The 57,671-nt window shown below is 66.7% G+C and carries 44 protein-coding genes and 3 tRNA genes (1 of these 47 running past the window's edge); 17 read left to right on the top strand and 30 right to left on the bottom strand.

Going from position 1 to position 57,671, the window contains the following annotated elements; genetic code table 11:
- Positions 1 to 442 precede the first annotated feature (442 nt).
- The 3 genes from AC1DBN_RS17570 to AC1DBN_RS17580 are packed head-to-tail and all read right to left on the bottom strand — an operon-like array spanning position 443 to position 7,999.
- Positions 443 to 4,162, bottom strand: a complete 3,720-nt coding sequence (locus AC1DBN_RS17570; protein WP_477723787.1) for a 1,4-alpha-glucan branching enzyme — start codon at positions 4,160 to 4,162, stop codon at positions 443 to 445.
- Position 4,163: 1 nt separating this feature from the next.
- The gene (gene treS, locus AC1DBN_RS17575; protein WP_091718340.1) at positions 4,164 to 5,960 is read right to left on the bottom strand and encodes a maltose alpha-D-glucosyltransferase; all 1,797 of its coding nucleotides are present in this window, start codon (positions 5,958 to 5,960) and stop codon (positions 4,164 to 4,166) included.
- Positions 5,957 to 7,999 carry an alpha-1,4-glucan--maltose-1-phosphate maltosyltransferase gene (locus AC1DBN_RS17580; RefSeq protein ID WP_091718338.1) on the bottom strand — a complete coding sequence of 681 codons (2,043 nt, stop codon included), beginning with the start codon at positions 7,997 to 7,999 and terminating at the stop codon, positions 5,957 to 5,959. Before AC1DBN_RS17580 ends, treS begins: the two co-directional genes overlap by 4 nt.
- Before the next feature lie 193 nt (positions 8,000 to 8,192).
- Between AC1DBN_RS17580 and glgP the strand changes: the two genes are divergently transcribed.
- The gene (glgP, locus tag AC1DBN_RS17585) at positions 8,193 to 10,811 is read left to right on the top strand and encodes an alpha-glucan family phosphorylase (RefSeq protein ID WP_197676731.1); all 2,619 of its coding nucleotides are present in this window, start codon (positions 8,193 to 8,195) and stop codon (positions 10,809 to 10,811) included.
- 73 nt (positions 10,812 to 10,884) lie between these two features.
- Here glgP and AC1DBN_RS17590 read toward each other — a convergent pair whose 3' ends face one another.
- From AC1DBN_RS17590 to AC1DBN_RS17625, 8 genes are all read right to left on the bottom strand, one after another.
- Positions 10,885 to 11,241, bottom strand: a complete 357-nt coding sequence (locus AC1DBN_RS17590; RefSeq protein WP_091718336.1) for a barstar family protein — start codon at positions 11,239 to 11,241, stop codon at positions 10,885 to 10,887.
- 7 nt (positions 11,242 to 11,248) lie between these two features.
- Positions 11,249 to 11,743, bottom strand: a complete 495-nt coding sequence (locus AC1DBN_RS17595) for a guanyl-specific ribonuclease (protein ID WP_477723788.1) — start codon at positions 11,741 to 11,743, stop codon at positions 11,249 to 11,251.
- A 16-nt stretch (positions 11,744 to 11,759) separates the two neighbouring features.
- Positions 11,760 to 13,871 (bottom strand): glycogen debranching protein GlgX, encoded by a 2,112-nt coding sequence (gene glgX / locus AC1DBN_RS17600; RefSeq protein ID WP_477723789.1) that lies wholly within the window; start codon positions 13,869 to 13,871, stop codon positions 11,760 to 11,762.
- A gap of 122 nt (positions 13,872 to 13,993) precedes the next feature.
- Positions 13,994 to 14,983: a 23S rRNA (guanosine(2251)-2'-O)-methyltransferase RlmB gene (gene rlmB / locus AC1DBN_RS17605; RefSeq protein WP_056076531.1), complete on the bottom strand. Its 990-nt coding sequence runs from the start codon at positions 14,981 to 14,983 to the stop codon at positions 13,994 to 13,996.
- A 91-nt stretch (positions 14,984 to 15,074) separates the two neighbouring features.
- Positions 15,075 to 16,541, bottom strand: a complete 1,467-nt coding sequence (gene cysS, locus AC1DBN_RS17610) for a cysteine--tRNA ligase (protein ID WP_477723790.1) — start codon at positions 16,539 to 16,541, stop codon at positions 15,075 to 15,077.
- A gap of 23 nt (positions 16,542 to 16,564) precedes the next feature.
- On the bottom strand, positions 16,565 to 17,065 hold the full coding sequence (gene ispF, locus AC1DBN_RS17615; protein ID WP_477723791.1) for a 2-C-methyl-D-erythritol 2,4-cyclodiphosphate synthase: 501 nt from the start codon (positions 17,063 to 17,065) through the stop codon (positions 16,565 to 16,567).
- Positions 17,066 to 17,076: 11 nt separating this feature from the next.
- The gene (gene ispD / locus AC1DBN_RS17620) at positions 17,077 to 17,859 is read right to left on the bottom strand and encodes a 2-C-methyl-D-erythritol 4-phosphate cytidylyltransferase (protein WP_477723792.1); all 783 of its coding nucleotides are present in this window, start codon (positions 17,857 to 17,859) and stop codon (positions 17,077 to 17,079) included.
- A 120-nt stretch (positions 17,860 to 17,979) separates the two neighbouring features.
- Positions 17,980 to 18,462 (bottom strand): CarD family transcriptional regulator, encoded by a 483-nt coding sequence (locus AC1DBN_RS17625; RefSeq protein ID WP_011690592.1) that lies wholly within the window; start codon positions 18,460 to 18,462, stop codon positions 17,980 to 17,982.
- A 272-nt stretch (positions 18,463 to 18,734) separates the two neighbouring features.
- Between AC1DBN_RS17625 and AC1DBN_RS17630 the strand changes: the two genes are divergently transcribed.
- Complete coding sequence (locus AC1DBN_RS17630) at positions 18,735 to 19,277, top strand: hypothetical protein (protein ID WP_477723810.1); 543 nt, start codon at positions 18,735 to 18,737, stop codon at positions 19,275 to 19,277.
- A 122-nt stretch (positions 19,278 to 19,399) separates the two neighbouring features.
- Here the strand turns inward: AC1DBN_RS17630 and AC1DBN_RS17635 are convergent, their stop codons facing one another.
- Together AC1DBN_RS17635 and AC1DBN_RS17640 are read right to left on the bottom strand one after the other, a co-directional pair.
- A complete protein-coding gene (locus tag AC1DBN_RS17635; protein ID WP_056076541.1) occupies positions 19,400 to 20,080 on the bottom strand; it encodes a response regulator transcription factor in 681 nt (226 codons plus the stop codon).
- A complete protein-coding gene (locus AC1DBN_RS17640) occupies positions 20,077 to 21,336 on the bottom strand; it encodes a sensor histidine kinase (protein WP_091718323.1) in 1,260 nt (419 codons plus the stop codon). The genes AC1DBN_RS17635 and AC1DBN_RS17640 overlap by 4 nt, the downstream gene beginning before the upstream one ends.
- Positions 21,337 to 21,542: 206 nt before the next feature.
- Here AC1DBN_RS17640 and phoU point away from each other — a divergent pair, with 206 nt between their 5' ends.
- The gene (phoU, locus tag AC1DBN_RS17645) at positions 21,543 to 22,205 is read left to right on the top strand and encodes a phosphate signaling complex protein PhoU (protein ID WP_091723840.1); all 663 of its coding nucleotides are present in this window, start codon (positions 21,543 to 21,545) and stop codon (positions 22,203 to 22,205) included.
- Between the two features lie 78 nt (positions 22,206 to 22,283).
- Here the strand turns inward: phoU and AC1DBN_RS17650 are convergent, their stop codons facing one another.
- Positions 22,284 to 23,030, bottom strand: a complete 747-nt coding sequence (locus tag AC1DBN_RS17650; protein ID WP_091718321.1) for a phosphoglyceromutase — start codon at positions 23,028 to 23,030, stop codon at positions 22,284 to 22,286.
- A gap of 126 nt (positions 23,031 to 23,156) precedes the next feature.
- On the opposite strand from AC1DBN_RS17650, the gene AC1DBN_RS17655 reads away from it, so the two are divergent.
- Positions 23,157 to 23,993, top strand: a complete 837-nt coding sequence (locus tag AC1DBN_RS17655) for a class I SAM-dependent methyltransferase (protein ID WP_477723793.1) — start codon at positions 23,157 to 23,159, stop codon at positions 23,991 to 23,993.
- Positions 23,994 to 24,074: 81 nt separating this feature from the next.
- Here the strand turns inward: AC1DBN_RS17655 and AC1DBN_RS17660 are convergent, their stop codons facing one another.
- A complete protein-coding gene (locus AC1DBN_RS17660; RefSeq protein ID WP_045729886.1) occupies positions 24,075 to 24,425 on the bottom strand; it encodes a DUF2516 family protein in 351 nt (116 codons plus the stop codon).
- A 9-nt stretch (positions 24,426 to 24,434) separates the two neighbouring features.
- Positions 24,435 to 25,625: a trans-sulfuration enzyme family protein gene (locus AC1DBN_RS17665; protein ID WP_091718319.1), complete on the bottom strand. Its 1,191-nt coding sequence runs from the start codon at positions 25,623 to 25,625 to the stop codon at positions 24,435 to 24,437.
- A 127-nt stretch (positions 25,626 to 25,752) separates the two neighbouring features.
- Between AC1DBN_RS17665 and tmk the strand changes: the two genes are divergently transcribed.
- The 4 genes from tmk (at position 25,753) to AC1DBN_RS17685 (ending at position 29,352) form a co-directional block, all read left to right on the top strand.
- Positions 25,753 to 26,451 carry a dTMP kinase gene (tmk, locus tag AC1DBN_RS17670; RefSeq protein WP_091718318.1) on the top strand — a complete coding sequence of 233 codons (699 nt, stop codon included), beginning with the start codon at positions 25,753 to 25,755 and terminating at the stop codon, positions 26,449 to 26,451.
- Positions 26,448 to 27,611, top strand: coding sequence for a DNA polymerase III subunit delta' (locus tag AC1DBN_RS17675; RefSeq protein WP_091718316.1), 1,164 nt, complete (start codon positions 26,448 to 26,450; stop codon positions 27,609 to 27,611). Before tmk ends, AC1DBN_RS17675 begins: the two co-directional genes overlap by 4 nt.
- On the top strand, positions 27,608 to 29,173 hold the full coding sequence (locus AC1DBN_RS17680) for an alpha/beta hydrolase (RefSeq protein WP_477723794.1): 1,566 nt from the start codon (positions 27,608 to 27,610) through the stop codon (positions 29,171 to 29,173). The genes AC1DBN_RS17675 and AC1DBN_RS17680 overlap by 4 nt, the downstream gene beginning before the upstream one ends.
- Before the next feature lie 106 nt (positions 29,174 to 29,279).
- Positions 29,280 to 29,352: transfer RNA gene (locus tag AC1DBN_RS17685), tRNA-Thr, on the top strand.
- Between the two features lie 137 nt (positions 29,353 to 29,489).
- Here AC1DBN_RS17685 and AC1DBN_RS17690 read toward each other — a convergent pair.
- Positions 29,490 to 29,996 carry a hypothetical protein gene (locus AC1DBN_RS17690; protein ID WP_314216440.1) on the bottom strand — a complete coding sequence of 169 codons (507 nt, stop codon included), beginning with the start codon at positions 29,994 to 29,996 and terminating at the stop codon, positions 29,490 to 29,492.
- Between the two features lie 577 nt (positions 29,997 to 30,573).
- Complete coding sequence (locus tag AC1DBN_RS17695; RefSeq protein ID WP_314216441.1) at positions 30,574 to 31,815, bottom strand: NAD(P)/FAD-dependent oxidoreductase; 1,242 nt, start codon at positions 31,813 to 31,815, stop codon at positions 30,574 to 30,576.
- A 124-nt stretch (positions 31,816 to 31,939) separates the two neighbouring features.
- Between AC1DBN_RS17695 and AC1DBN_RS17700 the strand changes: the two genes are divergently transcribed.
- Positions 31,940 to 32,950 carry a hypothetical protein gene (locus AC1DBN_RS17700; protein ID WP_231994452.1) on the top strand — a complete coding sequence of 337 codons (1,011 nt, stop codon included), beginning with the start codon at positions 31,940 to 31,942 and terminating at the stop codon, positions 32,948 to 32,950.
- A gap of 79 nt (positions 32,951 to 33,029) precedes the next feature.
- Here AC1DBN_RS17700 and AC1DBN_RS17705 read toward each other — a convergent pair whose 3' ends face one another.
- The gene (locus AC1DBN_RS17705; protein WP_091718246.1) at positions 33,030 to 33,395 is read right to left on the bottom strand and encodes a hypothetical protein; all 366 of its coding nucleotides are present in this window, start codon (positions 33,393 to 33,395) and stop codon (positions 33,030 to 33,032) included.
- Between the two features lie 135 nt (positions 33,396 to 33,530).
- Between AC1DBN_RS17705 and AC1DBN_RS17710 the strand changes: the two genes are divergently transcribed.
- Positions 33,531 to 33,713 (top strand): hypothetical protein, encoded by a 183-nt coding sequence (locus AC1DBN_RS17710; RefSeq protein WP_091718245.1) that lies wholly within the window; start codon positions 33,531 to 33,533, stop codon positions 33,711 to 33,713.
- 155 nt (positions 33,714 to 33,868) lie between these two features.
- Here AC1DBN_RS17710 and AC1DBN_RS17715 read toward each other — a convergent pair whose 3' ends face one another.
- The 9 genes from AC1DBN_RS17715 to AC1DBN_RS17755 all read right to left on the bottom strand — a co-directional run bounded on the left by AC1DBN_RS17715 (position 33,869) and on the right by AC1DBN_RS17755 (position 44,072).
- Complete coding sequence (locus tag AC1DBN_RS17715; RefSeq protein ID WP_091718243.1) at positions 33,869 to 34,714, bottom strand: aldo/keto reductase; 846 nt, start codon at positions 34,712 to 34,714, stop codon at positions 33,869 to 33,871.
- A gap of 105 nt (positions 34,715 to 34,819) precedes the next feature.
- Entirely contained in the window at positions 34,820 to 35,269 is a 450-nt protein-coding gene (locus tag AC1DBN_RS17720) for a hypothetical protein (RefSeq protein WP_091718242.1), read from the bottom strand.
- 7 nt (positions 35,270 to 35,276) lie between these two features.
- A complete protein-coding gene (locus AC1DBN_RS17725) occupies positions 35,277 to 35,924 on the bottom strand; it encodes a bacterial proteasome activator family protein (RefSeq protein ID WP_477723795.1) in 648 nt (215 codons plus the stop codon).
- Between the two features lie 78 nt (positions 35,925 to 36,002).
- Positions 36,003 to 36,206, bottom strand: coding sequence for a YbdD/YjiX family protein (locus tag AC1DBN_RS17730; protein ID WP_091718238.1), 204 nt, complete (start codon positions 36,204 to 36,206; stop codon positions 36,003 to 36,005).
- Positions 36,206 to 38,503, bottom strand: coding sequence for a carbon starvation CstA family protein (locus AC1DBN_RS17735; protein ID WP_477723796.1), 2,298 nt, complete (start codon positions 38,501 to 38,503; stop codon positions 36,206 to 36,208). Before AC1DBN_RS17735 ends, AC1DBN_RS17730 begins: the two co-directional genes overlap by 1 nt.
- A 244-nt stretch (positions 38,504 to 38,747) precedes the next feature.
- Positions 38,748 to 41,624 carry a hypothetical protein gene (locus tag AC1DBN_RS17740; protein ID WP_477723797.1) on the bottom strand — a complete coding sequence of 959 codons (2,877 nt, stop codon included), beginning with the start codon at positions 41,622 to 41,624 and terminating at the stop codon, positions 38,748 to 38,750.
- Positions 41,624 to 42,361, bottom strand: coding sequence for an ABC transporter ATP-binding protein (locus AC1DBN_RS17745; protein WP_091718233.1), 738 nt, complete (start codon positions 42,359 to 42,361; stop codon positions 41,624 to 41,626). Before AC1DBN_RS17745 ends, AC1DBN_RS17740 begins: the two co-directional genes overlap by 1 nt.
- Positions 42,358 to 42,966, bottom strand: coding sequence for a PadR family transcriptional regulator (locus AC1DBN_RS17750; RefSeq protein ID WP_091718231.1), 609 nt, complete (start codon positions 42,964 to 42,966; stop codon positions 42,358 to 42,360). Before AC1DBN_RS17750 ends, AC1DBN_RS17745 begins: the two co-directional genes overlap by 4 nt.
- Positions 42,967 to 43,088: 122 nt before the next feature.
- Positions 43,089 to 44,072: an NAD(P)H-quinone oxidoreductase gene (locus AC1DBN_RS17755; protein ID WP_091718229.1), complete on the bottom strand. Its 984-nt coding sequence runs from the start codon at positions 44,070 to 44,072 to the stop codon at positions 43,089 to 43,091.
- 108 nt (positions 44,073 to 44,180) lie between these two features.
- On the opposite strand from AC1DBN_RS17755, the gene AC1DBN_RS17760 reads away from it, so the two are divergent.
- The 3 genes from AC1DBN_RS17760 to AC1DBN_RS17770 all read left to right on the top strand — a co-directional run bounded on the left by AC1DBN_RS17760 (position 44,181) and on the right by AC1DBN_RS17770 (position 50,197).
- Positions 44,181 to 44,268, top strand: a tRNA-Ser gene (locus AC1DBN_RS17760).
- Between the two features lie 231 nt (positions 44,269 to 44,499).
- The gene (locus AC1DBN_RS17765; RefSeq protein WP_314216443.1) at positions 44,500 to 45,288 is read left to right on the top strand and encodes a VOC family protein; all 789 of its coding nucleotides are present in this window, start codon (positions 44,500 to 44,502) and stop codon (positions 45,286 to 45,288) included.
- 364 nt (positions 45,289 to 45,652) lie between these two features.
- On the top strand, positions 45,653 to 50,197 hold the full coding sequence (locus AC1DBN_RS17770) for an ExeM/NucH family extracellular endonuclease (RefSeq protein ID WP_477723798.1): 4,545 nt from the start codon (positions 45,653 to 45,655) through the stop codon (positions 50,195 to 50,197).
- A 240-nt stretch (positions 50,198 to 50,437) separates the two neighbouring features.
- On the opposite strand, the gene AC1DBN_RS17775 is transcribed toward AC1DBN_RS17770, so the two are convergent.
- Positions 50,438 to 52,390 carry an FAD/NAD(P)-binding protein gene (locus AC1DBN_RS17775; RefSeq protein WP_314216445.1) on the bottom strand — a complete coding sequence of 651 codons (1,953 nt, stop codon included), beginning with the start codon at positions 52,388 to 52,390 and terminating at the stop codon, positions 50,438 to 50,440.
- Between the two features lie 87 nt (positions 52,391 to 52,477).
- Between AC1DBN_RS17775 and AC1DBN_RS17780 the strand changes: the two genes are divergently transcribed.
- The 4 genes from AC1DBN_RS17780 to AC1DBN_RS17795 all read left to right on the top strand — a co-directional run bounded on the left by AC1DBN_RS17780 (position 52,478) and on the right by AC1DBN_RS17795 (position 57,417).
- Complete coding sequence (locus tag AC1DBN_RS17780) at positions 52,478 to 54,781, top strand: prolyl oligopeptidase family serine peptidase (RefSeq protein ID WP_390896718.1); 2,304 nt, start codon at positions 52,478 to 52,480, stop codon at positions 54,779 to 54,781.
- A 128-nt stretch (positions 54,782 to 54,909) separates the two neighbouring features.
- Positions 54,910 to 55,398 carry a GNAT family N-acetyltransferase gene (locus AC1DBN_RS17785; protein WP_477723799.1) on the top strand — a complete coding sequence of 163 codons (489 nt, stop codon included), beginning with the start codon at positions 54,910 to 54,912 and terminating at the stop codon, positions 55,396 to 55,398.
- Between the two features lie 99 nt (positions 55,399 to 55,497).
- A tRNA-Ser gene (locus tag AC1DBN_RS17790) sits at positions 55,498 to 55,585 on the top strand.
- Between the two features lie 350 nt (positions 55,586 to 55,935).
- On the top strand, positions 55,936 to 57,417 hold the full coding sequence (locus AC1DBN_RS17795; protein ID WP_314216773.1) for an MFS transporter: 1,482 nt from the start codon (positions 55,936 to 55,938) through the stop codon (positions 57,415 to 57,417).
- Here AC1DBN_RS17795 and AC1DBN_RS17800 read toward each other — a convergent pair.
- Positions 57,341 to 57,671: the final stretch of a RecQ family ATP-dependent DNA helicase gene (locus tag AC1DBN_RS17800; RefSeq protein WP_231994451.1), read on the bottom strand. Its footprint extends 1,907 nt past the window's final position; 331 of the gene's 2,238 nt are visible here — the last part of the coding sequence; its start codon lies off the right edge, out of view — the gene reads right to left on this strand; its stop codon occupies positions 57,341 to 57,343. The genes AC1DBN_RS17795 and AC1DBN_RS17800 overlap by 77 nt on opposite strands.

Raw genomic sequence — 57,671 nt, forward strand, 5'->3', positions numbered from 1 at the left:
GCACAAAATTTGAAACCAGCTAAAAACACCATGCACACCACGGGGTGGCGGCACAGCACAATCAACCAATTCAATAAAAAATTGGTATCAACAAACTTGGCACACTATTGAGTTCTCAAACAACAGACACACCCGGCACCACCCAAACCMTCAAGGTTCAGGATCGCTCCGGAGCAACTTTCCAAAGTTACCCGGCTGCTTCCTACTTGTCAAACCGGCGTTTCCCGACCTTCATCGCCATGAGGCTTGGTGGTCGGTTTTCCGTCTGACTCCGTGGAGCAGCGCGGAAATAAACTCTACCACCCCTTTGCCGGTAAGGCCAACCCGGCCACCGTTGGGTCTCCCTTCATGCAGCCTGCATACGACAGGAGGCCCGGAACCTCGGGGATTCTGGGCCTCCTGTCGTGCGCCTAAACAGCAGCGGGCTGTTGGGCCGAAACGCCTACGGAGCGGCTGGCGCGCCCGGAGTGAAGAAGGATGCACCGAGCGGAGGAAGAGTGACGGTCAGCGTTGCCGGCTGCCCGTCCTGTCCTTCATCCGTGGCCTTCAGCTCTCCGGTGTTCAGGACGCCGGAGCCTCCGTACGTGGTGTGGTCCGTGTTGAGCACTTCGCTCCAGGCGCCTGCTTGGGGAACACCCAGGGTGTAGCCGGCGTGCGGCGCTCCGGAGAAGTTGATGGCGCAAACCACCGGGTTGCCGTCCGCATCACGGCGGATGAAGGAGAGAACGTTCCGGTCAGCGTCGCCACCGTTGATCCACTGGAACCCGGCGGGTTCGTTGTCGCGGGCGTACAGGGATGGCGTGGACGTGTAGAGCTCGTTCAGGTCCTTGGTCAGCAACTGGATCCCCTTATGGGCGGGGATCTCAGCGAGCCACCAGTCCAGTCCGTGCTGCTCCGACCACTCCGCTTCCTGGCCAAACTCGGTGCCCATAAAGATGAGCTGCTTACCGGGGTGTGCCCACTGGTAGGCGAGGAAAGCGCGCAGGTTCGCCAGCTGCTGCCAACGGTCCCCCGGCATCTTGCGAAGCATCGAGCCCTTGCCGTGCACAACTTCATCGTGGCTGATGGGCAGCAGGAAGTTTTCCGTGAAGGCATAAACCAGCGAGAACGTCAGGCCGCCGTGGTGCCATTTGCGGTTGACCGGGTCCTCGGAGGCGTACTTGAGGGAATCGTGCATCCAGCCCATGTTCCATTTCAGGCCGAATCCCAGTCCGCCGTGGCTGGTGGGTGCGGTCACGCCGGGGAACGCCGTGGACTCCTCGGCGATCATGACAGCACCAGGGTGGGTCTTGTAGACCGTGGCATTGACTTCCTGGAGGAAGGAGATCGCTTCAAGGTTTTCCCGCCCGCCGAACCGGTTGGGCCGCCACTGCCCCTCCTCACGGGAGTAGTCCAGGTAGAGCATGGACGCCACGGCATCCACGCGCAGGCCGTCGATGTGGAACTCGTCCAGCCAGTACAGTGCGTTCGCCACCAGGAAGTTGCGCACCTCGGTCCGGCCGAAGTCGAAGATCAGCGTTCCCCAGTCGGGGTGTTCGCCCAGGGTGGGGTCGGCGTGCTCGTACAGGGGCTGGCCGTCGAACTGCGCCAGCGCCCATGCATCCTTGGGGAAGTGGGCAGGGACCCAGTCCAGCAGGACACCGATGCCGGCCTGGTGCAGGGTGTCCACCAGGTAGCGGAATTCGTCGGGGTGGCCGAACCGGGAGGTCGGGGCAAAGTAGGAGGTGACCTGGTAGCCCCAGGAACCGCCGAAGGGGTGCTCGGCAACCGGCATGAATTCCACGTGCGTGAAGCCTAGCCACTTGACGTAGTCCACGAGCTCCTTGGCCAGCTCACGGTATCCAAGCCCCAGGCGCCAGGATCCGAGGTGGACCTCGTAGACGCTCATGGCCGAGTTATGCGGGTCGCGCTCGGCCCGGGCCTGCATCCATTCGTCGTCCTTGAAGGCGTAGGACGGTTCCACCACGCGGGATGCCGTGAGCGGCGGGACCTCGGTTCCGAAAGCCATCGGGTCCGCTTTTTCAACCCAGTAGCCAGCCTTGGTGCGGATCTCGAACTTGTAGCACGCCCCTGCTACAACCCCGGGGATGAAGAGTTCCCAGACACCGGAGGAGCCCAGTGAGCGGAGCGAGTGTTCGCGTCCGTCCCAGCCATTGAAGTCGCCCTTTACGCGGACGGCCTGGGCATTGGGGGCCCACACGGCGAAGGAAACACCGTCCACATCCCCCAGCGAGGACTTGTAATGCTGGACGTGTGCGCCCAGGACCTGCCAGAGCTTTTCGTGGCGGCCTTCCCCGATGAGGTGGAGGTCCACCTCCCCCACTGTGGGCAGGTACCGGTATGGCTCGTCCACCGTGACGGGGTCGGCCCCGGGGTACGTGACGGACAGGCGGTAGTCCGGGACGTGCCCGTGCTCGCTCGGTTCAAGTACAGCCACCCAGGCCCCATGGGCCTCGTGCTGCATCGGCACTTCCCCTGCAGCGGTGATGACGCTGACGGCTTCCGCCAGGTGCTTGACCGTGCGGACGGTGACGTGACCGTAGTCATCCAGGTGCGCCCCCAGTACGGAGTGCGGCGCGTGGTGTTCACCGTTGGCAATCTTGCCCAGGGTGCCGTCGTCCACCGGGAGCGGAGCCCCCGGCCGTCCTGTTCGTGCTGTGCCTGTCATTTCGTTACCTTCCGATGCTGCGCCGGCGGTGTCGCCGGCGCCGTTACCGCCCAGGAGCCGTCTGGAGGCGCTTACTGGAATCGCCAGCCAGTCGGGCCTGTTACGCATTTCATAAACAACTTCGTACAGCGCCTTGTCCAGCCACAATGCCACAAACAGCGGTGACGTCCGGTCCACGGTGCCGGGAGTGACACTCGCGTAGCCTCCGAGGAACGCGTCGGCGCAGTCGTCAACCCAGGACGCTGGTACGTGGGCGCCTTCCTGCTCGCGCTGGGCGGCTCCGGCCGCGTAGTCGAAGGAGCGCAGCATGCCGGCGACGTCCCGCAAGGGCACGTCGGGGCCGTTCCGCTCGTCGATGGGTCGCAGTGGCTCGCCCTCGAAATCGAGGATGGCCCAGCGGGGCTCCGCTTCAGTGGCGGTGAGCGTTTCAGTTCGGCCTGCTGCGGGCACCTGCAGGATCTGGCCCAGGTGCAGGTCACCGTGGATCCGCTGCAGCGGACCTGCGCTGGTGCCGTCGAGCCCGTCAAGAAGGGCACCCAGTGCTTCGTCATAGGGGCCGACGGCGGGACCGGCCTCGGCCCAGGCCGTGCGGATACGCCGGGCTACTCCTGCCGCGATGTCCTGGCCGGACCCGGCCGCTTCTGAGCGGCCGAGCGTTTCGGCGAGCCGGCGGTGGACGGTGGCGGTGGCGGCGCCGAGGGCGCGTGCCTCGGCGGTGAAGTCCCTGCCTGCGCGTGCTGCATCCACGGCGAGCCGCCAGGCATCCAGTCCGCCGGCGAGGAATTCGTGCGCCACTGCCAGCTCGCCCTGCACCGGGCGGGTGCCCCTCGCGGTCCCGCCTGCCTTGGTGCCGTTCTCCAGCCATTCTCCCCGGACCCAGCCCAGTGTGGCGGGGACCTCCGAGGTGCCGGCGGCGGTGAGGGCAGCGCCCACTTCAACTTCGGGGTTGGTTCCGGCGGACAGTGTCCGGAAGAACTTCACGATGGCCGCGGACTCGCCGTCGTCAACAATCACCGAGGTGTTGGACTGCTCGCCGGACAGCACCTTGACCACTCCGTGGGCGGTGGGGAGCCTGTAGTTTCCGGATGCCTTGAAGCCCGTGGCCACCCCGGTGCGTGCCGCGGCTTCGTGCCGGATGAGTTCCAGCCAGCCGCCGATAAAGTCGGGGTCGTGGAGGGCGTCGTAAACCCAGGTCCTCGACGGGTCTGTTCCGGCGGCCTGTCCCACCAGCGCACGTTCCATGCCGGCCGCAGGTGCCGCCCGGAAGCTCAACGGAACCTGCACCACCAAGGTGCGGCCGCCGCCGTCGGACGGGCCGGTGGTGATCTTGAGCAGGAACACCGCGAGCCCAGCATGCCCCGAAGGGTCCTCGATGCCCAGGCTGCCTGCCTGCGACATCTCGAAGTCGGGGCTGTTGACCGGGAACCATCGCTGCTTCGGAAGCCATTCCTTGAGGAGCGTGGTCAGGGCGGGAGTAAGTATTGGCTGGTTCATATCAATTCTCTATCGACAGGATGGGCAGTGCCTGTGTATAGGGCGACGACGGACTGGACGTCGCCGACCGGAGCCGGAGCCAGAAGAAATCGTGGCTGCCGAGGGTCAGCGTCAGTGTCCCGTCGTCGTTGATCCCCGGAAAGACCTGGCCGCCGAAGACATCACGCAGTCCCCGGCCGGCGTATTCGGGCACCCGCAGCGTGGCGGCCACGGGATGCTGCGAGAGGTTGAAGGCGCAGAGGACCGTTTCGCCGTTCAATCCTGCGGAGTTACCCTCCGGCAATTCCCGGAGGTAGGCCAGGACGGCGTCGTGGTCGGCTTCGACATGTTTGAAGGCGCCGAGGCCGAAAGCCGGGTGGTTCCGGCGGACGCTGAGGATCTGGCGGGTCCAGCGAAGCAGCGATCCGGAGTGCGCGGCCTCGGCCTCCACGTTGGCCATGCTGTAGTTGTAGACCAGCGACTGGATGGGCGGCAGGTAGAGCTTTCCCGGGTCCGCGTGCGAGAAGCCCGCGTTGCGGTCGGGGTTCCACTGCATCGGTGTGCGGACGGCGTCACGGTCCTCAAGCCAGATGTTGTCGCCCATGCCGATCTCGTCCCCGTAGTACAGGAACGGGCTGCCCGGCAGAGACAGCAGCAGGGCGTTGATCAGCTCAATCTCAGCCCGCGAGTTGTCCAGCAACGGGGCCAGCCGACGGCGGATACCGATGTTGGCGCGCATGCGCGGGTCCGGCGCGTACCAGCCGAGCATCGCAGCGCGCTCGTCAGCGGTGACCATTTCGAGCGTCAGTTCATCGTGGTTGCGCAGGAAGGTGCCCCACTGGGCTCCTTCCGGGATGTCCGGAGTGTCGCGCATGGTCTCGATAATGGGCGCGGCCTTCTGGTCCCGGAGCGCATAGTAGAGCCGCGGCATGATGGGGAAGTGGAACGCCATGTGGCACTCCGGCTCCTCCTCCGTCCCGAAATACTCCACTACCTCGTTGGGCGGCTGGTTGGCCTCGGCGATGATGACGCGGCCGGGGTAGCTTTCGTCCACCATGGCGCGCAGTTTACGCAGGAAATCATGGGTAGCCGGAAGGTTCTCGCAGTTGGTCCCTTCCTCTTCGAACAGGTAAGGGATGGCGTCCGCGCGGAACCCGTCGATGCCCTGGTCCAACCAGAACCGCACTACGTCGAAGAGCGCCTCAATGACCTTGGGATTTTCGAAGTTCAGGTCAGGCTGGTGGCTGAAGAACCGGTGCCAAAAGAACTGCCGGCGGATGGGATCGAACGTCCAGTTCGATTCCTCGGTGTCGACGAAGATGATGCGGGCGTCCTGGTACTTTTCGTCGGTGTCGCTCCACACGTAGAAATCGCCGTACGGGCCGTCGGGGTCCTTGCGGGATTCCTGGAACCAGGGGTGCTGGTCCGAGGTGTGGTTCAGCGGCAGGTCGATGATCACCCGCACTCCCCTGGCATGCGCCTCGGCCACCAGCCGCTTGAAGTCGCTGATGGTCCCGAACTCGTCCAGTACGGAGTTGTAGTCCGAGATGTCGTAGCCGCCGTCCCGCAGGGGTGACTGGAAGAACGGCGGCAGCCACAGGCAATCCACGCCCAGCCATTGAAGGTAGTCGAGCCTGTCGATGAGGCCGGAGAAATCCCCGGAGCCGTCACCGTTGGCATCCGCAAAAGCCCGTACCAGCACCTCATAGAAAACGGCTTTCCGGTACCACAGCGGATCATGCTGGAGGCCCGGAGCATTCAGCTCAAACGTGCTTTTGGGCGTGAAGTGCTGGCCGGAACTTTGCGGATTGAAACTCACCGAGGCATTCTCCTGACGCTCAGGATGTGTGCCGGCTCCACGTGCGGGTCAAGGCGGACGTAGTTGAACTCGCCCCATTCCCAGCTTTCGCCGGAGATGAGGTCGTCAACGAAGAAGCCGCCGCCCGGGGTGATGTCCTGCGGGTCCAGTTCCAGGGCCGCCAGGTCCAGGGCTACGCTGCATTCCTTGGTGACATGCGGGTCCACGTTGACCACCACAATGAGGGTGTCCTTGGAACCGTCTGCCAGCGTCTTGTGCTTGGAGTAGACCACTGTGGAGTCGTCGGTGCTCTGGTGGACCGTGAGGTTCTGCAGGTCCTGGAGTGCCGGATGGTCACGGCGAAGGTGGTTCAGCCGCGTGATGAACGGTGCCAGGGTCCGGCCGGACTCGGCGGCAGCATCCCAGTCGCGGGCCTTGTATTCGAACTTCTCGTTATCGATGTACTCCTCCGCCCCGGGGCGGGCCACGTGTTCGTACAGTTCGTAGCCGGCGTACACGCCCCACAGCGGGCTGGCCGTCGACGCGAGGACAGCCTTGATCTTGAAGGCCGCCGGTCCGCCGTACTGGAGGTATTCGGTGAGGATGTCCGGGGTGTTGACGAAGAAGTTGGGCCGGAAGTACGCCGGGGACTCGTGGCTGACCTCGTGGAAGTACTCTTCGATTTCCTTCTTGGTGTTGCGCCACGTGAAGTACGTGTAGGACTGCTGGAAGCCTGCCCTGCCCAGCGCGTGCATCATCGCGGGGCGGGTGAAGGCCTCAGCCAGGAACACCACGCCGGGAACCGTTTTGTTAACTTCGGCAATGAGCCATTCCCAGAACCACACGGGTTTGGTGTGGGGGTTATCGACGCGGAAAATCTTTACTCCGTGGCTGATCCACAACAACACAATCCGCAGAATTTCGTTGGAAAGCCCCTCGGGGTCATTATCGAAATTGAGCGGGTAAATGTCCTGGTACTTCTTGGGCGGATTTTCGGCATAGGCAATGCTGCCGTCAACACGGGTGGTGAACCATTCGGGGTGCGCTGCTACCCAGGGGTGGTCCGGCGCCGCCTGCAGCGCCAGGTCCAGCGCCACTTCCAGGCCCAGCTCGTTGGCCCGGGCCACGAAGGCGTCAAAGTCCTCGAAGGAGCCGAGGTCCGGATGGATGGCGTCGTGTCCGCCCTCGGCGGCGCCAATGGCCCACGGGGAGCCGGGATCGTGCGGGCCCGCGACAAGGGTGTTGTTGGGGCCCTTCCGGTGCTGCACGCCGATCGGGTGGATGGGCGGCATGTAGATGACGTCAAAGCCCATGCCGGCGACGGCGTCGAGCCGGCGGGCTGCCGTGCGGAAGTTGCCGGATGTCCAGGCACCGGTGTTGTGGTCCTTGACGGCGCCCTCGGACCGCGGGAAGAACTCGTACCAGGAGCCGCGGCCGGCGCGGTCGCGCTCCACCAGGAGGGGGTGCTTTTCGGAAACGGTGACCAGTTCCCGGATGGGCTGGTGTGCCACAACCCCGGCAACATCGTGGCCGAACCCGGCGGCGAGGCGTTCCTCGGTACTGAGGGACTGGTCAGCCAGCTTGGCGGCGGCGTCGCGCAGGACGCCCCTGTCCCATTCGCTCCGGAAGTCCTCTGCAGACGCTTCCCGCAGCAGTGCGGCACCTTCGGCGAGCATGAGCTCGACGTCGATGCCCGCCGCAATCTTCACCTCAGCGTTGTGGTGCCAGGTGCCGTAGCGGTCATGCCACGCCTCAATGACGAATGACCAGTTGCCCGGTTCCGACGGCGTGAGGATGCCTTCCCAGCGGTCGGTTCCCATGCCCCGTTCCCCGCGTGGAGCCGCAAGCCGAACGCGCTGGCGCTCGGCACCGGACGGATCCAGCAGCACGGCGCTGACGCCAAGCTGGTCATGGCCCTCACGGAACGAGGTGGCACCCACGACGATTCCTTCGCCGGGCAGCGCCTTGGCGGGAAACTTCCCGCCTTCGACGACTGGCTGAACGGCAGTGATCGGAAAACGTCCGAACCGGAGTCCGTCGGTGATCTGTCCCTTGGGCATTTTCTTTGATGCGGCACTGGTTACTGAGTTAGTCGTCACAGGCTCGACGTTAGCGAGAAATGGCGAAGATTGCTAAGCCTGCGCACTGTATTTTGTTGTGCCGCGCTTCATTTGCTTCGCGTCCCCTGTCATTTACGCAAAAGAAACCTAAAGCTGGTTACAGCCGCGGGGGTTGTCCGTTAGTGTGACGCAGGTGAAGGCAATCCGCAGGTTTACGGTCCGTACAGTCCTCCCAGAACCCATCCGGCCCCTGGCCCGGCTGGCCAGCAATTTGCGCTGGTCCTGGCACCGCCCCACCCGCGAACTCTTCGCGGGTCTCAACCCCGCGCTGTGGCAGGAAAGCGGCCAGGACCCGGTGGGCTTCCTGGGCATGGTCAGCCGCGAGGAGTTCCAGCAACTGGCTGCCAACCAGGCAGTGGTGGAGAAGGTGCGGGCGGCCGAGGCGGACCTTAACCGCTACCTTGAGGAGCCCCGCTGGTACCAGGGACTCGGACCGGACGCTCCTGCCTCCATCGCGTATTTTTCGCCCGAGTTCGGCATCACCGAAGTCCTGCCCCAGTACTCCGGCGGCCTCGGCATCCTGGCCGGCGACCACCTGAAGGCGGCCTCGGACCTAGGCGTTCCGCTGATCGGCGTGGGCCTGCTGTACCAGGCCGGCTACTTCAAGCAGTCCCTCTCCCGGGATGCGTGGCAGCAGGAAACCTACCCCGTGCTGGATCCTGACGGCCTGCCCCTCACACTGCTCCGCGAGCCCTCCCCGGACGGCAACGGCAAGGCCGTCCAGGTCTCGTTGCCGCTCCCCAACGGCCGGCGCCTGCTGGCACACATCTGGCGCGCCGACGTCGGACGCGTCCCCCTCCTGCTCCTCGACTCCAACGTCCCGGGTAACGACGACGCCGCCCGCAGCATCACCGACCGGCTCTACGGCGGCGGCGGCGATCACCGGCTCCAGCAGGAACTGCTGCTGGGCATGGGCGGCGTGAAGGCGCTGCGGGCGTTCCAGAAGCTGACCGGCACGGCGGCTCCGGAAGTGTTCCACACCAATGAAGGCCACGCGGGCTTCCTGGGCATCGAACGTATCCAGGAACTCATGTCCGGTGAGCAGGCATTGACGTTCGATGAAGCCCTCACGGCCGGGCGTGCTTCCACCGTCTTCACCACGCACACCCCGGTCCCGGCAGGCATCGACAGGTTCGAGATTGCCCAGATCAGCCATTTCTTCCAGGCCGGGCTGGCGCCTGACGTGCCGGTGGACCGCATCCTCGAGCTGGGCCGCGAGAACTACGAGGACGGCAACCCGTCCGTCTTCAACATGGCTGTGATGGGCCTGCGCCTGGCCCAGCGCGCCAACGGTGTGGCCAAGCTCCACGGCGAAGTGTCCCGTGGAATGTTCTCGGCACTGTGGCCGGGATTCGACCACTCCGAGGTGCCCATCACCTCGGTGACCAACGGCGTACACGTGCCCACCTGGGTGGACAGCCGGATCTCCCAGCTGGCCAGGGACCAGTTCGGCAGCGAAGCGGAGGCAAACGGCCGCTGGGACCTGGCGTACAACGTCAGCGACGCGGACGTCTGGGCGCTCCGGCGTGAGCTGCGTTCGGCCCTGGTGGACGACGTCCGCCGTCGCCTGCGCGCCGCATGGAAGAAGCGTGGCGCCGCCGATGCCGAACTGGGCTGGACCGAACACGTCCTGGACCCGGACGTACTCACCATCGGCTTTGCCCGCCGCGTTCCCACGTACAAGCGCCTGACGCTGATGCTGCGCGAACCGGAGCGGCTGAAGGCGCTGCTGCTGCACAAGGACCACCCCATCCAGCTGGTCATTGCCGGCAAATCCCACCCGGCCGATGACGCCGGCAAGAAGATGATCCAGGACCTGGTCCGGTTCACGGACGATCCCGAGGTCCGCCACCGGATCGCGTTCCTGCCGAACTACGACATCGCCATGGCGCGGACCCTGTTCCCCGGTTGCGACGTCTGGCTGAACAACCCTCTCCGGCCCCTCGAGGCCTGCGGCACGTCAGGCATGAAGGCCGCACTGAACGGCTCGCTGAACCTGTCCGTCCTGGACGGCTGGTGGGACGAGATGTACGACGGCGAGAACGGCTGGGCCATTCCGACGGCCAACAACGGCGCGTCCCCCGAAGAGCGCGACGACATCGAGGCAGCAGCCTTGTACGAGCTGCTCGAAAGCCAGGTGGCGCCGAGGTTCTACGGCAGCACGGTATCGGCGGCCGCCGGGGCTGCGGGACCGTCGACGTCGGCAGCCGAGCGGGTGCCGACGCACTGGGTGTCCATGATCAAGCACACCCTGTCCCACCTGGGCCCGGCGGTTTCGGCTGAGCGCATGCTCCGCGACTACGTCAACATCCTCTACCGCCCCGCGGCTGAGGCCGGCCGCAGTGCCAGTGCCACGGGCTATGCCCAGGCCCGGTCGCTGGCATCGTGGACGGCGAAGGTGCGCTCGGCCTGGCCGCAGGTGCATGTGGAGCATGTGGACTCGGTGGGCGTCTCCGAGGATCCGCAGATCGGCGACACCCTCCAGGTCAACGCGTACGTGGCCCTCAGCGGCCTGACCCCGGAGGACGTCTGTGTGGAGGTGGCTTACGGCAGGGCCGAGGAAAGCGACACCCTGACGGACATCACCATCATGGAACTGCACGTGAAGGAGGACCTGGGCAACGGGCGCCACCTCTTCAGCAGTTCCCTGGTCATCGACAGGTCGGGGCCGTTCGGCTACACCGTCCGCGTCCTGCCCCGGCATGAGGGACTCGCCTCGAAAGCCGAACTGGGGCTGATCGTGAACGCGTAGCATTCAGGCCATCCAGGCCGGCTGAGCATCACAACTGGAGGGAAGCCCATGGGCTTCCCTCCTGTTGTGATGTTCAGAGGAGAACGGCGGTGACCGCCAGGTCCTTGCCAGCGTAACGTTCGGCGTCCTGGAGGATTTCGCAGAGGATGCCGAACGACCTGTCGGTGCGGAACGGTGCCGCCACCTGCCAGAGGACAGTGACGGGCGGGTTGCCGTTGTCCGCAATGCTGTCCGCGAAGTCATGCAGCGAATCGTTCAGCGCGTCGAGGTTGACCCCGTAGTGTTCCGGGAAACTCAGGACCTCGCCGAAGGTTTCCAGGACCGCGCGTTTGCTGTCCGCCGGGGGGATGACCAGGCTGCGGCGGCCGGCGTCCGCAACCTGCTCCTGCAGTTCCTCGAGGGTCCAGGTGTCGCCGGAGTAGATCTTCATGGTGCTGCTAGCTGCCTTCCGTAATGAACGAGAACGATTCGTAGTGGTCGCCGGTGTAGTACTTTTCGCCGTCCGCACCGGCAACGATCCGGCGGGCGCCGCGGTCCGACTCCCCCGGAGTGGGCACAGTGTATTCGCGGTAGTAACCGCGGTCCCGGCGGGGCAGGATCCCTTCAAAGTTGCCGAAGGCCTGGTCATCCTGGCTGTAGCGGTAAGGGCCGCCTGCGCGGATCAGTGCCAGGACCCGGCGCCCTTCGGCCGGCAGCTGGGATTCCCTGATGGCCGGCAGGGCGGAGGGGTTCTTTTGGGCAGGTGCCGGCGCCGCCGGTGCCGGCCGGGACTGTGCCGGGGACGCGGCCGCTGATGCCGCCGCCGCGCCGGTGGTGGGCGCCGTCGTCGTGCCCTCCGTCAACTGGCCCAGGACGCCCTGGCCGCCGAAGACAAGCACTGCCACCACCACGAGGGCAGCAAGCAGCAGGGGCAGGATCTTGCGGTTGCGCATGGTCGGTTATCCCGGGCTAGGCGTTGCGGTAAATACTGATGGAGTTAGCCTCCACCAGGTCTTTTTCACCTGAAGCCACCAGTCCGCCCTGCCGCAGTTCGTGCAGCGGGGAGGTGGTGAGCCGCAGTTCGAACATGCGGGGGCCAGTGCCTTCCGCGGCCAGCGGCGGGAGGGTGATGGTGACGTCCGAGCCGGTTCCGTTCACCACTACCAGGCCAGCCAGCTCACCGTCGTCTGAGCCTAGGAGCAGCTGCATCACCCGGTGCTGCGGATCGTTCCAGCGTTCCATGGACATCGGTTGGCCGTTGTGGTCGTACCAGTACAGGTAGGACTGCTCGTCCCGGACCGGGAAGTGGTGCGGCTGCGCAGCCAGGAACTCCTTGCGGAGCCGGATGTACCGCTTGGTGCTGCGGAGCATCTCATGCGATTCCGGGGTACGGGTCCAGTCCACCCAGGTCAGGGCGTTGTCCTGGCAGTAGGCGTTGTTGTTCCCCTGCTGGGTGCGTGCCAGTTCGTCGCCGGCGGTAATCATGGGAATGCCGAGGGAGATCATCAGCGACGCCATCATGTTCCGGCGCGACTGGGCGCGCCTGGCCAGGATCTCGCCATCCTCGGTGGGCCCTTCCACGCCGTGGTTGTAGCTTCGGTTGTCGCCGTGCCCGTCGCGGTTCTGTTCGCCGTTGGCTTCGTTGTGTTTCCTGTCGTAGGACACAAGGTCGTTCAGCGTGAAGCCGTCGTGGGCCGTCACGTAGTTCACTGACGCGAGGCGGGACCGGCCCGAGCCTTCGAACAGCGCAGCGGAACCGGACAGGGCGTCGGCCAGTTTTGCCACCGAGCCGCCCTGCCCACCGGCCTCCAGTGCTGCCCGGTCGGCGAGCCAGAAGGACCGGACGGAATCCCGGAAGTGGTCGTTCCAATCAACCCAGCCCATGGGGAAGCGGCCCGTCTGCCACCCGCCGTAGCCAACGTCCCACGGTTCGGCGATGAGCTTGGTGTCGGACAGGACAGGGTCAGCGGCGACGGCCACCAGGAAGGGGTGCCGGGGGTCGAACTCGTTGTCGCCGTTCCGGCACAGGGTCACTGCCAGGTCGAAGCGGAAACCATCAACGTGGAATTCGTCCACCCAGTACCGCAGTGAGTCGAGGACCAGCTGGATGACCCGGGGTTCGGCGAAGTTGAGGCTGTTTCCGCACCCGGTGGTGTCCAGGTACTTCCCGTGGCCGTCCGTCCGGTAGTAGCGGTTCTCCCCCAGCCCTCGGAAGCTGATGGTCTGCCCGTCCGCGCCGCCCTCCGCGGTGTGGTTGTAGACCACATCCAGGATGACTTCCAGTCCTGCCTCATGGAAGGCCTTGACCATGGCCTTGAACTCGTTCTGGACCGCCTGCGGTCCAGCATCCTGCGCCGCGCCCGTGGCATAGCCGGGATGCAGTGCGAAGAAGGCCGCCGTGTTGTAGCCCCAGTAATTCGTCAGGCCCAGGTCCTGCAGGTGCGGTTCGTCCAGGTGGAAATGGACCGGCAGCAGCTGCACTGACGTGATGCCAAGTCCTTTGAGGTGCTCAAGGACTGCCGGGTGCGCCATGCCCGCGTAGGTCCCGCGGAGTTCTTCGGGGACATCGGGGTGGAGCATGGTCTGCCCGCGGACGTGTGCTTCGTAGATGATGGTGTTCCGCCACGGCAGCCTCAGGCGGCTGTCCGTTCCCCAGTCAAAGTCGCCGGCCGTGCGGGCGCTGGTGAGGAGGCTGTCCCGCAGATCCACGGCCCGGCCATACGGATCGAGCAGCGGGCGGCTGCCGTCCTCGTCCAGCCCGTTGGCCGGTACCGCCACAGGCAGCGACTGTTCGCCGGAGGCAGGGCGGAAGCCATAGCGGGAGCCCGGAGGCAGGTCCGCGACGATGCCGTGGTGGACTCCGTGGGTAACGTTCGGCAGCGGCTGGACGCGCCATTCACCGCCCGGGGGCTGGTACACGATTTCCAGGCTGGGCACACCGGGGGCATAGCAGGCAACGTTGGCCCGGCCCCTGTCACCCTGGCCGGAGCCGTCTGAATCCGCGCGCGGGACGCTGACACCGAGGGGAACAGCCGTAGAGGCGTCCATGGTGGAGGCGGTGTCGAAGAGCGGCATGACCATTAGCTAAATAGTAGCCGCCGGCGGCTACTGGCCTGCGCCAGCGTCACACATGACGCCCGGGCCGGGGCCACGACGTCGTCCCGCCGGACGGGACGACACCGTCCGGCGAAACCCCGGACTGATTACTTGGCTGCGCGCTGGCGGGAAACCTCGTACAGCGTGATGCCCACGGCCATGGACGCGTTGAGCGATTCCATGGCGGAGTCGATGGGAATGGAGACGATCTGGTCGCAGTTTTCGCGGACCAGCCGGCTCAGGCCCTTGCCTTCGGAACCCACCACGATGCACACCGGTTCGGTGGCGAGGCTCAGGTCCGGCAGCGACACGTCGCCGTCGCCGTCCAGGCCCAGGACGAAGATGCCCATGTTCTTGAACTGCTTGAGGGCGCTGTTGAGGTTTGATGCCCGGGCCACCGGCACACGGACCGCCGCGCCGGCGCTCGTCTTCCACGCCGAGGCGGTAACGCCGACGGAGCGGCGCTCCGGAACAATCACGCCGTGGCCGCTAAACGCGGAGACGGAGCGGATAATGGCGCCGAGGTTGCGGGGATCGGTGATGCCGTCCAAAGCAACGAACAGGGGGGCGTTGCTGACGTGCCCCTTCTTCCACTTCTCCACGGTTTCTTCGGCGAGCTCATAGGCGTCGGCGTAATCGTAGGGCGGGATCTGCAGGACGAGGCCCTGGTGGACGGCGTCGTCGGTCATCCGGTCCAACTCGGGCTTGCCGGTTTCCAGCAGCGGGATGCCGCGCTCGGCCGCCAGCTTGAGGGACTCCTTGACCCGGTCATCCATTTCAATCCGGATGGCAACGTGCAGCGCCTTCGCGGGGATGCCGGCGCGGAGTGCTTCCACTACCGAGTTGCGCCCGGTAACGACCTCCTCGGTGGCGCGGCCCTTGGGGCCGGACTTGCCGGCGCCGGCGCTGCGGGCACCGGGGTTGCGCTTGGCGGCCGAGCGCTCAGCGAGCTGCTTGGACTTATGTGCCTTGTGGTAAGGACGGTCCTCCGCCTTGGGCGTGGGGCCCTTGCCTTCCAGGGCCTTGCGGCCATGGCCACCGGTCCCGATGGTTGGGCCCTTCTTCGCTTTAACCGATCGGCGACCATTGTTGGCCATGATGTTCCACCCTTGATTGTGTTGACTGAGTCCGGCTACCAGTCTACTGACCGAAGAAAAATCGGGTTCCCGGGCTTTTGGGTCCCGGCGCTCAATCCCGTTTCAAACTCCACGTGGCACCGTCCGGACCGTCCTCCACCACCACGCCGGCCTCGTTGAGCGTGTCGCGGATGGCATCGGAGGCTGCCCAGTCCTTCCCGGCGCGGGCGGTGGCACGGGCGGCAAGCTGCGCCTCCACCAGGACAGCCAGTGCCTCGGCTTCGCGGGTGCTGGCTTTTTCCGAGCCGGCGACGGCGTTGAGCCCCAGCACGTCGGTCATGATGACGACGGCGTACATCGCCTTCCGTGCGGAGTCGTCATCGCCGTCGGCAAGGGCGGTGTTTCCTGCCCGCACCGTCTCATGCAGTGCGGCCAGGGCGCGGGGGACGTTCAGGTCGTCGTCCATCGCGGCGTAAAAGGCCTCAACGCTTCCCGTTGAGGGGCCGTACTCCCCTGCCACGAAGCCGAAGTCGGTGCCGAAGCGCGCCACGGCCTTCGCCAGGAACCCATCAATGCGTTCGACGGCGGCAGCGGCCTCCTGGAGGGACGTGGGGCGGTAGTCCAGGATCGACCGGTAGTGGGCCTGGCCGAGGTAGTACCGCACCACGCGGGGCGAGGCGAGCTTCAGCATTTCGCCGGGGCTGATGGTGTTGCCGATGGACTTGGACATTTTTTCACCCTCGTAGGTGACCATGCCGTTGTGCATCCAGAAGTTGGCGAACCCGTGCCCGGCGGCCTGCGACTGCGCCATCTCGTTTTCGTGGTGCGGGAACCGCAGGTCCAGGCCGCCGCCGTGGATGTCGAATTCGGTGCCAAGGTACTTGGTCACCATCGCCGAGCATTCCAGGTGCCAGCCGGGGCGGCCCGCACCCCAGGGCGACGCCCAGCTGGCGGTGGCAGGTTCGCCCTCTTTGGAACCCTTCCACAGCGCGAAGTCGCGGGGGTCCCGCTTACCCCGGGGGTCGGCGTCGGCGGCCGCCTGCATGTCATCAATGTTCTGCCGCGTCAGGGCACCGTATTTGCTCCAGGAACGCACGTCGAAGTACACATCCCCGGAATCATCGAGCGCCGGATAGGCGTGGCCGCGGTCGATCAGTTGCTGGATCAGGGCGTGCATTTCCGGGATGTGGCCAGTGGCCCTGGGTTCGTAGGTGGGGCGGGAGACCCCCAGGGCGTCGTAGGCCTTGAGGAATTCCTGCTCGTAGCGGTAGGCCAGCGCCCACCATTCCTCGCCCGGAACCTCGCCCGCTTCGGGCTGGAAACCGGAGGCGAAGGACGCCTCTGACTTGGCGAGGATCTTGTCGTCAATGTCCGTGACGTTGCGGACCACAGTGACCCGCAGCCCGCGGTGGGTGAGCCAGCGGGTCAACTGGTCGAACGCGATGGCGGAACGGATATGGCCGACGTGGGGCATGCCCTGCACGGTCGCCCCGCAGTAGTAGAGGCTGGCCCTTCCGGCTACGAGGGGGACGAAGTTCCGGACTTCGGCGGAGGCAGTGTCATAGAAGCGCAGGGTCACCGCTCCAGATTAGCCGATGCCTATTAGCCGATGGACTCGGAAAGGCGCGGGTACACCAGGGCGGTGGCCACAGCGGAGATCCCTTCGCCGCGGCCCGTGAAACCGAGGCCGTCGCTGGTGGTGGCAGCGACGCTGACCGGGGCGCCGGCAGCGTCAGAGAGGACCTGCTGCGATTCCTCCCGGCGGGGACCGAACTTGGGACGGTTGGCCACGAACTGCACCGCGATGTTGCCGATCTCAAATCCTGCCGCCCGGACGATCCGCGCAGCCTCAGCGAGCAGGGTTACCCCCGATGCCCCGGCGAACTCCGGCCGGTCGGTGCCGAAATGGGTCCCGAGGTCACCGACGCCGGCGGCCGAGAACAGCGCGTCGGCGGCGGCATGGGCTACCGGGTCGCCGTCCGAGTGTCCGGCAAGGCCACGCTCGCCCGGCCAGAGGAGGCCGCCCACCCAGAGTTGGCGTCCGTCCCCTTCCGCAGCGAAAGCGTGGACGTCCAGCCCAATTCCCGTGCGGGGAATGATCATGCCCTCCCCGTTCATCCCTCCACCCACCGGGCTCCGAGGGGACCTTCCAGGAGCCCTTCGGCGAAGATGAGGTCCAAGGGCGTGGTGATCTTCAGTGACTGGGTGGAACCGCGCACCACGTAGACGTCGGTACCAGTCATCTCGACGAGCATCGCATCATCAGTGACCGCGGCGGCTTCCGCCGGTTCCAGCGCCTGCGCTGCTTGGTGGGCGCGCCGCAGGGTCTCCGCGCGGAAGCCCTGCGGCGTTTGTACGGCGCGAAGGTTTTCGCGGGCCGCGGTCCCGGCCACCATTTCGGGCGCGACGGCGTGGTCCCCGGCCGGCGTGGGCGTCACGGTCTTGACGGTGTCCACCACGGGGACGGCAGGGATGACAGCCTCGGCCCCGGCCGCGAGTGCGGCAACGACGCGGTGGAAGACCCCTTCCGGGGCGAGCGCCCTGGCGGCATCGTGCACCAAGACAGCGTCGATGCCGTCCATCAGGGCGCCGATGCCCTGCCGGACCGAGTCCGCGCGGGTGGGGCCGCCGTCGACGACGGTCAGGAGCGGGCCGCCGTCGGCCAGTTCTTCCCGGAAGGCGTCGCAAAGGGAGCGCAGGCCGTCGTCGCCTTCAGGCAGGACCACGCAGACCTGGGTGGACACCCCGGATGCGACGATGCCCCGAAGGGCATGCATCAGGATGGTTTCGCCGCCCAGGGGCACGGCTGCTTTGGGCATGCCGTAGCCGAGCCGCTGGCCCGAACCTGCAGCCACCAGGATCACCGCGGTGACCGGGCGGGTTGGTGTTTCGCTCATGCGGACTAGCCTACGTCCCACGTGCCTGATGCGTCCCGACGCAGTCACCGGGGGCTCGCCGGAGTGTTTTTGGGCAAAAAGAAACCCCGGCCGCACTTCCGTGCTGCCGGGGTTCAATTCTTAGGAAGCCAGGACCTCGTCGAGAACGCTTGCTGCCTTCTCCTCGTCGGTCTTTTCGGCCAGCGCCAGTTCTGAGATCAGAATCTGCCGTGCCTTGGCCAGCATTCGCTTTTCGCCTGCGGAAAGGCCCCGGTCGTGATCCCGGCGCCAAAGATCGCGGACGACCTCTGCCACCTTGATGACGTCACCGGAAGCAAGCTTCTCCAGATTTGCCTTGTACCTGCGCGACCAGTTGGTGGGCTCTTCGGTGAACTCGGCACGGAGCACATCAAACACGTGCTCCAGGCCTTCCTTGCCCACTACATCCCGGACCCCAACAAGGTCAACGTTTTCTGCTGGAACTTCAATGGTCAGATCACCCTGAGCCACCTTGAGCTTGAGATACATTTTCTCTTCGCCCTTGATGGTGCGCATCTTGATTTCTTCAATCTTCGCAGCACCGTGGTGAGGGTAAACTACTGTCTCGCCGACCTCAAATACCATGTGGACATTTCCCCTTTCCCGGAGACAAGTTTATCACGATTCAGGCATATGACCGGCCGCGGAAAGAGCCCCCAACCGCAGAAATACGCGGAAAATCGGCCCAATCGACCCCCTCCACCCCCTTGACGAACGCAGATAATAGTGCATCGCGCAGGCGCTGCCAAGGATGATGTGACGCTCTCGAATCCGCGTTTGAGCCCCTTTGCGGATAGGCTATGGGCTGAATAATGTTTCAAGACTCTCGAGGAGTACGTGACGTGCGTTTCACTGCGATGAACCGGGCCCGGCGGGGCAAGATGGCACTGACGGCCGCCGTTGTAGGCGTGGGCCTGCTGACCGCGGGCTGCGGCTACATCACGCCCCAGCAGACAAACCATCAGTACTCCGCTTCGGACGGCATCCGCGCCGACCTCGGCCCGCTGAAGCTCCGGAACATCCTCATCGTCTCCTCGGGTGAGGACCAGCCGGGCCGCGTCATCGGCGCCGTGTACAACTCCTCGTCCAAGGACGTGAAGCTAACCATGAAGGGCGCCGAGGGATCGCAGACCGAAGTTGCCGTAAAGGCGAACTCGTACACGCTGCTCAACGACACCACTGACGAGGCCATCCTCAGCACCACCGGCGGCAAGGCCGGCTCACTGGTTGATGTCCAGGTCAGCGAAGACGGCACCAACGTGAACAGCACCGTGCGCGTGCCCGTCCTGGACACCACCCTGCCCGAGTACAAGGAATACCTGCCGTCCGGCAGCACGCCGTCGCCGAGCACCTCGGCCACGCCTACTCCCTCCGCTTCGGAGAGCGCCGCAGGCCACTAGCACGCGGCTGGAGGATTCCAGCAAAACAACAAAAAAGGGAGGGACCGTCCGGTCCCTCCCTTTTTACTGCCCACCCTTGTCCCTGGCCTACCAGCGATGCGCGTCGGATGCGGCCAGGAAACTTACGGCTCGAACTTGTAGCCCAGGCCGCGAACGGTCACCAGGAACCGGGGCGCGGAGGGGTCGGGTTCGATCTTCCCGCGCAGCCGCTTGACGTGGACGTCCAGGGTCTTGGTGTCCCCCACGTAATCGGAACCCCAGACCCGGTCAATCAGCTGGCCACGGGTCAGCACCCGGCCGGAGTTGCGCAGCAGCATCTCCAGGAGCTCGAACTCCTTCAGCGGGAGCAGCACCTGCTCGCCGTCCACGCTCACCACATGGCGTTCAATGTCCATCCGGACCGGTCCGGCCTGGACGGTGGAGGAAATCAGTTCCTCGGGCTCGCCCTGGCGACGCAGCACGGCCCGGACCCGGGCCACCAGTTCGCGCGAGGAATACGGCTTGGTGACGTAGTCGTCGGCACCGAGCTCCAGGCCCACAACCTTGTCGATCTCGGAGTCCTTGGCGGTCAGCATGATCACCGGGACGGTTGACCGCTGCCGGAGCTGCCTGCAGACCTCGGTGCCGGACAGGCCGGGAAGCTGGAGGTCCAGCAGCACCAGGTCGGCGCCGTTGCGGTCAAACTCGGTGATGGCATCGAGGCCGTTGTCCACGACCTCCACCTCAAACCCTTCCTTGCCCAGCAAATAGGACAAAGGATCGCTGAACGACTCCTCGTCCTCCACAATCAGAATCCTGCTCAAGCGCTAGCTCCTCGTTCTTTAGCGCCGGCGGCGCGGGGTAGTGGGGTGACGGCGGGCTGTTCGGCCGCCTGTCCTGCCGGCCCCGTTGCCGGGACAGTTGCGGACGGAAGGTCGGTGTCGCCGTCGGGCCCTGCCTCAGGCCCTTCCATCTCGGGAAGCCGGAGCGTGAAGGTGGAACCCTGGCCCGGCTGGGACCACAGCGTCACCTCGCCGCCGTGGTTGGAGGCGACGTGCTTGACGATGCTCAGGCCGAGGCCCGTGCCGCCGGTGTGGCGGGACCGGGCGGCGTCCACGCGGTAGAACCGTTCAAAGACCCGTTCCTGGTCCTCGGCACTGAGGCCCTCGCCCTGGTCCGTCACCGAAATGGAAACCAGGCCTTCCTTGGAGCGGACGCCGATGCCCACGCGGGTGTTTGGCGGTGAGTACCGGATGGCGTTGTCGATCAGGTTGCGCAGCGCGGTGACCAGGAGGTCCTGGTCACCGAAGACCTTCTCCTCGGTGCGGCCACCCACCACGATGGTGATGTTCTTGCTTTCGGCCGGCAGCTGGGACCGGTCAACGGCCTCGGCGATCACGGCGTTGACGTCTACGGGACCGCCCTGCTGGACCACGCTGGCGCCCTGCAGGCGGGAGAGTTCGATGATGTCCTGCACCAGCGCGGCCAGGCGGCCGGACTCCTTATGCATGCGTTTGGCGAAGCGGCGGACTGCCAGTTCGTCATCGGCCGAGGATTCCAGCGCTTCGGCGAGCAGGGAGATGGCGCCTACGGGCGTCTTCAGTTCATGGGAAACGTTGGCCACGAAGTCGTTGCGGATTTCCTCGGTCCTGGTGATCTCCGTGCGGTCATCGGCCAGGAGGAGGATATATTCCTCACCCAGCATGGCTGCCCGCACCTGGACGATGATGGTTCCCTGCCCCAGCGGGCCGCGCGGCAGCTCAAGCTTCTTTTCGAGGATTACGCCGTCCCGCCGTACGCCCGCCGTCATGTCCAGCAGTTCCTTGTGGACCACCGTGTGGCCGCGGACCAGGCCGTAGGCGTAGGCGGCGGGACTTGCCCGGACCACACCGTCCACGGCGTCCACCACCACAAAAGCGCGTCCGACGACGGCCAGCACCTCGGCGGCACCGTCCGGCAGTCCCGGCTCGTCTCCGTCCATGTCCAGCAGCTGGCGCTGCTTTTCGCTGACCCGGTAGGCGAGCACACCGAACGTGCCCAGCGCCAGGCCGACGAGGCCCGCGATCAGGCCGATGAACATTGGATCCACAGGTCCACCTTATGCTCTTGCCAATGGCCTGACGGCGCGTCCGGGCCCCCTGCGCCCACGGTTCAACTAACGTTCACCTGCAAGGGATCAACCGTTCACCGGATGCTGGCAGAGTATCCAGTTGGACTGCCGAATGGCGACACGATTCCTGCTGCCCTTGTGCGGGCGTGCGGGAGTTCCAAGGAAAGGACGCCGACGTGCGTAAGGTTTTTCAGGAAGAACTCACCCAGGTCGGTGACCAGCTGGTGGAGATCTCCCGGCTGGTCAGCGAAGCGATAGACAAGGCCACCACTTCATTCGAGGTGGCGGACGTGGACCTCGCCCAGGACGTCATTGCCGCCGATGCGCGGATCGACTTCCTGCAGAACAGCCTCGACGAGCGGGCCATCGACATCCTCGCCCTCCAGGGCCCGGTGGCCAGCGACCTGCGCATGATCGTGGGATCACTGCGGATGAGCGCCTCCCTCGAGCGGATGGGTGACCTCGCCCGGCACATCGCGCAGCTGGCGCGCCTCCGTTTCCCGTCCACCGTGATTCCGGCTTCGATGACCGGAACGTTCAAGCAGATGGCGGAGCTGGACCAGGTCATCGCCGACAAGCTGGCCGTCCTCCTGGAGACCCGTGACCTGGAGGTGGCCCGGGACATCATGAAGGCCAATACCGCCATCAACGATCTGCACCTCAGCGTGTTCAAGGCCATCGCCGCACCTGAGTGGGCCGAGTCGCCCGCCACCACTGTGGACGTGGCACTAGCCAGCCGCTACTTCGAGCGTTTCGCCGACCACGGTGTCTCCGTTGCCCAGAAGGTCAGCTACCTGGTGACCGGCGCCTGGCAGCCGAACGCCACCGAACACATCTGAGCCCCGGCTCCCCCACGTACATACGACGGCGGGCTGGTCACCTAAGGTGACCAGCCCGTCGTCGTTGGTTCTGCTGCTCTATTTCTTGCCCTGGTTGGCTACGGCCAGGATGGCCTGCTCGGCGGCCTCGGGGTCGAGGTAGGTGCCGCCCGGCTTGACCGGCTGGAAGTCGTCATCCAGCTCGTAAACCAGCGGGATGCCGGTGGGGATGTTGAGGCCGGCGATGGCTTCGTCGCTGATGCCGTCAAGGTGCTTGACGAGCGCGCGCAGGGAGTTGCCGTGGGCCGTGACCAGGACGGTCTTGCCCGCCTTCAGGTCAGCCTTGATGTCGGATTCCCAGTACGGCAGAATCCGGACCAGGACGTCCTTCAGGCACTCGGTGCGCGGCAGGGCGTCGCCAAGGTCCGCGTAGCGCGGATCGTGTGCCTGGCTGAATTCGCTGTTGTCATCCAGGGGCGGCGGCGGGGTGTCGTAGGAGCGGCGCCATTCCATGAACTGCTCTTCACCGTATTCGGCCAGCGTCTGGGCCTTGTCCTTGCCCTGCAGCGCACCGTAGTGCCGTTCGTTCAGGCGCCAGTCGCGCTTGACCGGGATCCAGCCGCGGTCGGCCTTGTCCAGGGCGATGTTGGCGGTGTTGATGGCCCGCTTCAGCAGGGACGTGTACAGAACGTCGGGGAGGATGTTGTTCTCCACCAGCAGCTCGCCGCCGCGTGCTGCTTCCCCGCGGCCCTGGTCGTTCAGGTCAACGTCCACCCAGCCGGTGAACAGGTTCTTGGCGTTCCATTCGCTGTGGCCGTGGCGCAGCAGAATCAGCTTGTAAGTCATGATTTTCATCCTAGCCGAGCAGTGTTGCCGCCCGCCCAGCGTTACAGGCCAGGGACGGACAACGTCACAAGGCAGCCCGCACTCCGGCTGGCGCCCAAGCCGTGGCGGCGGCGATACAGTGGGGCGGTGGTGCAAAAGGCTGAACGGGTGAGTGGCCCCGGGATCACCGGCAGGAAGTTGACCGGCCGGCCGGTCGGGAACGTCACCCGCGGCACCACCAACCCCAACCGGATGCGGCGGGTGGACCGCTGGCTGGCCGGTCCCCAGGCCTGGCGGCTCCGCCGGGCCGCAGACCCCCTGGTTGTGGACCTGGGCTACGGTGCGACGCCGGCCACCGCCGTCGAACTTTTTGAGCGGCTCTCCGCGGTCCGTCCGGACGTCCGGGTCTGCGGGATCGAAATCGAACCGGAACGGGTGCGCGCTGCCCTCCCTCTGCAGCGGCCCGGCCTCAGCTTCCATGTGGGCGGTTTTGAGCTTCCTGTCCCCGGACGCCCCGTCCTGGTCCGGGCCTTCAATGTGCTGCGGCAGTATGAGGAGGCCGATGTTGCCGGGATCTGGCGCCTGGTTCAGGGCAGGCTGGCCCCTGGCGGGCTCTTCATTGACGGCACCTGCGACGAGATCGGACGCCGGGTGACGTGGGTGGCCCTGGACGCGGAACGCCCGCTGTCACTGAGCATGTCGGTCCGGTTCGGCAGTTTTGACCTGCCCTCGGACGTTGCCGAACGCCTCCCCAAAGCCCTGATCCACCGGAATGTTCCCGGCGAACCGATCCATGCCCTGATGCAGGCCATGGACAAGGCGTGGCTGGAGTGCGCCCCGCTGGCGTCCTTTGGAAACCGGCAGCGCTGGCAGGCTATGTGCAGGGCGTTGCGCGACGCCGGCTGGCCGGTCCAGGACGGGCCGGGCCGGTGGCGGCTGGGCGAGCTGACGGTGGACTGGGAAGCAGTGGCACCGCTGCCGTGAGCCTCATTTACGAGGCGGCGGACGGCGGGTTCCCTCGGGCCGTACCAGGGATCCCTGCCTAACAGCCCGGGTGGACCGGGGTTACCAGGGGCCGTAGGGCCCCATGTTGCGGCTGCCGCCCCGGCCTGCGTCCTTGACTGCAGGGCGGACGTCGGCCAGGTAGACCGACGCGGCAACCACGGCGGCGAGGCCGAACAGTCCGAGGGTTCCGAAGATGCCGCCGCTGGCGAAGAGGGAGATGACGCCCACCAGCGCGGCGCCGCCGGTCAGGGCGAGCCAGAAGCCCTTGGTCCGCTTGCCGGTCGCCTCAAAGGCGTTGGCCTTGTGGCGCGCGCAGTCTGCCAGGGCCCACAACTCCAGCCCCAGGGCAACGAGGGCAAGGATAAAGAACACTGCCTGTTCAACAGGCCGAATAATCAGTTCACCGTCCACAAGCCCAGCCTAGCCGCCCAGCGTGTCCAACGCCTGCTCCAGGTCGGCCCAGAGGTCTTCCACGTTCTCAATGCCGATGCTGAGGCGGACCAGGTTCTCAGGCACGCTGGCTGGCTCCGCGGTGTGCCGCCGCCTGCGTTCGATCAGCGATTCCACGCCGCCCAGCGATGTGGCCGGCAGCCACAGGTTGACTGCCTCAACGGCCTTGTCGGCCGCCGCTGCGCCGTCCAGTCCGCCGGCGGGCGCCACCTGGATGCAGATGATGGAGCCAAAGCCCTTCATCTGCGCCGTGGCCCGTTCATGACCGGGATCGTCCGGCAGGCCCGGGAAGCGGACCGATTCGACCCTGGGGTGGGCGTTCAGACGTTCCGCCAGGACCCTGGCGGACTCCTGGGACTTTTCTATGCGCAGCGCCAAGGTGCGCAGGCCGCGCAGCGCAAGCCACGCCTCGAAGGGCCCGGCGATCGCTCCGTGGATGGTCCTGTGGTGCAGGAGGGCTGAGCGGATGTCCGCGTTGGAGGTCACCAGGGCGCCCAGGACCACGTCCGAGTGGCCTGCCAGGTACTTGGTCACCGAGTGGAGTACGACGTCGGAGCCGAGGGCGAGCGGCTGCTGCACCAGCGGCGTCGAGAAAGTATTGTCCGTGACCACGATGGCGCCCAACGCGTGCGCGGCTTCTGTCAGCGCAGGAATGTCGGCGATTCCCAGCATGGGGTTGGTAGGGCTTTCCAGCCACAGCATGGCGGCGGCCTTGGCATCCGGCCCACCCGGGGCGAGGGCCGCTTCGACGGCCCCGGTATCGGCAATGTCCACGGTCCGCAGCTCGATGAACCCCTTCTGGGCCAGTTCCGCGGCCATGACAAGGGTTCCGGAGTAGCTGTGGTTAGGCATCACCAGCACTCCGCCGGAGGGGATCAGCGACAACGCGGAGCTGACGGCAGCAAGCCCGGACGCGTAGAGCAGGCCGGGCAGGTCCGCTCCCTCGAGCTGGCCGAGGGCCTCCTCGAACGGGTCCCAGGTGGGGTTGGAGTACCGGCCGTAACCACGGTCTCCGGGGCCGAGCGGGCCTGTCCCGTAGTACGTGGAGGACAGGACCAGCGGCGGGTTCACCGGCTGGTCCCGTTCCCGCGGCGGGCGGCCCGCGGCCACTACTACGGTTTCGGCGGACAGGCCTGCGGCCTGCTGTTCGGAAAGACTCATGGGGACAGCGTACTGTTCGTCCACTGACCGCCGGAAAAGCCCGCGCGAAGCGTGAGACGCCGTGAAACTGTCCACAAAGCCCATGGCCGGGACACTGATTGTCCCGGCCGATCGGTAGGCTTGAACAGTGAACAAACAGAGTGCCGGACTTTTCATCGCGTTCGAAGGCGGCGACGGCGCCGGCAAGTCCACCCAGGCGGCAAGGCTCGCCGAAGCACTCGAAAGCCGCGGCCTTACAGTCCTCCGGACCCGTGAACCCGGCGGCACTCCCATCGGCGAAAAGCTCCGGTCCCTGGTTTTGGACCACGGCCATGGCCACATCGACGCCCACACGGAAGCCCTGATCTTCGCGGCATCAAGGGCCGCCCACGCGGGCCAGGTGATCCGCCCGGCGCTGGAGCGCGGCGACATTGTGCTGACCGACCGGTATATCGACTCCTCCGTCGCGTACCAGGGAGCCGGCAGGGACCTCGGCATGGATGCAGTCCGCTCGCTGAACGAATGGGCAACTTCCGGCCTTCAGCCCCACCTCACCGTCCTGCTCGATGTGGAACCGGAAGTCGGCAGGACCCGGCGCACTGCGGGCGACGCAACGGAGGACCGCCTGGAATCCGAAGCTGACGAGTTCCATGCCCGCATCCGGGACGCCTTCCTTGACCTGGCTGCGGCCCGGCCGGCGTCCTACCTGGTGCTGCCTGCCCGGCTTCCGGTCAATGACCTTGCCGCGATGATCCTCGATCGCGTGGTCGGCCTGCTGGAAGCACACGGGAACGAACCAGCAGGTGCCGCACCCGCTGCCGGCGCGCACGGCGGCGGCACCCCGTGACCGTCTGGGATGACCTCCAGGGCCAGCCGGCCGTCGTCGACCAATTGCGCCAGGCTTCCAGCGGCGAAGGCCTGACGCACGCGTGGCTGTTCACCGGCCCGCCGGGATCGGGGCGCTCCAACGCCGCGAAAGCCTTCGCGGCCGCCCTGAACTGCGACCAGGAAGACGTGAACCTGCGCGGCTGCGGGCAGTGCCACGCCTGCCTGACCATCCTGGGCGAAACCCATTCGGACGTGACGTTCGTCCGGACGGAAAAGCTCACCATCACCATCGACGAAGCCCGCGACCTGGTGGCCACCGCCGGCAACAGGCCATCCGCCGGACGCTGGCGCATCATCGTGGTTGAGGATGCGGACCGGATGGCCGAGAGAACCACCAACGTCCTGCTCAAGGCCATCGAGGAACCGACGCCCCGGACGGTCTGGATGCTGTGCGCCCCCTCGCCGGCCGACGTCCTGGTCACCATCCGGTCGCGCTGCCGCAGCGTGGCGCTGCGATTGCCGCCCGCGGCCGACGTCGCGGAACTCCTGGTGAAGCGCGACGGCGTCGATCCCGCGGTGGCGGAGCGGGCAGCCCGGGCAGCCCAAAGCCACGTGGGGATCGCCCGCCGGTTGGCGCGGGACCCTGCTGCGCGCGAACGCCGGCTCGAAACTGTCAGGTTTCCGCTGGGCCTGCGGGGTGTTACCGCGGCGGTCATGATGGCGGACAAGCTCGTAAAGATCGCCACCGCCGAGGCAAACAGTTCCAATGAAGAACGCGACGCCGCCGAGAAAGCCGCCTTGCTCGCCACCCTCGGCGCACCTGAATCCGGCACCCTTCCGCCTGCCATGCGGGCGCAGGTCAAGCAGCTGGAGGACGACCAGAAGCGGCGGGCCAAGCGGTCCATTACCGATTCCCTGGACCGCACCCTCACTGACCTGATGTCCTTCTACAGGGACGTCCTGATCATCCAGATGGGGAATGCCGTTGAGCTGGTAAACGTTGAGCTCAGGGGTGAACTGGAGGAATTCGCCTCCCGTTCCACTCCGGAAGTCACGCTTGCCCGGATGGACGCCATCAACAAAGCCCGCGAACGCATCACCACCACGAACGTTGCCCCGCTGTTGGCCATTGAGTCCATGGCAGCCAGCCTGATCCAGCCTTCCAAGGAGACCCGATGACTGCCCGCCCCCTGCCCGTACGCCGACGACCCCTGGTGTCCGCGGCCCGTGCCGCCGGGGCCATGGCCCTTGCCCTGGTGCTGGCGTCCTGCAGCCTCATCAACGGGGGCGACCGCCAGCAGGAAACCGCCACCGCAAAGGCAGATCCCTCCATCGTGGCGTCCGCGCCCGCGGGGCTTGAGAAGTTCTACTCGCAGGAAATCGTGTGGGAGCCATGCGAAGGCCAGTTCCAGTGCGCCAAGGTCACAGTGCCCATGGACTATGCGGCTCCCGACGGCGAAACCATCCAGCTGGCCGCGCTGCGGGCTTCAAGCACTGGCAAGAAGACCGGAAGCCTGCTGGTCAACCCGGGCGGCCCCGGCGCATCCGGGTATGACTTCGTGAAGGACGCGGCAGCCACCCACTTTTCCCAGCCCGTCCGTGACGCCTACGACCTCGTCGGTTTCGACCCCCGCGGCGTTAAGCGGTCCGCCCCGGTGACCTGCATGACGGACGCGGAACGTGATGCGGCAAGGGCCAAGATCTACGACCTGGAGACCGACGCCGGCCTCGCGGCGGCCCGGGCGGACAACAAGGTCATCGCCGAACAGTGCGCTGAGCAGACCGGCCCGTCAATGGCCCACATCGATACGCAGAGCGCAGCCAGGGACCTGGACATCCTCAGGGCCGTGGTTAACGACACGAAGCTGAACTACCTGGGCTACTCCTACGGGACATTCCTCGGCTCGACCTACGCACAGCTGTTCCCGAAGAACGTAGGCCGCATGGTGCTCGACGGTGCGCTGGATCCCTCCATCAGCAATGAGGAACTGACCAGCGGCCAGGCCGTGGCCTTCGAAAAAGCGGTCCGCACCTACGTGGCCAGCTGCCAGCAGCAGAAGGAGTGCCCCCTTACCGGCGGAGTGGACGGCGGCGTCCAGCAGATCCGCGACCTGATCAACGCCGTGGAGCAGCAGCCCCGCACCGCCAAGGACGGCCGGGTGGTCAACGCCAATATGTTCGTCAGTGGCCTCATCACGCCGCTGTATAACGACCAGAGCTGGCCCGCCCTGACCCAGGCCCTGGACGCGGCGATGACCGGGGACGTGAGCCTGATGCTTCGCCTGTCCGACCTCGGCGCTGACCGGTCCACCAACGGAAGCTACACGTCGAATTCGACGTTCGCCTTCAACGCCATCAACTGCCTGGACTACCCCATGGACTCCGATCCTGCGTCCATGCGGGCGGAGCAGCAGCGGCTGATGCAGCAGTCCCCCACCCTGGGTTACTTCTTCGCCTACGGCGGCATCAACTGCGCCGACTGGCCGTACAAGAACGTGCGCACGCCTGCACCCGTCCAGTACACGGGTGAGTCGCCGATCGTGGTCATCGGCACCACCGGTGATCCCGCCACCCCTGTGGAATGGGCGTCGTCGCTGCGGAAACAGCTCGGCAACTCTTCGCTGCTGACGTGGAAGGGCGAGGGCCACACGGCCTACGGCAGGGCCAACAGCTGCCTCGAGGACAAGGTGGACAGCTACCTGGTCAGTGGACAGGTTCCGGCCGACAACACGGTGTGCTGAAGGCCTCACCCGCGGCAGCGCCCGCCATTTTGACCCGGGCGCGGAGACTCCATTACAGTTGACTCTTGCATGAAGCGCCCGGATTCTTCCGGAAATTTCGTGCGGTGCTTCCTTAGCTCAGTCGGTAGAGCGTTTCACTCGTAATGAAAAGGTCATCAGTTCGATTCTGATAGGAAGCTCGGGATAAACCCCCTATTGCCCCTCGTTGGAGGGCTGTGGGGGGTTTTTCGCTGGTTAAGCCCATCTTCGGAACGCTGACGATGGCGCTCCTCCCCGCAACGTCGGCTGCCCCGACCGGTTTAGGCTTCGACGCCCTTCAGCCCTCAAGGGCCTCGGCGAGACGGTCCAACGACTCAGGGCCCGCCGCTATCTCCACTTTGCCGTGATCTGTCAGGGCGGTCACTGCGTACATCCCGAACGATCCGATGTATTTGCGGTCCTTGCCGGTGACCTTCCACCGTTGCGGAAGCACTTTTTCCACAGTGAGTGTGGTGGCCCGCCCGGACGCTTCAAGGTTGTCGTAGACCGCTGGCTGAAACTGAATTGATCCGGCAGCGGGCGTCACAATCCCCTGGTTCCAAATACCGCTGAGGGAACCGGGGCGGGACTCCGGATAGCGGATATAGGCCCTGAGCTGGCCATGTTCTTTGAGGCGTGCGCTGGTTTTCCGCAGGTTGCGTATTTGGAACAGCGCCAGAAGCCAGTAGACCAGCGTGTTCATGGCGGCGTGGACGGCGGCGTCGGCCAAATCCCCCGGGTTAAAAACCCACCAGATGGCACCGGCGATGAAGAAAAAGACGACGTAGCCGGCCGCAAGTGCCAAATACGGATGCTGCCGAACCCAGTTCTTCATTGCGCCGTCACGCGGCCACCCGGGGCAGCCTGGACGCACCGCAAGTCACACCCTGACCGGACTGCGTGCTGGGTCGATATTCGCGGCACCGCGGCCTGCTTCCGTGAGTCCCCCAACATCATGCGACTTAGCCTATCCTCCGGCCAGGTCAGAGCCCGGGAGCAGCACACGTAGCGGGGTTCGCGAAAACACGTACCGGTTACTCAGGCGCCGCGGCTGCTGAGGCCATAGCGTGGTGAGCGGAGCCGGCGGCGATGGTGCTTGATGGAGACCAGCACCTCCCCCAGCCGTCGCCGGCCCGCACCATCTTTCGAAGCCGTCTGCACCGAAGGTGCACGGCAGCTTTGCGGAAAGATGCAGTTTTCACCCGGGTTTCGTTCAGGTCTCGGACCTAGCGTGATGCGTGGAGTCGGCGGCGATGGCACTGTCCGCGAGTGCGGTGCCTCCTCCAGCCGCCGCCGGCTCCCACCCCTTTTTCCATGGTCCAAAATCCTCACCGGCCCCACGCCGCCATGCAGCCTGGGACGAACGGCGTGGCTATTCGGACCTAGTCCGGCCGCCCCACCACAACCTGGGACGGGCTGTGCGTCACGTAGCCCACCGCCCAGGAGAAGAGGGCACGGACTTTCTGTTGGACGCCGGGCAGCAGGGCAAGGTGGACGCCCAACCAGGACAGGAACGCCAGCGGCCCCTGCAGCTGGATGCGCTGGGGGCCCAACTCTGCCACCGCGGCGCCCCGGCCAACCATGGCCATGTACCCCTTGTCGAGGTAACGGAAGGGCTGCCGGGTACCTCCGGTGAGGTCAGCGTGGATGTTCTTTGCGGCCCATTTCCCTGATTGCTGTGCCACGGACCCCAGTTGCGGGAGCCGGGCCCCCGCGGCGTCGGTGATGTTGGCAGAGTCTCCCAGGACGTAGACGCCCTCCACTCCCGGAGCGGTCAGGTCCGGACGGACGTCGATACGCCCGCCCTTCCCCTGCGTGAGCCCTGATTCGGCGATGATCTTGCCTGCCTGGAGGCCGCCGGCCCAGACAACGATGGGTGCCGGCAGCACTGTACCGTCCGCCAGCGTCACGCCGTCGGGACGGACCTCGGTAACGCTCTGGCCCATGTGCAGCTGGACGCCCAGCTTCACCAGCCTGTCCCTGGTGTAGGCCTGCGATTTTTCCGAGAACGCCATGAGCACGTTGGGCACCATGTCCACGAGGTGGACGTGGCAGCGGGCGGCGAGCTCGGAGGAGAAGTACTTCGGCACGATGTATTTGACGTTCTCGGCCAGGGCGCCGGCCGTTTCCACCCCTGTAGGGCCGCCGCCTACCACCACGACGTCGGCACTCCCGCCGGCTCCCCGGTCCGCCTCGTCGAGGACTTCCGTCAGGGCAGCACTGAGCCGCGTGGCGTCGGCCACGGAGTAGAGCGGGTAGGCGTGCTTGTCGGCGCCCGGGGTATTGAAGAAGTTCGGGACAGCGCCTGTGGCGAGGACGAGGATCTGTGCCTTGAACTGCGTGCCGTCGGCAGTGGTGACGGTGCGGGCGGCAGCGTCCACCGAGGTGACTTCTGCCGTGAGGACCCGAACCCCCTTGATGTTGCGGAAGACCGCACGGAGCGGGCGGGCCACTGCGGAGACACCGATTTGCGATGATGCCACCTGGTACAGCAGCGGCTGGAACTGGTGGTAGTTGTTGGCATCAATCAGCAGCACCCGGGTGCCCTTGCGGCCGAGTTCCTGGGCGGCAGCTTTCCCGGCGAAACCGCCGCCAACCACGATGACCTGATATGTATCGTCCATTCGAGCAACATACCGTGCACGGCGCCGGAGCAACAGGGCTCACGGGCCCCCGGCGGTCCGGTCCGCGGCAGCGCCCGCCCGGCCCTCCGTACCCGTCCCAGCCCGCCCGCCTATGATGGCGGACATGGATGAAGAGGCCTTGGCCGGGATCGCGAACGGGCTGTACGCCTGTCCCCTGGACGACTTCGTAGCGGCCCGGACGGCGGCGGCCAAGGAGGCCGCCGCCCGGGATAAGGGCCTGGGGGCGGCTGTCCGTGGACTTGCCAAACCGTCGGTAGGCGCCTGGGCTGTGAACAGGCTCGTCCTGCAGCGGCCAGACATCCTCGACGAACTCGCGGATCTGGGGTCCCGCATGCGTGCAGCGCAGGCGTCCCTTGATGCCCCCGCCCTTCGCGACCTGGGGCGTGAGCGGCGCACCCTGCTGGCGTCCGCCGTCGACGCCGCCCGCGCTGTTGTCCGCGGTCAAGGCCGGCAACTCAGCGACACTATTGCCGGGGACGTCGAGGAAACACTGCGTGCCCTGACTGCCGATGAAGGGGCCGCGGCCGCTGTTCGCAGCGGCAGGCTCCTGAAGACCCTGTCCGCGGACGGGGTCAGCGCCGCAGACCTGGATGGAACGGTGGCCGTACCCGGCGCCCTCCCCGCAACACCGGCTGCCGCTCCCCCGGTCCTTGCCTCGGTGCCAACGTCCGGGAAGACGGATTCCGAAAAACCACGGCCACGAAAGAAGCAGCGCACGACGCCGGAAGCCGGGTCCCAGCCCCGGCCCACCAGGCCGCGCCTTGAGGCCGTCCGGCAGACGCCACGGCCGGCGTCGCCCCCTCTGCTGGAAAGGGCCAGGGCGGCGCTGGAGGCGGCCGAAGAAGAAGCCTCCGAAGCGGCCAGCCATGCCGTGGACCTTCAGGCGGAGGCGGAGCAGACGGCTGGGGACATTGCCGGGCTGCAGGAGGAAACGGCGGACTTGCGCGCCCGCCTGAAAACGGCCGAGGCTGAGCTGGACCAGTCGAAGAAGCGCCTTGTTGCCATCTCCGCGGAGGCCAAACAGGCAGCGCGGGCGGCGGATAAGGCGGCCAGGGCAGCCGTACTGGCCCAGGAACGGGTCCTGCGGCTGGACCGCCGCGAGGCCGGAACCTGACTCCGAAGGCCCCAACCCGCTGGGTAGCCGGCCGGCTCTATACGCCCCTACGAGCAGCAGTCTTAGGGTGGCCGTCCCCTCAGGCGGCTACAGCGGCGAGGGACCGCCGGATACCGACGATCCTGATGGCCACGCCCACCAGGACCAGGCCAATGCCGAACCCCATCAGCATCCAAATGGGCACAGCGGCGGAGTCGATGCTCCGGTAGCACTCGGCCGCCAGGCCCGTGGTGTGCAATTGCGCATCCGACAGTTCGGCTGCCCCGCTGTGCGGGATCATCGGGCTGCCGCACAGCGGCGCCACGGACTTGAGTCCCAGCACCACACTGAGGATCTGCAGGGCGAACCCCACCGCCACCGTCAACATCCAGCCGCGCCGCCGTGCCAGTTCACGATTAATGTGCCTGGTGGCGTTGTCCCGGTCCGGGGAATCGCTAACCTCCATGGTGAAAGCCTAGCCGGAGTTCCGGGGCCGGGCGGTGCCGCCACAACGCACCGTGATGTGCGCTGGGCCCCTGTCACAGGGCAACACGCGGGGCTGATTCCGTGGAATGTCAGACCCCGGTTGCACACTGGATTTATGGAAAACACCGTTCAGGAATTTCACGTCACGTACTTCGACGCCGACTCCGGCCGTACACGCTCTGAGTCCTTCGACACCATGGTGGATGCGCAGCGTTTCGCCGACCGGCAGTGCTCCGGTGAGGACGGCTGGGCAGTGATCGATGCGGTCAGCGTCGAGCCCGTCCGCATTGCCGCCTGACCCCACAGGTTTGGGCCGGGCCGGCTATTCGCCACGAGGAGGCCCGTGCAACAGAAGAACCCGCACCGCCTGGGCCAGCCAGGTGGTGCGGGTTCGACGTCCCTGTTGAGCAGGACCGCCGGCCAGGGCGGGGCGCTCACTGCGGAGAGGTTGGTTTACGCGAAGTCGGAGACTGCCGGGTCGGGGCCGATCCTGCCTTCGCCGCTGGCGGTCCGGTCGAGGGCGTTGATGGCCTCGACGTCCTCAGCGTCCAGCGTGACGTCGAGTGCCGCATAGTTCTCGCGGATCCGGGATTCGGTGACCGACTTCGGGATCACCACGTTGCCAATGGCGAGGTGCCAGGCGATGACAACCTGCGCCGGCGTGGCCTGGTGCTTGGCGGCGATAGCGGCAACGGCTGCGTCTTCCAGGAGCTCGCCGCCCTGGCCCAGAGGTGACCAGGCCTGGGTCAGGATGCCCTTGGAAGCACCGAATTCGCGCAGCTCACGCTGGCTGAAGTACGGGTGGAGCTCGATCTGGTGGATGGCCGGGACAACACCGGTTTCGTCGATGAGCCGCTGCAGCCCGTCGACGGTGAAGTTGGAGACGCCGATGGACTTGACCCGGCCGCGCTTCTGGAGCTCGATCAGCGCCTTCCAGGTGTCGACGTACTTGTCCTGCTTGGGCTGCATCCAGTGGATCAGGTAGAGGTCGAGGGTTTCCAGGCCGAGGCGGTCCATGGATTCCTCGAAGGCAGCCAGCGTGGACTCATAGCCCTGATCGGCATTCCACAGCTTGGTGGTGATGAAGATCTGCTCGGGGGTCAGGCCGGAGCTGGCGATCGCGCGCCCCACGCCTGCTTCGTTGCCGTAGATCTTGGCGGTGTCGATGTGGCGGAAGCCAGCTTCGAATGCCTGCCGGACCACCTTCTCAGCCACGCCGTCTTCGACCTGCCACACGCCGTAGCCGAGCTGGGGGATCGTGTTTCCGTCGTTGAAAGTGAGTGTAGGTGAAAGAGTCATGACTTCATCCTGCCAAACGGCGGGCCTCAAAATGACGTGATTCCCGGTCTGTCAGCCAGGCGCTTAACGCGGAAAGTCACCCCCGGCAGCGGGAATAAATTGCGGCTAGGAGGTTTCCCCGGCAAGGTGCCGCTCGGCGTCGGCAACCTGTTCGAAGACGGCTTCCGCGCGCCGGCGAACAGAAGCTGCGCCTACAGGTACGGGCCCGACGGCGAGCCGCAGCATGGCGGCAGCCTCGGCTGTGGTGGCCAGCGAGTTGCCGGCTTTGGACAGGGCGCGGTGCACGCCGGACAGGGCAGCCGGAATGTCCAGGCCGTCACTGGGTGAGCGGCGCTGGGCTTCAACGCAGACGGCCCGGACACGGTCAAGCAGGGCAGCGAGTTCGTTGGCGATCTCCACCAGCTCGCCGTACAGCTGGTCGTCCTCAACGCCCTCGAGCACTTGGTGGAAGCGGTCCAGTCCCCGGTGGAAGCGGTCGTGCGCGCGGCGCCACAACCCCTTGCCCAGTTCCGCGTCGTCCTTGCGCCCCTGCCTGGCGGCGCTGAAAAAACCCAACCGGAACCTACAGGTACTGTCCGGGACCGTGGTCCGGATCATCGCGCTTGCCGGCATTGGCCGGCGCACCCGGCCGGGCCGCCCCCGCGGGAGCACGCTCCGGTTCACCGTTTTCCCCGATCACCACACCCGGGGCGATCACGGTTCCCGGTGGAAGTTGGCGCAGCTGCATCTGTGCCGCAGCGTGCTCCCGGGCAGCGTGCTGGGCCGCGATGGCCGTCTGGATTCCATGGAACAGCCCTTCAAGCCAGCCCACCAGCTGTGCTTGAGCAATCCGGAGCTCGGCGTCGGAAGGGGTGTTTTCATCGGAGAAGGGGAGGCTGATGCGGTCCAGTTCCTCCACGAGCTCGGGTGCCAGGCCGTCCTCGAGCTCCTTGATGGAGCGTGCGTGGATCTCGGCCAGCCGTTCCCGGGCGGCATCGTCCAGCGGGGCGGACTTCACTTCTTCCAGGAGCTGGCGGATCATGGTGCCGATCCGCATCACCTTGGCCGGCTCGTCCACCAGGTCCTGCAGGTTGCTGCCCTTGGGCCTGCGGCCGTCCCGCGAACCGGCCGGTGCTCCGGCTTCCGCCGGCACTGCGGGTTCGTTGTCGTCAAGGGTGGTTCCTTCGACGGGGAGGTCCTCAGCTGACGGGGTGTCTTTCGGATCGCTCATGCGTTCATACTCTCATGAGCGATCCGAAGGAACTTCACTCCATGAACCCGCCTGACGCGGCGTCCGCTGAGGGCTAAATCAGCAGCAGCGGCCCTGCGGGTTGGCGTCCTGCCGGTCGGTCCTGTCGCGCCAGAACTCCCGCTCCGTCAGCGGCGGTCCGCTGTGCCCCGAAGCCCGGTGGTGTTCCAGGTACTTGGCGTACGCATCCGCGCCGAGCACCCCGCTGAGGTACCGTGCGAAACCACGGAACCCGGTGGACAGAACTGCCATTGGCGCGCTCATCAGTGGTGGCCTGCCCGCTCGAACCTCAGGTTGGCCGGGACCTTCTCCCATTCGGCCAGCAATTCGCGCTCGGCAGCTGTGGGGATGAGTCCCGCAGGTGCGAACACGCGGGACGGCAGGGCCGGGTCCTCGTTGTCCTTCTCAGCGCCCGTACCCCGGTTCTGGAACGCCTTCACGGTGGCGAGCACTGCCGTCGCGATCACAATGATGCTCAGCACCACGAAGATCACTGACAGCCAGCCCTGGATGGCGGTGTTGCGGACCACGGCTTCCATGGCGGCAACGGTCTTGGCGGTGCCGAATTCCGTCTTGCCGTCAGCCAGGGCCTTGCTGAATGCGGCGTTGTTGGCGAAGTACCCCACGGCGGGTGTGGGTGAGAAGATCTTCTGATAGCTGGCCGTGATGGTAACCACCGCCGCGAAAGCCAGCGGCAGGGCGACGATCCACAGGTACTTGAAGGTGCCGCGCTTGGCCACGATGGCCAGGCAGACGGAGAGGGCGATGGCGGCCAGCAGCTGGTTGGCGATGCCGAACAGCGGGAACAGGGTGTTGATGCCGCCCAGCGGATCGGTGACGCCCATCAGCAGGACCGCACCCCACGCACCCACCATGATGGCCGTGCAGAGCCAGGCACCGGGACGCCAGGAGGCTTCCTTGAACTTGGGGACGAAGTTGCCGATCGAGTCCTGCAGCATGAACCGGGCCACGCGGGTGCCGGCGTCCACAGCGGTAAGGATGAACAGGGCTTCGAACATGATGGCGAAGTGGTACCAGAAAGACATCATGGCCGTACCACCGATGAACTGCTGCATGATGTGGGCCAGGCCGACGGCCAGGGTGGGGGCACCGCCGGTGCGGGAGACGATGCTGTGCTCGCCCACGTTCCGCGCCGTCTCAGTGAGCAGCTCGGGGGTGATGTTGACGCCGGCCAGGCCCAGGCTGTTGACCCAGGTGGCGGCCGTTTCCACGCTTCCGCCGGTCAGCGCGGCCGGAGCGTTCATGGCGAAGTAGAGGCCGCGGTCGATCGAGATGGCCGCCACCAGCGCCATGATGGCGACGAAGGACTCCATGAGCATGCCGCCGTAACCGATGAACCGGGTCTGACGCTCCTTCTCAATCAGCTTGGGAGTGGTGCCGGAGGAAATCAGGGCATGGAATCCGGACAGCGCACCGCAGGCGATGGTGACGAACAGGAACGGGAACAGCGCGCCCGGGAACACGGGACCGTTCTCCCGGCTGGCGAATTCGCTGAAGGCCGGGACGTTGATCTCCGGCCGGACCACGATGATGGCCAGCGCGAGCATGACGATCACGCCGATCTTCATGAACGTGGACAGGTAGTCACGGGGTGCCAGCAGCAGCCAGACGGGAAGGATGGCGGCGATGAAGCCGTAAACGATGAGGCCCCACGCGATGGTCACCTTGTCCAGGGTGAAGACGTCCACGCCCCAGGCGGTTCCGGCAACCATTCCGCCGCCGATGATGGCGGCCATGAGCAGGACGAATCCGATGATGGAAACTTCCATGACCTTGCCCGGCCGAAGGTAGCGCAGGTAGACGCCCATGAAAAGCGCGATGGGGATGGTCATGCCGACAGAGAAGACGCCCCACGGGCTTTCGCCCAGGGCATTGACGACGACGAGCGCCAGGATGGCGACAATGATCACCATGATCAGCAGGGTTGCAACCAGGGCGGCGGTACCGCCGATGACGCCAAGTTCCTCGCGGGCCATCTGGCCCAGCGAACGCCCGCCGCGGCGCATGGAGAAGAACATCACCAGGTAGTCCTGCACGGCACCGGCCAGGACCACGCCGACGATGATCCAGATGGTGCCGGGCAGGTAGCCCATCTGCGCCGCGATGACCGGGCCCACGAGGGGGCCGGCGCCGGCAATGGCTGCGAAATGGTGGCCGAACAGGACGTTCCGGTCCGTCCGGACGTAGTCCTTGCCGTCGGCCTTGTACTCGGCGGGGGTTGCCCGCCGGTCATCTGGCTTGGTGATGAACCGTTCGATGACCTTGGAGTAGAACCGGTACCCGATCAGGTAGGTGCACACTGAGGCGAAAACGAACCAGATGGCATTGACGGTTTCGCCCCGGACGATGGCGAGCATGAACCATGCCACGCCGCCCAGCAGGGAGATCGCAGCCCAGAGCGCGATCTTTCCCGGGGTCCATTTGTTGTCTTCGGATTCGCGGACGGCCTCGTCCACTGCTGTGGGTGGGAGCGCCGGGTCGGTATCCACCGCGCCCTCCCGCCCCGATGAACCGGACCTGTTCTCTGGCGCTGTGGCCATGTCTCCTCCTCGAGATTCGTGCGGATCTGCTCTGAGGCACCCTACCGAACCCGGGGGTGCGGGCGGCGATGGTTCTGCCGGGTGCCCGGGGTTATGCGGCAGGCGGCAGGCAATCGGCGACGAACGACGGCGGACGGGCGGCCTGTGAATTCCACGTTAGGCTTCCTTGGCCCCGGCTGAAAGAGGCGCGCCACGGGAATCGCTTGCGGCCCACCGTGCGCACGGCATCCTCCGTGGATCAGGATCAGCCGCCGAGCGCCCTTCGGGTCATCGGCAGCGCAGACCTGGTGAAGGCCCAGGCCAGGGCTGATCCGGTCAGCGGGATGGCCACCACCATGGCCGCCAGGGGAAGCCAGGGTACCTCCAGCGATGAACGCATCTCCGTGGAAGCGACGATGAGCACCGCGGGAACCGTCCCGGCCACGGCCCCCAGCACAGCGCCCAGGCCTGAGGTGAAGAGCGCCTGGGCCGCCGCCAGGGCCTTCCTCAGCCGCGGAGCCGCCCCCACCCCTGCCAGCGTGGCGTGGTCCGTCCGGGCATCGGCAAGGGCAAGCCCGGTGGTGATCCCGGCTGCGCTGAACGTGATCAGGGCACTGATGGCCACGATCAGCCACCCCATCCATGCCTGGTCTTTGGGGATCCCCGGTTCCACCCAGAATCCCAGGCCGGACTGGCCAACGACGCCCGCCACCGCACCGGTCACCGCGTCAACCTCGGCCGCCGAAGGGGGACGGCTGAGCTGGATGGCCAGCCCGGCGGTTTCCGGCGCAAGGCCCAGGCGCCCGGCCGTGGCCGGCGAGACGATGCCGTAGTACGGCACGGCCACCGCAGGTTCCAGGATGACGGCATCCAGGACGGTGCTGGTGACGGCGTCGTGGACGATGGACCCGTCCGACGGCGACGGCTGCTGGGTGCGCACGTCCAGGCCCTGCAGCTCGGCTTTTCCGTCGCGGACAAAGGCAGGGTTGGTCACCACCATGGCCCCGGCGTCCAGCGCGGCGATGATGTCCGCCCCGGCGTCGCGACCAAACATGGCACGGATATCGTCGGCGCCGCCCACCAGGATGGACCGGTCCGATGCCGGGTCTGAGGACATGGAGCCGCGGCACCGCCAGTCGTCCGGGTCCACGACGCGCCGTTGGGGCGTGACCGGACATTCCTGGCCGCTTGGCCTGGCCAGGGCGTAGAGGAGGCAGTTGGACGTTTCAGTCGTCACGGGTGCGCCGGGATCTGCGCCGTCCCCAAAGCCACAGTTTTCCACCGGCGCGGGGGTGGTGACTGTCCTGGTCCAGGAGACGCTGTCCAGTGCGCCTGAGACGGCTGCCGAGAGCCGCTGCGGGTCGACGGTCACGGCCGGTGCGGCAGTGCCGTCCGCCAGCGCTGGCTGCGCGAGGCTGAGCGGCAGGTACGCCTGGTTCTCCAGTGCGCTCCAGGAATGCGACAGGCGTTGCCCTGCCAGCTGGCTGGATGACAGCACCAGGGCCGCACTTGCCAGGGTGGCGGCGGCCAGGACGGCCGCCACCGCCGGGACGGTCCGGCTCCGGTTCCTGGCGGAGTCCCGGGCCGCCATGCGCAGCGGCAGCGGCATGGCCCGGGTGCGGGATGTCAGGGCTGCGGTCAGCCATCCGGTCAGGAGCACCAGGGCCACCACCGCCAGGACCGCTCCCCCGGCCAGCATCGCGGAAACTGCGGCGGCCTGCTGTGCCCGCTGGTCGGGATCCTTGGCCGAGCTGCCCAGGGTCCAGCCTGCGGCAAGCAGCCCGGCGGCCGCCAGCAGCACAGCCGCCCCGGCGATCGTGCTCCGCCGTCCGCTTGCTGCCGGTGCCCGTCCGGATTTGAGCGCACCCAGCAGTGCCTGCCGGGCAACGAGGTTGGCCGGCGCCAGGGCGGCAAGGATGCAGGCTGCCAAGCCCATCAGCATGGCAAGGGAGGTCAGCATCGGGTCCGCGTGTACTCCCGCCAGCCGTGCGGAACCGGTGGAACGGACCCACCAGACCACCCCGGCCGCAGCTGCCACGCCGGCAGCGGCGCCGGCCGTGACGGCCAGGCCGCCGAGCCACAGGCCACTCGCGGTGACCACTGCACGGATGGTGGGTGCTTCGGCTCCGGACGCCGCAAGAAGGGCGAGTTCACGCACCTGGTGCTTGGCCCCGACGGCGAACGCTGCCCCTGCCAGGAGCCCGACTTCCAGCAGGGCAAGGGCACCCACCACAGCGAAGGTGGCGTAGGTGGCTACGGTTTCCGAGGGGACTCCGGCCGGCCGGGCCCCGGGCACTGTCACTTCGCCCGGCGGCGGCGGATCCAGCACCACGCTGCGGGACAGCACTCCCACGCCCCTGCTGTTGGCCTCCCTGACCTGCTGCCAGGTCACCGGTTCCGGGCCTGTCACATAGTAGGAGACAGCCTGCGGGGCAGCTGGCCCCGGGACAAATCCTGCGGGCACCTGCCCGGACTTCAGGTACAGCGTGCTGTTGTTATCCGAAGCGTCCGCGTCGCGGATGGTGCCCACTGGGACGAAGGTCCCCGCCGACGTCGTAAATTCCTCACCAAGTTCCACGTCGAACCGCTCGAGCAGCCCGCGTGAGGCCAGAACCTCTGCACCGTTTTCCGGTGCCCGGCCGTCCAGGAGGGTGAATTTTCCCTCGAAAGCTTCGTGGAGCGCGTCCACCTGCACGCCGTTCAGCGTGACCATCGCCTCCCCCACGGAGGTGGTCAGCTGCAGTTGCCGCAGCGGCAGCACCCCGTAGCCGGACGGGAGCAGGGCCTTCGGGTCTGTGGGAACGAACCCAGGGTCCAGCTCTCCGGTGCTGGAGCGCACGTAGGCGTCGTTCATCGGATCCTGGATGGAGTCCCCATTGGGCGTCGGCAAAGCGACGAAGCGTGCCTGGGTGTTGCCCAGTTCGTAACGCACAATTTCCTGCGGTGTCCGCTGCGAACTCTGGTACAGGGTGCCTGCAGCGGTCATTCCGGCCACCGGCAACATGATCAGCAGGACGATCAGGAAGGACCGGCCCCGGTGCCGGGCAATATCCCGCCGGGCCATCCGGACCGCGATGCGGAAGCTGCTGCGGCGCGCTCCAGGCGCCGCAGCCAGCTCCAGCGGCGGGTACAGGTGGGGCATCAGAGGCCGGCCTGCGTCAAGAGGAACGTGGGATCGTGCATGGCCGCCGCCTGGTCCACAATCCGGCCGTCGCGCAGGAAAACCACCCGGTCCGCCCAGGCTGCGTGCCGCGCTTCATGGGTGACGAGCATGACGGCGGAACCGGCGTCCGCGCGGGAGCGGAGGACCTCCATGACGCCATGGCCGGTGGTGGAGTCCAGCGCACCGGTGGGTTCGTCAGCCAGGATCAGCCGCCGCTGGCCCACGATGGCCCGCGCAATGGCGACGCGCTGCTGCTGGCCGCCGGACATCTGGTCCATGAAGCGGTCCGCGAGTTCCGGGATGCCCACCTGGCGGAGGGCGTCCAGCGCCTGCCGGCCCGCTTTCCTGGCTGCTGTCCCGTCCAGTTCCAGCGGAAGAGCCACGTTCTCGGCCGCGGTCAGTGTGGGAACCAGGTTGAAGTCCTGGAACACGTAGCCCACCGCACGCCGGCGCAGCCTGGCAAGCTCGTTGAGGCCGAGTCCGGCAAGCGGCGTCGACTCCACGAAGACACCGCCCGACGTCGGCCGGTCCAGTCCGCCGGCCAGCGCCAGCAGTGAGGATTTTCCCGAGCCGGAAGGGCCCATGACGGCGACGAACTCGCCCGCTGCGATGGTGAGGTCCACGTCCCTTAACGCGGCGACCGCCGTCGCGCCTTCCCCGAAACTCCTGCTCACCCTGGCCAGTTCAAGGACCTGCTGCGGCCCGCGGACGCTCACCGCCGGTTGTCCGCGGTGAGCGGGGCGGCGTCTTCCGTGACCCCGTTGGACGTTTTGCGTGCGGCACCCTGGCTGGCCGATTGTGCCTGCTGGACCATCCTGGCTTCACAGAGATCCAGCCAGCGGACCTCGGCCTCAGTCTGGAAGATCAGCGAATCGAGCACCAGCAGCCAGGCGGTGTCTGCGGTGCGCTGGTTGGCGGCGGTGTCGCGGCGGGCCTTGGTGTAGTCCTGCAGTGCCCGGATGGATGCCACCCGCTGGGCCTGGATGATGGCCTGGACATCCACGCCGGGAAGGGTGACGGCGAGCGCCAGCTTGATGGCGAGTTCATTCCTGGGCGGGTTGTTCCGCTCCACGGGGGCGGCAAACCAGCCGTGCACTTCCGCGGCGCCCTCGGCGGTGATGCTGTAGACCACATGGCCGCCGCCGTCGTCACCTTCCCTGGCCACCAGGCCGTCGCGCTCCAGCCTGTCCAGGGTGGTGTAGACCTGCCCGATGTTCAGGGGCCAGGTGGCTCCCGTGCGGTTTTCGAACTCGACCCGCAGCTGGTAGCCGTAGCGCGGCTGGTCCTGCAGCAGGGCGAGGAGGCTGTGGCGTATGGACATGGTGCTCCCCCGGGCTTAGTCACTAACCGGTATGCACAGGCCCCCAAGACCTGTGCATACCGCGTATAGCTGAGCCTAGCCCGTGGATTCCGATCAAGCAATACTCAGTATCTATCCGACGATCACATCACCAACAGGACCTTGCCTACATGGTCGCCGCTGTCGAAGTATTCGTGCGCTGCGATGACCTGGTCCAGCGGGAACGTCTTGGCCACCAGGGGCTGGATCCTGCCGTCCGCCACCATCGGCCAGACGTGGTCCCTGACCTCGTTCAGGATGGCGCCCTTCTCGGCTACCGGCCTGGGGCGAAGGGCCGTGGCCACCACCGCGGCCCGCTTCCTGAGCAGTTCACCAAGGTCCAGTTCACCCTTGGTGCCGCCCTGCAGGCCAATGACCACCAGGCGCCCGTATTCGGCGAGCGCCTCGACGTTTTGCTTCAGGTACTTGGCGCCCACCACATCGAGGATCACATCGGCACCCTTGCCGCCGTTCTGCCGGCGGAGGCTTTCCGGGAAGTCCTCTTCCGCGTAGTTGATGGCAATGTCCGCACCCAGGAAGGCCTTGGCGGTGCTGACCTTCTCATCGGTGCCGGCCGTGGTGGCCACCTTCGCGCCGTAGGCCTTGGCCAGCTGGATGGCCATGGTGCCGATCCCGCCGGTGGCGCCATGGATGAGGACGGTTTCCCCGGCCTGCAGCTGGGCCGTCATGACCAGGTTCGAGTACACCGTGGCAGCCACCTCCGGGAGGGATGCTGCCGTGACCAGGTCAACGCCGTCGGGCAGCCGCAGGACCTGCTCCGCGGGGACGGCAACCTGCTGCGCGTAGCCGCCGCCGGCGAGCAGCGCCACCACTTTGTCGCCCAGGGAGAACGGCTTGGTCACACCCGTACCAAACCCTGCAATGCGGCCGGAAACTTCCAGTCCCGGGATCTCCGATGCGCCGGGCGGCGGCGGGTAGAACCCGCGGCGCTGCTGCACGTCAGCACGGTTCAGGCCGGCGGCCACGACATCGATCAGCACCTCGCCGGGGCCGGGCACCGGGGCCTCGACCTCGCGTACCTCGAGTACTTCCGGTCCTCCCGGTTCCGAAATGTAGACGGCTTTCATGGACCACTCCCTGTTCCTGACTCAATACCGGTCCAACCAGTGTGCACCGGGTATGCACTGCGGGCCTGTTTTGTTGCAGGCAAGTGCCTATGAAACACTACTCGTTGAGGAAGGTTGTCCGAGCGGCCGAAGGAGCTGGTCTTGAAAACCAGTGTGCGGTAACCCCGTACCAAGAGTTCGAATCTCTTACCTTCCGCGATCAGGACCCCCGCCCGCCGGCAAACCGGCAGGCGGGGGTCCTTCGTTTTAAGTCCGGACTTCATTCGGTTGACCTGGCCGGGATGCGTTGGCGGCCTCCTGCGCGCAGGCCTCTTGATCGCTGTCAGTGCCTGCACATAGGGTCAGGGTGACCGGCTTCCCCCACTTCCACACACCTTTCCGCACACCTTTCCGCGCACCTTTCCGCACACTGCGACAGGAGACCGTTATGCCGAGCCCCATATCCACCCCCGGCGCCCCTTGCTGGATTGACCTCGTGACCTCCGATGTTGCCGCCGCCCGTTCGTTCTATGGAGAGCTCTTCGGATGGGAATTCGAAACGGGCGACCAAGAGAAGTACGGCGGCTACACCACCGCCAGGAAGAACGGCAAGACAGTTGCCGGGATCATGCAGAAGGATGCCGGCATGGCGGCCATGCCGGACGTCTGGTCCACCTACCTGCGGACCGAGGACGCCGCGGCCACCGCCGAAGCCGTCGGCAGCCACGGCGGCCAGGTCTACATGCCTCCCATGGATGTTCCGGAGCAGGGCTTCATGGCAATCTTCGGGGATGCGTCGGGCGCCTCCATCGGCGTCTGGCAGCCCCGGGAGATGAAGGGCTACGAGCTGGTGGCCGAGCCCGGTTCCGCGGCGTGGCATGAATTGCACGCCAAGGACTACGACGCCGCCGTGCGGTTCTACCAGGAGGTCTTCGGCTGGGACACCGAAGTCATGAGTGACTCGCCGGAATTCCGGTACACCACCCTGGGATCGGGCATGTCCGCCCAGGCCGGGATCCTGGACGCTTCCGGATACCTGCCGGCCGAGGTACCCTCGCACTGGCAGGTCTACTTCGCCGTGGCGGATACGGACGCCAGCATCGCCCAGGCCACCGCAATGGGCGCCACCGTTCTGGACGGCCCGGAGGACAGCGACTTCGGCCGGGTAGCCATGCTCGCCGACCCCACCGGCGCCACCTTCAAAATCATCGCCAGCCAGGCACCGCAGGGCGGCTAGGACCCCGGCTCCGGCGGCGCCGGACGGGAACACCACCCATACCACCAGACTGATACCGGCCGGGGCTTCTTGCTACCGGCCGGTATTGTTTGTGATGGCCGGCACATCCAGGTAACAGGTGCCGGCCACCGCAATGGCATCACCGCACGGGGCCACGGTAGCTCCGGGATGGTGGACGGGCCGCTCCGCTGGGGAACGATCCGCCGAATGCACGCATTGGCCACTTTGCGTTCATTCAGTGCTGTTGGGATATGCCGGACAACCACTTGACCAGGAGCAGGGTCCGGCCCCAGTCCGATCGGTACAACCCGGACATACTCCAATGGGTCCCCCACCGGGGACAACCTCATGAAAGTAAGAGCGGATGCATCAAACACCTTGGAAATTAGCGCTGGGCACAGCGTTGTCGGCGGGGCTCATCGCAGCCCCGTTGACGGCCCTGCCTGCGGTAGCGGACAGCACGGCCGCGGAGGTCTCAGCCGCGGCAGGCACATCGCCCGTTGTCATCAACGAGGCCTACCTGAGCGGCGGCAGCAGCGGCGCCGCCTACAAGAACAAGTTCGTGGAGCTTTACAACACCTCGGATGCCCCGGTGTCACTGGACGGCTGGTCGGTCCAGTACCGCGCCGCCGGCGGGACGGGTGCGCCTTCCGGAGTTTCGGCGCTGTCCGGTTCCATTCCGGCCAAGGGGTACTACTTGGTACAGGGCGGGAGTAACGGTGCAAACGGCGCTGACCTCCCCAAGCCCGACCTGGTAGCCGGGGGCCTGAACCCGAGCGGCTCTTCGGGGACCATCGTGCTCGCCAACCAGCCCTCCGCCGTCGTACTTCCCACCGGTTCCGCGGTGGAATCCGCCGGCGTGGCCGACCTCCTGGGCTACGGAACGTCCAACACGTTCGAAACCCAGGCCGCGGCGGCCCCCGCAGGCAACACGGACGTGCGGAGCCTCAACCGGACCGGCGGGACGGACAGCAACAACAACGCCGCCGACTTCAGCCTCAGCTCCACCATCACGCCGGTATCCTCCGGCGGAACCGCCCCGGACCCCGAGCCGACTCCTGACCCCACCCCGGATCCTGTGGCCAAGACCATCGCCGAGATCCAGGGCACCGGCACCGCCAGCCCGCTGGCCGGCACCACCGTGACCACCCGGGGCAAGGTCACGGCGGCGTTCCCCACCGGCGGCCTCAACGGCTACTACATCCAGACCCCGGGCACCGGCGGTGACCTGGCGGGCACCAACCACGCCGCCTCCGACGGTATCTTCGTCTACTCGCCGGCCACCGTTGGATCGGTCAAGGCCGGCGACTACGTCCAGGTGACCGGTGCCGTCGCCGAGTACTACGGCATGACCCAGGTCAACGTCACCGCAGCAACCGGGCTCACCCAGCTCACGGAGGCGGCCCCCGAGGTCAAGCCCACCATTTTCACGCTGCCTGCCACGGAGGCCATCCGCGAGTCGCTGGAAGGCATGCTCCTGGCTCCGGAAGGGCCGCTAACGGTAACGGACAACTACAGCCTGAACCAGTACGGCGAGATCGGACTGGCCGGCGGCACTACCCCGCTGGTGCAGCCCACCGCCGTCGCGCCATACGGCTCGGCGGAGTACAACGCCGCTGTTGCTGACAATGCCGCCCGCGGCATCAAGCTCGACGACGGCTCCAGCACCAACTTCCTCAAGGACGCCACCACCAAGGCCGAGGTGCTGCCGTACCTCACCACCACGGACCCGGTCCGCGTCGGCTCTCCCGCCACGTTCAACACCAACGTGGTGCTCGGGTACGCCAACGATTCCTGGAAGCTGCAGCCGCTGACCCACCTGACCGAAGCCAACAAGGCAACGGTCCAGCCCGTCAGCTTCGGCGCCACCCGCACCGAAGCTCCCGCAGTAGTGGGAGGCAACGTCAAGATCGCCTCGTTCAACGTGCTGAACTACTTCCCCACCACCGGCGACACCCTGTCCGGCTGCACCTACTACGGGGACCGCGCCGGCAACCCGATCACCGTCCGCGGTGGCTGCGACGCCCGCGGTGCCGCCAACGCGGAGAACTTCCAGCGGCAGCAGGACAAGATCGTCGCCGCCATCACGAAGACCGGCGCCGACGTGGTCACCCTCATGGAGATCGAAAACTCCGCGCAGTTCGGCAAGGACCGGGATGACGCCCTCGCCAAGCTGGTGGAGTCACTGAACATCCCCACGCCCGGCATCTGGGACTATGTCCGCTCACCCGCGAACGCACCCCCGCTGGCCGACGAGGACATGATCCGCACCGCATTCATTTACAAAAAGGCCGTTGCAGAACCCGTGGGTAAATCCATCATCCACAACGACACCACCGCTTTCGCCAGCGCCCGCAAGCCGCTGGCCCAGGTGTTCAAGCCCGTGGGCGGCGGCGCAGGCACCGAATTCATCGCCATCGCCAACCACTTCAAGTCCAAGGGCTCCGCCGCAACACCTGACGACACCGACAAGGGCCAGGGCAACTCCAACCTCGCCCGCACCGCCCAGGCCAAGTCCCTGCTGGACTTCGCCACCACGCTGCAGCAGTCGAAGGGCACCGACAAGGTCTTCCTGATTGGTGACTTCAACTCCTACGGCAAGGAAGACCCCATCAACGTCCTGACGTCCGCCGGGTACGTCAACCAGGACGACAAGGCAAAGAACGCGGACGGATCCGCCAAGCACTCGTACCTCTTCGGCGGCCTGGTGGGGTCCCTGGACCACATCCTGGCCTCCCCTGCAGCCAACGGCGTGGTGACCGGCGCGGACATCTGGAACATCAACTCCGTTGAATCAGTGGCCCTGGAATACAGCCGCTACAACAACAACGTCACCAACTACTACGCACCGGACCAGTTCCGCGCCAGCGACCACGACCCCGTGGTGGTGGGCATGGACCTGAAGTCCGCACCCGCCAGCGTTGACCTGAACTTCCTGGGCATCAACGATTTCCACGGCCGGATCGACACCAACACCGTCCAGTTCGCCGGAACCATAGAGAAGCTGCGTGCAGCTGCCGCCCCCGGGGCAACAGCATTCCTCTCCGCCGGCGACAACATCGGCGCGTCCCTGTTTGCCTCCGCCGTGGCCAAGGACCAGCCCACCATCGATGTGCTGAACGCCCTTGAACTGAAGGCCTCGGCAGTGGGCAACCACGAGTTCGACGGCGGCTGGGCTGACCTGCGCGACCGAGTCATCGCGGACGGCAGCAACGCCAAGTTCCCGTACCTCGGGGCGAACGTGTACCGGAAGGGCACCACGGAGCCGGTCCTGCCGGAGTACACGGTGCTGGACATGAACGGCATCAAGGTGGCCGTCATCGGCACCGTCACCCAGGAGGTCCCCTCCCTGGTGACACCCGCCGGGATCGCCGACCTCGAGTTCGGTGACCCGGTGGAGGCCATCAACCGGGCCGCTGCGAAGATCAAGGCAGGCAACCTCGCCGACGTCATCATCGTGGAAAACCACGACGGCGCCGGGTCCGGTGTGGTGGAAGGGTCCACGCTGGAGCAGGAAGTTTCCGCCGGCGGCCCGTTCGCCAAGCTGGTCACCGAGACCTCCGCGGACGTTGACGCCATCTTCACCGGCCACACGCACAAGGAATACGCCTGGGACGCCCCCGTCCCCGGTGTGCAGGGCAAGACCCGCCCCATCGTGCAGACCGGCAACTACGGCGAGAACGTGGGCCAGATCCAGCTGACGGTGGATACCGCCACCAAGGATGTCACCGGTTACAAGGCCGGCAACGTCAAGCGGACCACTGACCCGGCGGCGGACCTGATCGCGGCATACCCGCGCGTGGCTGCGGTGGACGGCATCGTGCAGAAGGCCCTGGCAGCCTCAGCCGAGGTGGGCAACCAGCCGGTCGGCTCGGTCACCAAGGACATCACCACCGCCTTCAGCACCGACGCCACCGGCACGGCGAAGCGCGACGACCGCGGCAGCGAGTCCACCCTGGGCAACCTGGTGGCCGACTCGCTGCTCGATTCGCTGAAGCCGGCCGAACTGGGCGGGGCCGAGATCGGCGTCGTGAACCCCGGCGGCCTCCGCAACGAGCTGTACTACGCTCCGGACGGAACCATCACCTACGCCGAAGCGAACGCCGTGCTGCCGTTCGTGAACAACCTCTGGACCACCTCCCTGACCGGAGCGCAGTTCAAGACCCTGCTGGAGCAGCAATGGCAGACCAACGCGGACGGCACGGTCCCCAGCCGCGCCTACCTGCAGCTTGGCCTGTCCAAGAACGTGAACTACACCTACGACGCCGCCCGCGCCGCCGGTGACAGGATCACGTCGGTCCGGGTCAACGGTGAAGTGCTGGATCCTGCCAAGTCCTACCGGGTGGGCACGTTCAGCTTCCTGGCAACCGGCGGCGACAACTTCCGGGTCTTCACCCAGGGAGCCAATACACGGGACTCCGGACTCGTGGACCGGGACGCGTGGATCGGCTACCTGCAGAAGAGCAGCCCGGTGTCCCCGGACTTTGCCCGGCGTTCCGTGGCCGTCACCAACACCACGGCGGCGACGGTCAAGCCCGGCGAAACGGTCAACCTGGCGGTCTCCAAGCTGGACCTGACCTCGCTGGGCAGCCCGGTGAACACTGCCCTGACCGGCGTTTTCACCGATTCGGCCGGCAAGGCCACCCAGGTGGGAACGGTTCCGGTATCGGCAGGGTCCGCCACTGTCAGCCTTGTCGTTCCGTCAGGTGCCGCCGCCGGCACGGCAACGCTGGTGCTCACCGCGGCGGAGTCCGGAACAAAGGTGACCGTAGCGGTTCAGGTGGCAGCCACCACGCCGCTGCCGCCCGCGTGCACGGCACCCACCAAGCCTGCCAAGTGGTACGACGTCCTGGGATGGATCCGTTACGGCATTGCCTGGCTCCAGTACCAGCAGTGCCTGCGCGGCTGATGCTGCGCCGGTAAGTCGTAGAACACCAAAAGGGGTGTCCCTCCCGGCCAGTTGGCCGGGAGGGGCACTCCTTTTCATTGCGCGGAGATCCTGGACAGATAGCGGTGACTTCCGCGCCGCTCAGCCCGCGGTACGTGCTCAAAAACTCAGGGGACGACGACGGTTTCCGAGTACGTGGACGAGTCGCCCTTGATGGAGGTGCTGCTGCGCCGGGTTATTTCCCGGGCGGAAGACGCGCTGTTACGCGGCGCCCAGGATGGCCTGTGCGATTTCGTCGGCGTCCCGGAGGGTGCGCTGGCCGCTGCGGTAGGCCGGGGTGCCCGGCTGGTGCGCCTCGGCGGCGATGGCGGTTCCCCACTGGGCGGACGAAAGTTGCAGGCCCAGCACGTACATCCCCTCGGTGACCGACCCGTTGGCGGCGAGGGGCCGGTACGGGTGCGGTTCCACGTCCAGGCCGGTGGACTGCACCGGCGCCCCCTCGGCGGTCATCATGTGCCTGGACCGGACCAGCCCGTCCTTGAGCAGCTGTTGCAGGAGCGGAGAGTCGTTGGCAGAGACCCGGTTGCCGGGCGCGAGGGCCTCCACCATGGTCCGGGCGGCGGCGGGCGGGCCCTCAACCCAGGGTGAGGCTGCGGTGAAGGTTCCGGCCTTGCGGTCCACGCCGAATTTCGGATCCGGACCCACAAAGCTGACGATGCCGGCCCTCGCCAGCGCTGCCAGCTGCTCCGAGCGCAGCGCAGGCGGCCCGCTGGCCAGCCCTTCCACGAACGACTCGAACCAGCCACGCAGGCCGGCCACCCAGGATTCGTCGGTGATGCCGCCGTCGGCCACTGCCGTTTTGAGGACGGCGCGGCCGTGGTGCAGGGCACCGATGGCCATCTTCACGGGGTCATCCTCGCCGAGCGAGGAACGGCGGGCGTCGTCGAGGAGGAACTCGACGACGGCGGCGTCCTGCTCGGCGCGCGACGCGAAAGTGCGTCCCGCCAAAGGCGCGGCGAGCCCCGGAAGGTCCAGCCGGTGCCGCGGCCCCACGTGGATGGCCAGCACGCTGTCCACGGCGTCTTCCCAGTTGGCGGCGCTGTGCGCGTGCGGGTGCAGGGCTTCCTCAAGGGCGGCTAGGAACGCTGCACTGTCCGGGACCGCGCCGGGCTGCGCGCGGACCAGCGTTGAGTAGTAGGCCCAGAGGGTGTCGCGGTGCAGGAGGGGCCAGAGGTCGTGGTCGAACCCCGGACGGATACCGGCAGCCTCGAACCGGTCCAGGGCAGCCTCCGTGAGGTAGCGGAGGGTGACCGAGGAGGCGTAATAGCCTTCCAGCGCCGCTTTGGCCCGGTAGGGGGTCCCCCTGCGGGAGGCGGCGATGATGAACGGTTCCTGGCCGGAGGGCTCATACTCCAGCCGCCCGGCCGGGCCGCCGGCGGTGAATTTGCCGCCGCGGCCCTCGGTCAGCTGGACCATCGTGTCAAAGAAGTTCAACCCCATGCCGCGCACCAGGACCGGTTCACCGGCCGGAATTACGGCCCAGTCCACGTCAGCCGGAACGGCCGGCGGCAGGTACCGCAGGCCCAGCTGCCCCGCGGAGGCCTGCAGTTCGCGCTGTTCGGGATTGAGCCTGGACGGGATGTGCCCGAGGGCCAGCACCACCGAATCGGCGCGGATCGCCGCCCCGGTGGCCAGGTCGACGTCGAACGTTCCGTCTCCCACCGGGTGCACCGACAGCGCGGACGTCTCGTGGAATTCGATGGTGACGCCGTCGGGCGCCTCGGCGAGCAGGTCCGCCAGCGTGGAGCGCAGGTACCGGCCGTAGATCGCACGGCTGGGGAAGTCGTTGGACCCGAGCACTGCGAGTTCGGCGAGTTCCTCCGCGGTGAGGGACGGAAGCGGATCCTGCTGCTGCCGTTCACGCCAGCGGTCGAACGTGGTCCCGGCGACGGCGGCCGGCAGGTCGGGATCCTCGGGAATCAGCGTGGGATAGAAGGACTGCGTGTTCATCAGGAACAGCCGCGACTGCCCCGGCTGCCAGACATGCCCCGGCCCCGCGGGGTAGGGGTCGATGACGTCGATGTGGAGCCGGACGGCAGCCCTGCCTCCCCGTTCGGCCCGGTGGCTGGCGTGGGCGAGCAGGCGCTCCAGGACACTGGTGCCCCTGGGGCCGGCACCGATGATGGCGGTCCGGGTGCTCTGCGTATTTTCCACGCCTTCCAGAGTACGGGCTTGCGTTGAAGAGGGAGGGCTGGCCGCTTGACTTGCCACCCCCGAGCGGATGTTGTTTGGATGGGGCGCATGACCACCACTGCAGCTGATTCAGCGTCCGGCCACGGCAACACCCCCACGGACGGCAGGCCTGCGGGCACCGGCCCCGGCGGCAACGGCGGCCTTGGCGGCCTCGCGCCGGAGCCAACCGACGAAAATGTGTGGCTCGAGGAGATCTACGGCGAAGAGCCGCTCGCCTGGGTCAAGGAGCAGAACTCACGCACGGAAGACCTCCTGGAGGACGCCGACTACGCCGAGCTCGAGGGCAGCATCCTGGAGGTGCTGGACTCCACCGACAGGATCGCCATGGTAGGCAAGCGCGGCGACTGGTACTACAACTTCTGGAAGGACCGGGACAACCCCAAGGGCCTGTGGCGCCGCACCACGTGGGAAAGCTACTGCACGGAGTCCCCCGAGTGGGACGTCCTGCTGGACGTGGACGCCCTGGCAGCCGCCGAGGGCGAGGAGTGGGTGTTCCACGGCGCCACGTTCCTCCGGCCGGCCGCGGGCGAGCCTTACCGGCACGCGCTGCTGGCGCTCTCCCCCGACGGCGGCGACGCGAACCGGTTCCGGGAGTTCGACGTCGAATCCCGCACGTTTATTGACCCGGCGGTGGGCGGTTTTGACCTGCCGACGGCGAAGGGCAACGTGTCCTGGCTGGACGCGGACACCCTCCTGGTCTCCTCCACGGCGGACGGGCTGCCCAGGACGGCGTCCTCCTACGCCCGGACCGGTGTCACCCTGAAACGCGGCGAAACCCTGGCCGGCGCACCCCGGCTGTTCGAGGTTCCCGAACAGCACATGATGGCCGTGGTGGCGCACGACTCCACCCCCGGTTTCGAACGCACCTTCGCCGTGGACTACATCGACTTCTTCAACCGGACAAACCTGGTGCTGCGCGACGGTTCATGGGTGGCCATCGACGTTCCCACCGACGTCAACGTCAGCGCACACCGCGAATGGCTGCTGTTCCGCCCGCAGCGGGACTGGGCGCTGGATGGCACCACCTATCCGGCCGGCGCCCTGCTGGCCGCCAATTTCGAGGACTATCTGGCCGGAGCACGCGACCTCGTGGTGCTGTTCACGCCGGACGCCCACACGTCCCTGCAGTCGTGGAGCTGGACGCGGAACTTCCTGCTCCTCAACCTTCTGAGGGACGTGTCCTCGGAAATCCGGGTGCTGGACCCGTCCCGCCCGGCCGATGCCGCCGACGGGTCCTTCGGGGACGGCTCCGCCTGGGCCTCCACGCTCCTGGACGCCTGCCCGCCGCTGCATGACGTCAACGCCTATGCCGTGGACGATGAGGATGAAGCAGCGGCCGACGGCGGTGCGGGCGACGACTTCTGGCTGATCGCCACCGGATTCACCACGCCCAGCACGCTGATGCGCGGCACGCTGGAACGTGGCCGAGACGATGCCGGGACGCACGGCGTGGTGAGCCGGCACACGGAGGTGAAGTCCTCGCCGTCGTTCTTCTCCGACGCCGAGTACGAGGTCCAGCAGCACTTCGCGGTCTCCGACGACGGCACCCGGGTTCCGTACTTCCAGGTCTCCTCCCACAACCTGCCCCTCGACGGCCAGAACCCCACCCAGCTCTCCGGCTACGGCGGCTTCGAGGTCTCCCGGACGCCCGCCTACAGCGGAACGGTGGGGCGGGCCTGGCTGGAGCGGCGGACCACCGGCCTGCCGGTCGACGGCGGGGAGGCACCGCATTCGCGCGGCGGCGTCTACGTGGTGGCGAACATCCGCGGCGGCGGCGAGTACGGGCCGGCGTGGCACCGCGCCGCGCTGCAGGAAAACCGGCACAAAGCCTACGAGGACTTCGCCGCGGTGGCGCGGGACCTGATTTCCCGCGGCGTCACCTCCCGCGAGCGCCTGGGCTGCGTGGGCGGCTCGAACGGCGGGCTGCTGGTGGGCAACATGCTGACCCGCTACCCCGACCTGTTCCGGGCCGTGTCCTGTGGCGTGCCGCTGCTGGACATGCGCCGGTACACCAAGCTGTCCGCCGGGCACTCCTGGATCGCCGAATACGGGGACCCGGACGTGGCGGAGCAGTGGGAGTACATCCGGACGTTCTCCCCGTACCACCTGCTCAAGGACGGCATCGAATACCCGGAAACGTTCATCTGGACGGCCACCTCGGATGACCGGGTGGGCCCCGTGCAGGCACGGAAGATGGCTGCCCGCATGCTCGCCATGGGCATACCCAACGTCTGGTTCCACGAAGCACTGGAGGGCGGCCACGCGGGAGCATCGGACAACCGGCAGGCGGCAGCTTTGCAGGCCCGCAGCCAGCACTTCCTGTGGAAGGCGCTGGCGGGCGGAACGTCGTGACGGCGGTGCCCGCGCCGGGGGTGCCCGCGCCGGGGGTTCCTAGGCCTGGGGTTCCTGGGCTTGAAGTGCCTGGGGCTGAGGTCTCGGTGCCGCCTGCTGTCTCGGTCCGCAGGGCTGTTACCACGGATGTGGAGCGGCTTGCAGACGTGCACATCCGTTGCTGGCAGGAAACCTACCGCGGGATGCTGTCCGATGCGTTCCTGGCGGCGGCTGACCGGGACGGCCGGCTGGCGCTGTGGCGGCACCTCCTGGACCGGCCGGACCCCGCCGAAGCGTGGGTGGCGTGCGACGGCGACACGGTGGTGGGCTTCGCCGGTATCCGTTCAGTTCCCGCACCGGATTCCCCGGAAGGACATCCGCCACCGGTGTCCGGCGCCCTGGAACTGTGGGGGCTGTACCTGTTGGCATCCCACCAGGGCTTGGGCCTTGGCCGGCAGCTGCTTGGCGCCGCCCTGGGCACCCGGGCTGCGAGCCTGTGGGTGGCCGCTGGCAACAGCCGGGCCATCGGCTTCTACCGCCGCTTTGGCTTCCAACCGGACGGCGTGGCCGACACTTTGGCGAACTGGGAGGACCTGCCCGAGTTCAGGATGGTGCGCCCGGTCCAGCCCGCTGCCTAGGCTGAACGGCCCCGGCCAGCCTTCCGCATCGCAGGGCCGCAGCCGTTTTGCACTGCATGGCCGGATCTGCGTATCCTTGGTGGGCTAGGAATAGCAATTGGAGACGTGCCAGAGCGGCCGAATGGGCTTCACTGCTAATGAAGTGTGGGGCACAACTCCACCGGGGGTTCAAATCCCCCCGTCTCCGCGTTCGGCCCCGGTCCCTGGACCGGGGCCTTTTGCGTACCCGGGGGCGTTTTCCCGCGTGGTCCGGTCTGATTCCTGGCCTTGTTCGCGGATCAGAGCCTTGTCGGCACAGTCCTGCGAACAAGCTTCTGACCCGAGCGGCAAGACGCGAGTTCCCGACCCAAGCCAGCCAGACGACAGATCCCCCCACTCCTAAGCTTGTTCGCGGATCAGAGCCTTGTCGGCACAGTCCTGCGAACAAGCTTCTGACCCGAGTCCACCGGACGACAGATCTCCATCCGGCAACTCCGCTGCATTCCGGGGATCGGACGCACTCTGCTGGCGCAGGCTGCCTGGTGGCAGGATAAGCGGATGGCAGTAAGAGATCGGGCCCACGCGCAGGGGGACGCCGCGCAGGCATGGAGCCCGCGGCTGGCCCTCCTGGTGGCAGCAACCTTCTTCATGGAGTTCCTCGACGGGACCATCCTCACCACTGCCATCCCCAATATCTCAGCCGAGTTCCGTGTTCCCGCGGCAGACGTCAACATCACAATGACGGCCTACCTGCTCACCGTCGCCGTCGGCATTCCCATCAGCGGCTGGCTGGCCGAACGTTTCGGGGCAAGACGGATCTTCTGCCTGGCCGTTGCCATCTTCACCGTTGCTTCACTGGCCTGTGCCCTCAGCCAGGACCTCACCACGCTGACGCTGAGCCGCATCGCCCAGGGTGCCGGGGGCGCCATGATGGTTCCGGTGGGAACGCTGGTGGTGCTGCGGGGCACGCCTAAATCGGAGCTTTTGCGGGCCACAGCGTTCCTCGTCTGGCCCGGCCTGCTTGCGCCTGTCCTCGCACCCCTGGTGGGCGGTGCACTCACCACGTACCTGTCCTGGCACTGGATCTTCCTGATCAACCTCCCGCTGGGGCTGGCGGCCTTCCTTGCGGCCCTGCGCCTGGTCCCAACGTCTGCTGGCGATAAAGGCCGGCGGCTGGACTGGCCCGGGCTGTTCCTCACCACGCTGGGTGTCGGCGCCCTGGTGGTTGGCCTTGAACTGGCAAGCTCCCACCCGGACGGCCCCTGGGCGGGCATCAGTGCAGCAGCAGGTGCAGCCTCCCTGCTCGCGGCCGTGCTCTGGATGCGCCGTGCCAGCAACCCCCTGTTCAACCTGGACGTGTTCCGGACCCGCACGTTCCGCGCGATGGCCACCGGCGGATTCGTTTACCGGCTGACCATCAGCTCGGTTCCCTTCCTGCTGCCCCTGATGTTCCAGGCCGGTTTCGGGTGGACCCCCATCCACGCAGGCATCATGGTGGCCGCCGTCTTCATCGGCAACATCGGTATCAAACCGGCCACCACTCCCCTGATCCGCCGCTTCGGGTTCAAGGCCATGCTGGTGTTCGCGTCCCTCGCGTCAGCAGCCACTTTTGCGCTGTGCGCGCTGCTGACCCCGGAGACTCCGCAGGTGCTGACGTTTGCCCTGCTGGTCTGCAGCGGGGCGTTCCGCTCCATCGGGTTCTCGTCCTACGCGTCGGTGCAGTACGCCGATATCGTCCCCGCGCAGTTGACGTCGGCCAACACCGTTTCGGCAACGCTGGTGCAGCTCGCCACGGGTGCCGGGATCGCAGTAGCTGCCTTGCTGATCCGCATCTTCGACGGACTTGGCTCATTTCCCCAGGATGACGCAGGTCCGTACCGCGGAGCCTTTCTGGCCATGGCAGTCCTGATGCTGGCCAGCACCGTGGACAGTGTCCTGCTCCCGCGGCATGCGGGAGCAGCGGTCAGCCGGCCTGCGCCAGAACCAGCGGAAGCACAGCCCCGGCCCCGGCCTGCCGAAGGGCGCGCCCCGCGACCGTAAGGGTCCACCGGCTGTCCGCCAGGTCGTCGATCAGCATCACGCTCTGCCCCTGGATGGAACCCAACGCCGCTTCGAGCTCGGGGCCAACCACCACCCGGTCCCAGACCCCGGCCAACCGGTAGGCGCTGTTGCCGCCGCGGCTTCCTGTGGGGCCGCCGTGGGCCAACTGCAGGGCGCCGAGATAGGGGATGCGGCCAATGTCCGAAATCCCGCGGGCGAGGGATTCCACCAGCTGCGGTTTGCTGCGCGACGGC

This window comes from Pseudarthrobacter sp. 10T415 (assembly GCF_056394175.1).

Bases quoted from the DNA above. Each gene is read 5' to 3' on its own strand.
- AC1DBN_RS17750 (WP_091718231.1), bottom strand. From the start codon at position 42,966: ATGTCCATACGCCACAGCCTCCTCGCCCTGCTGCAGGACCAGCCGCGC.
- AC1DBN_RS17570 (WP_477723787.1), bottom strand. From the start codon at position 4,162: ATGAACCAGCCAATACTTACTCCCGCCCTGACCACGCTCCTCAAGGAA.
- AC1DBN_RS17580 (WP_091718338.1), bottom strand. From the start codon at position 7,999: ATGCCCAAGGGACAGATCACCGACGGACTCCGGTTCGGACGTTTTCCG.
- AC1DBN_RS17765 (WP_314216443.1), top strand. From the start codon at position 44,500: ATGCCGAGCCCCATATCCACCCCCGGCGCCCCTTGCTGGATTGACCTC.
- AC1DBN_RS17630 (WP_477723810.1), top strand. From the start codon at position 18,735: ATGAACCGGGCCCGGCGGGGCAAGATGGCACTGACGGCCGCCGTTGTA.
- AC1DBN_RS17730 (WP_091718238.1), bottom strand. From the start codon at position 36,206: ATGAGCGCGCCAATGGCAGTTCTGTCCACCGGGTTCCGTGGTTTCGCA.
- AC1DBN_RS17590 (WP_091718336.1), bottom strand. From the start codon at position 11,241: ATGAAGATCTACTCCGGCGACACCTGGACCCTCGAGGAACTGCAGGAG.
- AC1DBN_RS17595 (WP_477723788.1), bottom strand. From the start codon at position 11,743: ATGCGCAACCGCAAGATCCTGCCCCTGCTGCTTGCTGCCCTCGTGGTG.
- AC1DBN_RS17705 (WP_091718246.1), bottom strand. From the start codon at position 33,395: ATGGAGGTTAGCGATTCCCCGGACCGGGACAACGCCACCAGGCACATT.
- AC1DBN_RS17740 (WP_477723797.1), bottom strand. From the start codon at position 41,624: ATGCCCCACCTGTACCCGCCGCTGGAGCTGGCTGCGGCGCCTGGAGCG.
- glgX (WP_477723789.1), bottom strand. From the start codon at position 13,871: ATGGTCATGCCGCTCTTCGACACCGCCTCCACCATGGACGCCTCTACG.
- AC1DBN_RS17715 (WP_091718243.1), bottom strand. From the start codon at position 34,714: ATGACTCTTTCACCTACACTCACTTTCAACGACGGAAACACGATCCCC.
- ispF (WP_477723791.1), bottom strand. From the start codon at position 17,065: ATGATCATTCCCCGCACGGGAATTGGGCTGGACGTCCACGCTTTCGCT.
- AC1DBN_RS17795 (WP_314216773.1), top strand. From the start codon at position 55,936: ATGGCAGTAAGAGATCGGGCCCACGCGCAGGGGGACGCCGCGCAGGCA.
- AC1DBN_RS17640 (WP_091718323.1), bottom strand. From the start codon at position 21,336: ATGTTCATCGGCCTGATCGCGGGCCTCGTCGGCCTGGCGCTGGGCACG.
- rlmB (WP_056076531.1), bottom strand. From the start codon at position 14,983: ATGGCCAACAATGGTCGCCGATCGGTTAAAGCGAAGAAGGGCCCAACC.
- AC1DBN_RS17700 (WP_231994452.1), top strand. From the start codon at position 31,940: ATGGATGAAGAGGCCTTGGCCGGGATCGCGAACGGGCTGTACGCCTGT.
- AC1DBN_RS17665 (WP_091718319.1), bottom strand. From the start codon at position 25,625: ATGAGTCTTTCCGAACAGCAGGCCGCAGGCCTGTCCGCCGAAACCGTA.
- AC1DBN_RS17780 (WP_390896718.1), top strand. From the start codon at position 52,478: ATGACCACCACTGCAGCTGATTCAGCGTCCGGCCACGGCAACACCCCC.
- AC1DBN_RS17650 (WP_091718321.1), bottom strand. From the start codon at position 23,030: ATGACTTACAAGCTGATTCTGCTGCGCCACGGCCACAGCGAATGGAAC.
- AC1DBN_RS17625 (WP_011690592.1), bottom strand. From the start codon at position 18,462: ATGGTATTTGAGGTCGGCGAGACAGTAGTTTACCCTCACCACGGTGCT.
- AC1DBN_RS17695 (WP_314216441.1), bottom strand. From the start codon at position 31,815: ATGGACGATACATATCAGGTCATCGTGGTTGGCGGCGGTTTCGCCGGG.
- AC1DBN_RS17725 (WP_477723795.1), bottom strand. From the start codon at position 35,924: ATGAGCGATCCGAAAGACACCCCGTCAGCTGAGGACCTCCCCGTCGAA.
- ispD (WP_477723792.1), bottom strand. From the start codon at position 17,859: ATGAGCGAAACACCAACCCGCCCGGTCACCGCGGTGATCCTGGTGGCT.
- AC1DBN_RS17735 (WP_477723796.1), bottom strand. From the start codon at position 38,503: ATGGCCACAGCGCCAGAGAACAGGTCCGGTTCATCGGGGCGGGAGGGC.
- AC1DBN_RS17710 (WP_091718245.1), top strand. From the start codon at position 33,531: ATGGAAAACACCGTTCAGGAATTTCACGTCACGTACTTCGACGCCGAC.
- AC1DBN_RS17680 (WP_477723794.1), top strand. From the start codon at position 27,608: ATGACTGCCCGCCCCCTGCCCGTACGCCGACGACCCCTGGTGTCCGCG.
- AC1DBN_RS17755 (WP_091718229.1), bottom strand. From the start codon at position 44,072: ATGAAAGCCGTCTACATTTCGGAACCGGGAGGACCGGAAGTACTCGAG.
- AC1DBN_RS17770 (WP_477723798.1), top strand. From the start codon at position 45,653: ATGCATCAAACACCTTGGAAATTAGCGCTGGGCACAGCGTTGTCGGCG.